Consider the following 57,671-nt stretch of genomic DNA (forward strand, 5'->3'; position numbering starts at 1 on the left):
GAACCAAGGTGCTGCGCATCGAGCTGTCACCCGAGGCGGCAGCCAATATGGTCTATGGATCGCTGGATGAGCAGATGAAGGCGCTGGCTGCGCGGATCGAACGCAAAGGGGATCCTTTGTACAGTGCAGACCCTAAGGTTCGTAAACGACTGAAGGCCGTCTGGCAGCGAGACTATAATGAAATGAAGAACATGCTCAGCAAGGCGGATGCCGTTTCGGTCTCTCATGTTACGATTAACAACAAAAAACAGCTTCCTACCAAACTGACTATGGAACGAACGTTGTTTTTTGTTGACGAGCAGGGCAGAACCCGCACGGAAACGCTGCTGTCCGATGTTACATTTACCGGTTATTGAAGGATCAGCCATGAAAATTTTTTTAACGATGAACGCTGACTTCGTGTTGGTTGCATGCTACAATAATTTATAAATTTACCGCTGTTCAATTCATATGTAGGGGAACAGTCATCATAAGGAGGATATGACATATGCGTGATCCCAGAATTCAAAAACTGGCTCAAAATCTCGTGAACTATTCGGTAGATATGCAGCCAGGCGAAAATGTGCTCATTGAAATGATCGGATCGGAGCGCGATCTGCTGAATGCCATCATTGAGGAGGTTTCGAATCAAGGCGGCCGTCCGTTCGTGCAATTGACAGATCGCACGGTTCAACGGGCCATGCTGAAGAAAGCAAACAAGGAGCAGCTTGAGCTGTGGGCTGAGCTGGATCTTGAGCGCATGAAGAAAATGGATTGTTACATCGGTATCCGCGCAGGCGAGAACGTCAACGATATGGCTGACGTGCCTGAGGAAAACATGAAGCTGTACAATGCACTTTACTCGCATCCCGTACATAGCGAAGAGCGTGTCAAGCGTACGAAATGGGTGGTTCTCCGCTATCCGAACGCCAGCATGGCGCAGCTTGCCAACACCAGCACGGAGGCGTTTGAGGATTTCTACTTCGATGTGTGCAATCTGGACTATTCCAAAATGGACCGCGCGCAGGATCCTTTGGCCGAGCTGATGAGGAATACCGACAAGGTTCGCATCGTGGGACCGGGAACGGACCTCAGCTTCTCGATCAAGAACATCGGCGCGGAGAAATGCTCCGGCCAGAAAAACATTCCGGATGGCGAGGTATACACAGCGCCTGTTCGTGATTCGGTTAACGGAACGATCGCTTACAATACACCGACTCTTTACAATGGCGTCACCTTCGAAAATATTAAATTCCGCTTTGAAAACGGAAAAATCGTCGAAGCAACAGGCAGCGACACGAAGCGGCTGAACGAGATCCTTGATGCGGACGAAGGTGCAAGATATATCGGCGAGTTTGCCATCGGCTTCAACCCGTACATTTTGACACCGATGAAAGATATTCTGTTTGACGAGAAAATCGCAGGTAGCCTGCATTTTACGCCAGGTCAAGCATATGATGTAACAGACAACGGCAATCGTTCCTCGATTCACTGGGATCTCGTGCTGATCCAGCGTCCGGAGTACGGCGGCGGGGAAATCTACTTTGATGACCGTCTCATTCGCAAGGATGGTATATTTGTTATTCCAGAACTGGCAGCGTTAAATCCGGAAAATCTTAAATAGATTGGAAAAAATGTTGCATAAGAAAACGGATTCAATGTATCATGAAGGTGCAGTGATGAGCTTTATTCAGATCCTAAAGTTACGGAGGGATTCGTATGTCCAATAACAATCAATCTATCGTAGAAATTTCGCAAACCGCCAGCCAGTTCTCATCCTCCATCGTTTTACAGGCGGAGAACAAGTACATTGATGTTAAGAGCATCTTGGGTCTGTTCACAACGCTTGTCAACAGCCAAAGCTATGAACTGCATGTACATGGACCTGATGCTGATGCAGCTAAAAAGGCAATGATCGACGTATTCACCAAGCATGGTTTGAATGTATCCGTCGTGGCTGAATAACAGTCGCCAAAAACACCCTTCCATAGAATGGAAGGGTGTTTTTTCGTAGAGAAAGGGTCTATTTTGTTCAGGTCCTTGTATTGAGAAACGATTTCGACTAATATTAAAGATAGTAACTGTGCTGTGATTTTTGACATAGGGGGGAAGATCATGACTTCATCTGATTTACAGGAACAGCTGAATCTCAAAGCGATCAGTCTTCTACATGAAGATGCAGATAAAATCCTAAAGCTTATTGAAGTACAGATGGAGAATCTGGCGACCCGTTATTGCCCTCTCTATGAGGAAGTGCTGGATACCCAAATGTACGGTTTTTCAAAAGAGGTTGATTTCGCGGTGCGGGCCGGGCTTCTTCCGGAAAGTACGGGAAAGCAGCTGATCAGCAAGCTTGAACGCAATCTGGCGGTCCTGTACGAAGCCATGAATCAATCCAAATAGCCTGTACTCGTACAGGCGCATACATAGAGAAACGCATGTCGCACTCAGGCGGCATGCGTTTTTTTCTTGTGGATAGGATGGCATCGCGCACGATGTATGCAGCTGTGCGGGCGGACCGTTTCCTACGCTTAGACGAGGAAGAACGAGACGCCCAGTATGACGTATACGGCGAGCAGCAGAAGGCCTTCATACCAGTTGGATGCACCGTCCTGCGTGATGGATCTGGCAATGAATACGGCGACGCCGATGGCGACCAGCTCCAGCGTGGTGAACACGAGATCCATCGTATCTCCGAGAAAGAAGCTGATAAACACAAGCACGGGAGCAACGAACAGGGCGATCTGCAGGCTGCTGCCAACGGCAATTTCAACGGCGGCGCCGATTTTGTTCTTCATCGCCAGCATGATAGCTGCACTATGCTCGGCGGCGTTACCGATAATCGCTACCAAGAAGGCCCCGATAAACAGCTCGCTGAGGCCATACTCGTGACTGATAGGCTCAAGGACCCCGACAAGCCATTCGCTGACAAACGCGACCATGACGGTGGCGACGACAAGATACAGAATCGAGCGTTTCTTGGACCAGGTGGGGCCGTGCTCGTGCGGCAGCGCATCCTGGTCGTGATCGTCGCTGACATCCGCCAAATAATTTTTGTGGGTAATCATTGAGAATCCAAGCCATGCGATGTAGGACACGATAAGAATTCCCGCTACAATGAGGCTGAGCGTCTTGGTTTCACTCTCCGTAATGGAGTGGGTATTCAGAAAGACTGCAGGGATGAACAGCGCGATAATGGCCAGCGTCATCAGGGATCCGTTCAGACCTGCCAGCGTCACATTGTATTTCTGGATTTTAAACTTGAGGCCCCCGGCAAACAGGCTGAGCCCGAGAACGAGCAGCAAGTTGCCGATAATGGAGCCGGTGATGCTTGCCTTCACCATATCGTACAAGCCTTCCTTGATCAGCAGGATGGCGATGATCAGCTCTGCCGCGTTACCGAAGGTGGCGTTGAGGAATCCCCCGAGTCGTTGACCCGCGTAATGCGCAACGCTTTCGGTTGCTTTGCCTAGAAAACCGGCGACAAAAATAACCGAGATCGAAGACAAAATGAATTGGAGCGTGAAGTTCCAGTTCGCAAAGTGTCCCAGCGCGCTCAGTAAAAAAGTGAAGATGAGAAGCGCGGGATTTAGCCATTTTTTCATAACCGACACCTACCTTATGGTTTATGTACTGATGAGTTCTTGCGATTGGAAACGACGATTCTCGCATCGCTTTCTACAATATACCCAAATTTTTCGAAAAATTATCCCTGTTTTCTGAAGGGAGCATTTGCTTTTTGGGTCCGTTACGATTTACAATAACGGATAATGAGGTGAAGGAGGATATGGCATGACGGAACAACTTCAACTGGATAACGGTTTGATTCGAATATCGGATGATGTCGTCTCGAAAATTGCCGGATTGGCTGCCTTGGAAACCCCAGGTATTGCAGCCATGTCCGGTGGATTGTCCGAGGGCTGGGCTAAGAGACTGAGCGGCAAAAATGTGCAAAAGGGTGTTACCGTGGAAGTAGGTCAGCTGGAAGCGGCGATCGACCTGCGGATTATCGTGCTCTATGAGACACCAATACATGAAGTGTGCCGCATGCTTCAACAGAATGTCCGCGAAGCTGTCGAGAGCATGACAGGGCTTCGAGTGGTTGAGGTCAACGTGAAGGTCGAAGGCGTAGCGTTTAAAGACGATGAAATCGACGATATTCAGCTTCGAGCCAAATAAGACGACCATAGGGGATCGTGCCCCGCTAATGATGAAAAAAATCGAAAAAAAGACTACCGGATTGCCCGGTAGTCTTTTTTAATTACGGATTTAACCTGCTCCTCTTTCATCGGACGGTTGCTGTCCCTGGATATGCTAAGCACGATTCCCATACTCAGCATCATGACCAGCAGCGAGGATCCGCCATAACTGATGAACGGGAGGGTAACGCCCGTTATCGGGATGGTATTGGTCACCCCGCCGATATTGATGAAGGCCTGAATGGCGATCAGTCCCATGATGCCGACGCCGGTCAAGGTACCGAAGGGATCCGAACAGCGTAGCGAAACAATGATCCCTCGCAGGATAAAATATAAGTAGAGCAGGAGGAATATCGCGGTTCCGATAAAACCGAATTCTTCGCCGATGACCGAAAAGATAAAGTCGTTGTAAGGATTCGGCAGATAATGCAGCTTCTGCACGCTCTCCCCGTAACCGGCTCCGGTGACACCGCCCTGGCCGATGGCGATCAGCGATTGAACCAAATTGTAGCCCGTGTCCGACTCATCGTGGAACGGGTCCATGAAAGCCTCGATCCGGCCCATCTTATAGTTCTTGGAAGCCTCTTCCTGATCTCCGCCGGAGTTAAAGAGCGATCCGACTCCCAGTGTGAGCACCAGGCCAAGCGCAACAAGCGAGATACATCCGAGGATATGCTTGAGGCTGGCGCCGCCGGCATAGATCAGCAGTCCGCTGGTAGCCACGAGGATGAAACAGGAGCCCAGGTCCGGCTGAAGCATGATCAGTCCCGCTACGATCCCTACAATAATGAGTACGGGGAAGAAACCGCCCTTCCATTGACGGATTCGTTCCCCTTTTTTGGTGATCAACGCTGCCAGATAGACAATGGTCGCTATTTTGGCCAGTTCGGTCGGCTGGATGCCGAATTTCCCCAGGTTAAACCAGCTTGTGGCTCCGTTGGTTGCGGAACCGATGATCACCACAAGAATCAGCAGCATCAAGGTTAGAAAAAACACCGGTATGAATAGCTTCTTGTACTTTTTATAGTTGATGTTCATGGCAACAAACATAACCAATGTGCCAAGGACGGCAAACGCGACTTGCCGCTTCGTAAAATGCAGCGGATCGTTATTGAATTTTTCATTGAAAACGGCCAAGCTGGAGCTGGAACTGAACACCATGATCAGTCCGAATCCCACCAACAGCAAGGTAAGGATCAGCAGTTGAAAATCCGGCGTCCCTCTCTTCGGCTGAGGTTTGGTCGTATTCATAATGTTCGACCTTACGCTTCCAGAAGAGCTTTGAGCTCTTGAAGCTTCTTGGTGGCCACATTCATAACGGGCTGTGGAGCCATGGATTCATACTCGAGTCCGTGCGGGAACGTGGCTTTACCCAGGTATACCGCTTCGATTTTGAGGATGGTATCCGGTTTTTCGAGCTTGCCTTCAACAGCGCGGGTGTTGATGCGCAGGAAGTATTCAGCCTGATTTTTTTTATCTTCGATTTTCAAGTCATATGTAGCGCGGTAATATTCCCACTGCCAACGAATGAAGCCTACTTTCTCGGCACATTCATCGAGGTAAGCTAAATCGCTGTGCAATCCGTCCAAGCCTGTATTTTCGAAAATCATGTGGTTGTAACCCCCTTAATAGTCCTTGCAAAGTTCTTTAATATGATAGTATGTTTCAGGAACTTGTGCAAGCCTGTACCGCCCGTCACGCTTCAATTGAGACCTTTTATCCAGATGAGTTTTTGATAACGACAGGCATTCTTCTTTTCTGCTAAAATAAAAGCAAGTGAAAACGCTGTGAAATGTACGCTTTCCATTCCGGTGGTTATATATTCATAGGACTTCAATTCAAGCGAAGGGTGGATATGGCCGATGAACCGCGTCGTTTACCGCACGGATTATTATGTAGTGGAAGAGAACGGGCAGAAGGAAATTGTCGTGATCGACCGGATTCCGGAATCAACAGCGGTTGTGGCCGTTTATCAAGGGTGTCTGCTCCTGGTATGCCAGCACCGGGAAGCGGTGGATGAGATCACTTGGGAGCTTCCTGGCGGAACGGTGAGACCCGGTGAGGAACGGAAGCTTGCCGTGAAGCGGGAGCTTGAGGAAGAGGCAGGTGTACTGTGCAAGGACTTGTCCTACATGGGCAGCGCTTATCCGATGGCTTCTCTAGCCAACCGGAACGTTCATTTTTATTTCACCGACGATTTGAAGGTGTCCGTTAGCCACGAGTCGAATCAAGATGAGGACGAAGATGTTAGAGCTATGTGGGTCCCGCTCAGGGATGTGTATCGCAAGATGAAGGAAAGCGGCCGAATGGATGCCATGGTTGGGCACGGGCTGCTGCTGAGCAAGCTTCACGGATTTCTTGCGATCGATTGAGCCGCATATAGCGGGGAAGGATGATGGAACTTGATGAAGGAAGCATTTTGGGAACAATGGTATCCACGGATGGTGGAATGGCGGCGTCATTTACATATGCACCCGGAACTTTCGTTCCAGGAGAAGGAAACTTCGACATTTATAGCAACCCGGCTGCAGGAGCTTGGTCTGGAGGTCAAGACAGGCGTAGGCGGTCATGGAGTGATAGGAATTCTAAGAGGAGATAAACCCGGCAATACCGTTGTGCTGCGCTCCGACATGGATGCGCTGCCGATTGAAGACGGCAAGAGCTGCGAGTACAAATCGCGGGTGCAAGGAGCGATGCATGCTTGCGGGCATGACGGGCATGCCTCCATGCTGCTGGGGGCTGCGGCTTACTACAGCACGTACCCGGAAGAAGTTCAGGGCGAGATTCGTTTCATGTTTCAACCGGCGGAGGAAGTCTGCCCCGGCGGTGCGGTAGAGATGATCAAGGATGGAGCGCTTGACGGAGCCGACGTTGTCTATGGTCTCCACTTATGGACGCCGTTTCCAGTAGGAACCGCAGCGAGCGCGCCAGGTCCGCTGATGGCTGCGGCGGATGAGTTCTTCATTGATATTACGGGGCGCGGGGGACACGGCGGTATGCCGCATGTGACAGCCGATGCCCTGGTAGCGGGAGCAGCGCTGGTCATGCAGCTTCAAACCATTGTAAGCCGCACGGTAGATCCGCTGCAGCCTGCCGTGGTTACGGTAGGAACGATGCAAGCCGGAACGGCGCAAAACGTCATTGCTTCCTCTTGCCGGATTACGGGAACGGTACGCACCTTTGACGAACCTACCCGGACGCTAATACGGGAGCGGATCGAGCATATGACCCGGACGGTTTCGGAAACCTACGGCACGAAAGCAGCGGTTCGATATCTCGTCGGTTATCCACCCTTGGTGAATGATGAGACCGAAACCGCTCGCTTCTTCCGTACGGCCCCTAAGGTATTCGAAGCGGATCAGGTCAAGGTGTCACCCAAACTGATGCCGGCAGAGGATTTTGCATACTACTTGAAGGAAATTCCGGGCTGCTTCATTTTCGTTGGAGCCGGTAACCCGGATAAGGCGGCAATCTATCCGCATCACCATCCGATGTTCGACTTTGATGAAGATGCCATGCGTTATGGGGCGAAGCTGCTGGTCGAGATGGTGTCGAGCTATCAGAACGGGGACTAGACTTTAAGAAAATCGCAATCATCGCGCATGAACGCTCGTAATTTGGAAATCCTATAGATCATAGGGGAAGTTCAGATCCATGGACATGGATGTGGGCTTCTTTTTTTTTAAGATGACCAAACGTTGCGAGGAGGGAATAGGGTGCATAACAAGCCATGCATCGTCCAGCGGGATCGGACCATATTGCTTGAAACCGCTCATGCGGATGCTGAGATCGCACGCGTACAACTGGCCCAGTATGCGGATTTGATCAAAAGTCCTTCGTCTTTTCATACATATCGCCTCACCCCGTTATCCTTATGGAACGCCGCTGCCGGGGGAATGACGGCTGAGGCAATTTGTTCGAGCCTTCGGTCGCTGTCACGATGGGATGTGCCGGCAGCTCTGCTCGAAGAGGTTTGCCAGCTCGTTGGGCGTTACGGACAGCTGTCGCTGCTCCCGCATCCCACGCTTGACCGCTCATTGCTGCTATCTAGTCATGAGGAAGACTTGATGCAGGAGCTGATATCCCATCGCTCCCTGAAGGAAATCGGCGTTCGATTGATTTCGCCGAAGGAAGCAGAAGTGCCTTCAGACCGACGTGGCCTATTGAAGCAGGAGATGACCCGGCTCGGCTATCCTGTGCTGGACCACGCGGGATATATGGACGGGCAATATCTGAACATTCTTTGGCGTGGTGAAAAATCGGACAGTGGGGGTCTTGAAGACTCCAACGGCGGATCCAACGATCAGCGCTTTCAGCTCCGCGACTATCAGCGGAAGGCTGCCGATTCCTTCAGGGATGTCGGCGGTGAAGGCGGCAACGGGGTCCTTGTCCTGCCTTGCGGTGCCGGGAAAACGGTCATTGGCATCGCTGCGATGCGCGATCTGCAGTGCGAGACTCTGATCCTCACTTCGAACACAACGTCTGTACGGCAGTGGATCGCCGAGCTGCTGCAGAAAACCTCGCTGTCCGCGGAGGAGATCGGTGAATACTCCGGTCAGCGCAAAGAGGTGAGGCCGGTAACGGTCGCCACCTATCACATCCTGACCCACCGACAAGGCAAGGGGGATGAACAGCAGCATATGAAGCTGTTTAATGAACGCCGCTGGGGCTTAATCATCTATGATGAGGTTCATCTTCTTCCGGCCCCAGTATTCCGTGCGACGGCTGATATTCAAGCGACCCGCAGGCTCGGACTGACCGCCACCCTGGTTCGAGAGGATGGAAGGGAGCATGACGTGTTCTCGCTGATCGGCCCCAAACGATATGAAATGCCGTGGAAAAGGCTGGAGGAGCAGGGCTGGATTGCTTCGGTGGACTGTACGGAGATTAAGGTGCCGCTGCCGGATGAGATCAGAGCAGCCTGCGAGACGGCGGGCAAAAGGGATCAGTATCGGCTGGCTGCCGAGAATCCGTCCAAGCTCCGCGTGATTCGGCAGCTCGTGGATTTCCACAAGGATGCACAGACGCTGATCATTGGGCAATACCTGGATCAGCTTCATGCCATTGCCGAAGAGCTGCAGGCCCCTCTCATTACGGGGCAGATGACGCAGGATCAGCGCAATGAATGGTATAAGGCTTTCCGTGAAGGAACCGTCCGTGTACTTGTCGTTTCGAAAGTGGCTAACTTCGCCGTTGACCTGCCTGATGCCTCCGTGGCGATCGAGGTATCGGGAAGTTACGGCTCTAGGCAGGAGGAGGCGCAGCGTCTCGGACGCTTGCTGCGGCCGAAGCAGGGGGAGAACCGGGCTTATTTTTATGCATTGGTAACGGAGGAGAGCCGGGAGGAGATGTTTGCGATCCGGCGTCAGCTGTTCCTGATTGAGCAGGGGTATGAATATCACGCGATTCAAGCGAACCCCCCGGCCATCCTTGACCTGGCATCGATGCGGCATACGCATCGACTGCAGATTCCTGACGGGAAGGAGGCCTCGTGGAGATGATGGAACAGCAGGACGTGGCGGATGCCATAAGCTTAGATCGGCTTCTTCCGAAGGAGCGTTCGGTCCTTCATCATATCTGGAGCCGTTTTGCCGGGCAGCGATTTGATGACGACAAACTTCGCTCGCTGCGCGTTCGGCGCTTGAGCGGCGTGGAAGTCCAGCTCGCCTTCTTATCCTTGAGGCAGCAGCGATGGGTTCAAGCGGTAAAGCAGGGCTGGGGCGAGAGGCTGTACTTCATCCCTTTTGATAAGCTTCAGATTCTCCAGGAGGCCTTTGGCGATCTCAAGGTGGGTTCCGTTCCCGCAGCTGCCGTGAAGCTCCAGCAGGAGGGAAGAAGCGGGATAGCAGTCGATATGTTCAATGTTCTCGTATATGTCGCTAAGAACCGAGTGGCTGTGACTGCTAAAGGGGTTCTGCATAAAAAATTTATTCAGAAGCTGGGGAGCGTGGTGGAATTATCGCCATCCGATGTTGAGGGGCTTGCACTTCAATATGATCACGCTGATGTTTACCCACCACATATTGCGGTTGTATTGGATTTGCTGTTTTCGTTTGATCTGGTCGCCCTAGAGCAAGGGGAGCTTAGACTGAACATGACCGCATTGCGCCATTGGCTTGCACTCACGCGCGAAGCGATGGACCGATTGGTTCTGTTGCGCATGATGGAACGCTATGTTCCGAGTTTGGCCGAGTATCAGCATTTCACATGGCGGATTTGTCACTCATCACGGATCGGTGGGATGTGGTACTATGCTCAGCACACATTGGCATATGGCGAGGAGCCCCAGAACTTGGAGCCAAGTAGCGGAAAGGAATTGTCCGCGGAGGACGCAGCTTCATGGCTCCGTTTATTAACCGGCTGCGGTTACACCGATCTTGGCATGGATCACGATGGCCAATTCCTGTTCCGGTGGCGTATGGATCCCTGCTCCTTGCTGAGTGGAAGCAGCCAGGATAACACCGGATCTTCGGGGCTGTTTATCCAGCCGGATTTTGACATATTGATTCCGCCTGACGCGTCTTACACGGTCAAGTTTACGGCTGCCCTGTGCACGGAGCGCATCTCGGATGACGTAATGACGGTCTATCGTCTGACCAGGGATTCGGTGGCTCAGGCGGCGATGGCAGGAATGGGGCTGGAAGCGATCACGGCATTTTTTACGGAGTATGCTGCGGCGGGAATTCCGGAGAACGTGCATGCTGCCTTATGTCAGTGGGGCAAAGAGCTTGAAAGAACGGGTAAGGATGAGCTTTCACGATTTATCGGCGCAGCTCCGAAAGATAAAGCGGTACCCGGGGCCTGTGATGAAGAAGATAACCGTTACGTCATGCCGGGTTATTCTGGCAGCCCATCCAGCAGTTTGATTCGCCCTGCGCGCAGCGAGCTTGCTCTTGAATTGGACCACAGCCTTCCGGATATAACGTCAATCGTTCCGGATTTGAACCGGATTCCCATCATGTGGACACGGGATTGGCGTTCTTATCACGGTTCGACGGCCAAGCAAATGATGGAGCAGGCGCTTGAATTGTCAGCTAAATTAGAGATTGCGGTCGATGGCAGCCGGATGGAGTTTATTCCATTTCAGCTCGAGCGGCAGCCATGGAAAATTTCGGGAGCGTTATACGATCCGGACTCCGAATCTGATTCCGAAATGACGGAAACCGTGGTGCAGTTAGGCGAAGGGGAATGGAAGGAAATGCGGCTTGTGATTCCGTAAAAGCGTATGAATTCCCCCTTCTTAAGATACGAGCGTTATGCTATGATGAAAGAGTCCACAAACAAAGCGTGGGCCAAACTAATAGAAAAGCGGGATGAGTTCATGAGCGTATCGGAAATAAATACGGTCGATATGGCCGAGGTGCTCACCTATGCCTATGAAATAGGCGACATGATTAATGCTTCCGTCGAAGTGGCGGATTATCTATATTGGAAGCAGGCAGTTGAGGGTGATCCTATGATTCAGGCTTTAATCAAAAAGCTTGAGTCCAAGAAAGAGCTGTTTGAAGAGACCCAGCGGTTCGGTCACTTTCACCCGAATTACCATTCGGCCAAGGATGAAGTAGCCGCGGTGGAAGCGGAGCTTGAGGCTTTCGAGCCTGTAGCCCGGTTCAAGCAGGCGGAGAAGAATCTGGACGATCTGCTGCATTCGATGTCGGAGAAGATTGCTTTTTCGGTTTCGGAGAGCATCAAGGTTCCGGGCAACGATCCTCTTTCCAAGAAGGGTTGCGGCAGCGGCGGAGCTTGTTCGTGCGGATAATAGGCAAAGACTAGAGATAGAGACGAAAGCGAGGCGAGGAGCTTAGGATGTTGGCTGAACGGACCGGTTTTATTATATGGGTCAGCGATGTGAAGGCAGCAAGGAATTTGGAGAAATACGGCAGTGTGCACTATATATCACGCCGCATGCATTATGTTGTCATGTACGTCAATGCTGACCGCGCCGAGGAAACAATGAAGAACATCCGGAGATTGTCCTACGTTCGTAAGATCGAGCGCTCCTACCGGAATGAGATTAAGACGGAGTACAGCAGCAAAGGACCGGATAAAGCGAAGTTTTACGGACCTTAGCATGATGTGCCTGATCGTGAATCTAACGCAAATCGCATAAGTTAGCGAGAAGAGCGTAAAGCGGCCCCCGTAGGGCCGCTTTTTTTAAACTATCGGTAAGTATAAAGTTGGAGCGTGGGCATGGCTTTATAAAGTTTATTATGGATTGATGACGATAGATTGGCATAATTCGGAATCTTGTTTGATAAAATAGTATAAGTAAGGTACAATTTACATTTTAATCAAACCCATCATTCCATTCGGGCGTCAGCGCCCCAACGCACAGGATACAACTAGAGATATTTCTAAATTTTCGGTGATTGTTCACAAGAAGCGAGGTTTCAATCTTGTGAATGCCAGTGGAATGATGTAATATGTTGGGTATATATACATAGATACAAAGACCCATTTGGTGGAGAGTGATATTCCATGCGCGACAAAGGGACTGAGCGGTGGAGCACCTATGAGCCGTTTTATATTACGTTAAATGATAAAAAGGTCGCCGACATCGTCATTACCAATCATGCCAAGAGCCGTTATACGGACCGGGTTCAAGGTAACGACACGTCCCATGAGGAAATCGGGACATGGATGTGGGAGTGCCTGAAGCAGGACCGGATCGTGCCGTATTACCGCAACGAGCAGGATGTCTATCTGATTGACGACGACCTCGTTGTTGTGGCGGAGTTCTCGGAGCTGGAGCATGAACGTGATCTGATTGGCAACCCGCTGCATCGGATGATTATTGTAACTTTTTTGGGACGTATGTCAGAAACCATTGAGCTTCGAGACCTGAAGTCTTATTACTCATGGCTTCGCCATTCACGTCGCATGACACTGATTAAGAACAGCCGTAAACGTAAATAAAGAAATAGAGTTTTCATATGGCATGCGAGCGTAAGCGCGGATGTCTTTTTTGTATGCTCCGCCGCGATCCGTTACAATGATAAATACAAAAGCGGCAGCGAGAGGGGAACCGATGTTATGAACTTTCATCAGCTACATATTTTTTACACGGTAGCAGAGCGCGGGAGTTTTTCCGCTGCTGCCCAGGCGCTTCATATGAGCCAGCCTGCTGTGACGATGCAGGTACAATCGCTCGAGGAGTATTTTGGAACAAAGCTCCTCATTCGTTCCACCAAGCGCATGGAATTGTCCGAAGCCGGGAGGACGCTGCTTCCTTTTGCCCGCAAGAGCCTGGAGCTGTCGCAGGAAACGGACGCGGCGATGGCGGCTTTCTCTAATAAGCTTCAGGGAAGGCTGCAGCTGGGGGCAAGCCTGACCATCGGGGAATACGTGCTGCCCCGATTGCTGGGGCCCTTCGGCCGGGAGTATCCGGATATATCCATTATGCTGAAAGTGATGAACACCACGCAGATCCTCGAGGAAATCGCCGGCCATCAACTGAATTTCGGGCTGATTGAGGCACCTGTGGAGCATCCGGATATGGTTCTCGATTCGGTCATGGAGGATGAGTTGAAACTGATCGTTCCTTCCGGCCATCCTTTAGCAATAAGGAAAGCTGCGATATATTTGGAGGATGTGCTGAAGTATCCGTTTGTGCTTCGCGAGAAGGGGTCTGGCACACGGAAGGTGATGGAGGATGTGCTGCTTATGCGGGGGTATGATCCCGAAAGCATCCAAACGGTCATGGAGCTTGGGAGTACGGGAGCGGTGAAATCGGCGGTAGAGGAAGGGCTCGGCATTACGATGCTGTCGACCTCAACGGTCAAGCATGAAACCGCGCTCGGTTTAGTCAAAATGATTGATATTGCGGATGCTTCGTTTAAACGGAATTTTTATTCCATTCAGTTGCGGTCCGCGCTGCTGCCGATGTCGGCGATGACGTTTTTGGCCTATTTAAAGGAACGTCAGCAAAACCAGCGATAAAGCACACCCGAACTTACAACGAAAGGGGATTGATTGACATAGATAAATCGATGAATCGGACAGGCTGCGACCTTCATTCCCACACCCAGGCTTCGGACGGGATGAACACACCTTCGGAGAACGTGCAGCTTGCTTTCGAGCGGGGACTTGGGGCTCTAGCTATAACGGACCATGACACGGTGGCCGGTGTCGAGGAGGCGCTGCAAGCCGGAGAACGCCTCAACATGATCGTGGTCCCTGGCGTAGAAATCAGCACCATGGCAGGCGGGACGGATATTCACGTCCTGGGCTATTACATAGATTACCAGGACCCCGTGTTTCTGAAGCGGCTGGCAGAGCTCCGTCGTACAAGAGGGGAGCGCAATGAGAAGATCATGGCGAAGCTGAGAGGGCTAGGCATCGAGCTGACGATGGAGGAAGTGATCGGAGGCTTGGGGCGGCCGCTCGAACCCGATGAGAGCATCGGCCGCCCGCATATTGCGGATGCCTTGGTTCTTAAGGGTCATGCCCTCGATCTAAGGGATGCCTTTGACCGGTATCTCGCACAGGGCGCAGCTGCATATGTGCCGCAGCCGCGGATTCATCCCAAAGAAGCCTGCGAATGGATACGCGAAGCCGGGGGCGTGCCGGTGCTTGCGCACCCTGGACTCTACGGCGATGATGCATTGGTGAGAGCGGTCATTGAAGAGGCTGCTTTCAAGGGGATTGAAGTCTATCATTCGGACCATGGGGCAGCAGAGGAGAAACGGTATTTGGCGATGGCTGAGGCATACGGTTTGATTGTGACCGCCGGATCCGATTACCATGGCGAGAGGCAGGGCCGAGTGTTCCATGGGGATATCGGCAGCCGTCAGGTATCCATCCAGGTGTTGGATGAGCTTCAACAGGCGCGGGCAAGGAGCTAAAATCAACAACACGGCGCGGGTTTCGAGCGGAATACGTTTGTGCGCTCCGGCGGATTCGTATAGGAAATCGCGGCATGACAGTAAGAAAAAAAGGGTACTCCGGCTGGTCCTACGACCTTTCGGATACCCGTTTTGTGGTTAAACGAACGATATATCGAGTTCGTTGCTCATCTTAATTGCGATTGTTTTTTACCGAACTGGGCATCGCCTTGATCCGCTGCTCGTCCGGCGTGACGAACAGCGTTTTTTGATTGTCATAAATGACAAACCCGGGTTTGGCTCCATTCGGCTTGCGTACATGGCGAATGAGCGTGTAGTCGACAGGCACGCTGCTGGATTCTTTGGCCTGACTGTAATAAGCCGCCAGCTGTGCCGCTTCCTGCAGCGTTGCATCCCCGTACTCGCTGCTTCGGATGACCACGTGAGAGCCCGGGATATCCTTGGTATGCAGCCATGTATCATTTGAGGAAGCGAGGCGGTTGGTTACGTATTCGTTTTGAAGGTTGTTTTTTCCAACATAAAGCTCGATGCCTTCGGATGAAGTATAGACATGCAGCGTCGGCTTGTCGTTTTTCTTCTTTTTCTTCGCTTTACGATTGCGGTCTCTCAAATACCCCTGCTGGATCAGCTCGTCCCGGATTTCATCGATGTCGCTCAAGGAAGCATGCGACAGCTGCTGCAGAAGATTCTCGATATAGTTGATCTCTTCGCGGGTTTTGATTAACTGTTCGTCGATGACCGCAAGGCTGTTCTTGTATTTGTTATATTTTTTGAAATAGCGCTGCGCATTGTCCGACGGAGTCAGGAGCGGATCCAGCGGAATGGTGACGGTCGCCTGCTCTTCATCATAGAAGTTGACCAGTTGGACCTCACGGTCGCCCTTCTGAATCTGGTGGAGCGAGGCGAAGAGCAGCTCGCCAAAGATACGATACCGGTCGGCATCCCCGGCTTCTTCCAAGTCCTTGTTCAGATTATCCAGCTTCTTGATGTTCTTCGTCCGTTCATTCTGCAGGAATCGGAGGAGGTCGCTTACCTTCTGTTTTACCGTATCCCGCTGCGCCTTATCCCCGTAATAATCCTCCATGCATCGACTGACCGACTCGTAGGTTGTAGTCTCGTCCACCAGCAAGGTCAGCGGAATGACGGAGAACACCGACTTTCCTTTGGCATTGACGCCTGTAACCGGCGTATATTGATGGTTTCGTACTTGTTCCATGACCTCATCAAATGCGCTCCACAGACTTCCGCAATCTTTTTCCCCTTCAAGCCCGTCTGGACTCCCTTCCCCTGCGCGGTTGGCAATTTCCTGGGCCGCGAGCGGACTGAGGCCGCTGAACGCGCCGACCAGCCATGGAACGGTCTGCTCCTCGTTCATCAGACAGGATTCCCGGAAGGCTTCCTGCAAGGTTTCGAGCGGATTCAGCTTGTGCTGCTCCGGCGGATTCGTATAGGAGAATCCCGGCATAACCACGCGGTAGCTGCTGATGGCTGGCGTCACATGGTTGATGCCGTCCAGAATGGTGCCGCTTGCGGGATCGAGCAGAATGATGTTGCTGTGTCTGCCCATGAGCTCGACGATGATTTTCTTGGAGGAAATATCCCCGAGTTCGTCACGCTGCCGGATCGTAATATGGATAATTCGTTCCATCCCCACCTGCTGGATGTCCTCGATGATGCCGCTCTCGCAATGCTTGCGCAGAATCATGCAAAACATAGGGGCTTCGGCCGGATTCAGAAAGGTCTCCTGCGTCAGATGCACCCTGGGATACGTGGGGTTTGCGGATAGCAGCAGCTTGGCGTTTCCTTGCTGGGTGCGTATATGAAACACGATGTCCCGATCGTTCGGTTGATATATTTTATTGATCCGTGCGCCCCGGCATGATTGAAGCTCATGCACGATCGCACGTGTGACAATGCCGTCTAATGCCATCCTTCATTCTCCTATCTGTCTGTTACCCTTCCTATCGTACTTCTCTATGATGCCATATTTCCCTCAAAAACTTAAGGCCCCTTCTGTGATAATTCAGGACCTGTCCGAATACATTTACGTAGAAAGGGTGGAAAAGCTGTCATCCGCCGGAGCAAAACAACCGGGAGGGAAAGGAAGCATGGAACAAAAGCAATGGCATCAGATGGATACGGATGAGTTGCAGCAAGTGCTGCAAATGCATCCGGAGCAGGGCCTCACGGAAGAGGAAGCCGGGGAGAGACGAAAAAAAAGCGGCTATAATGAGCTCTCCGAGGGCGTTAAAATTTCTCCATTTGTTCTGTTCTTGAATCAATTTAAGGATTTCATGGTGCTGGTCCTCCTTGGAGCCACCCTGGTATCCGGTCTGCTGGGCGAGTATCTGGATGCCGTAACGATTGTGGCCATCATCCTGATCAACGGGATCCTCGGTTTCGTCCAGGAATTCAGGGCAGAACGGTCGCTTCGGGCTTTGAAGCAGCTTTCCGCGCCGACGTCCAGGGTCATCCGGGACGGCAAAGTGGTACAAGTTGCTGCTAGAGAACTCGTACCTGGCGATGTCGTGCTCGTGGAGAGCGGAGACCGCATTCCGGCCGATGTTCGCTGGCTGGAGATCAACAGCTGCAGCGTCGAGGAGTCGGCCTTGACCGGCGAGTCCCTGCCGGTGAACAAACATGCCGAGCCGATTCGCGATGCGGATGTTCCGCTGGGCGACCGCAAGAACATCGGCTTTATGGGCACGATGGTGGCCCGCGGTACGGGCAAAGGCGTTGTCATCCGAACCGGCATGGATACGGAGATGGGCAAGATCGCCGATTTGATCCAGAATACGGAGTCACAGGAGACGCCGCTGCAGCATCGCCTGGAACAGCTGGGTAAAATCCTGATCGCCGTTTCACTGGGGCTTACGATTCTGGTTGTCGTAGCAGGCATTCTGCATGGACAGCCTGCCGCAGGTATGTTCCTCGCTGGAGTCAGCCTTGCGGTTGCGGCCATTCCTGAAGGGCTTCCGGCCATCGTTACGATTGCACTCGCCCTCGGCGTGCAGCGCATGATTAAGCGCAAAGCGATCGTACGCAAGCTGCCTTCCGTGGAGACGCTGGGCTGTGCATCCGTAATCTGTTCGGACAAAACCGGGACGCTCACGCAGAATAAAATGACCGTAACCCAAGTTTGGCTGGGAGGGCGCTCATTGGAAGTGACCGGTCAGGGCTATGACCCGACGGGTCAGATCCTCCATAGGGGCAAACCCGTGGAGCTTCGGTCCGACCAGGGACTGCGCAGATTACTGCAAATCAGCGGGCTGTGCAACAATGCCGAAATTTATGAGAACGTGCAGGAAGAATCGCGCAGCAAGCGCAAGAGCAAGGAAGAACCGGCAGCCGCTGCCTGGGAATTAAAAGGGGACCCGACGGAAGGAGCGCTGCTGACGCTATCGTCCAAGATGGGATTGACAAAGGGAAGCCTGAACTCCATCTATCAGAGAGACAAGGAGTTTCCGTTTGATTCGGAGCGAAAGCTGATGTCCGTCATCGTCAGCCATCAGGGCGGGCGCTTGCTCTGCACGAAAGGCGCGCCGGATGTCCTGCTGGATGCATGCACTTATATCATGTGGGACGGAAACGTTGTGCCGCTTACCGCTACGCTCCGTCAAAAGGTGCTTGCGGCCAATGAAGGCATGGCTTCTGACGCGCTGCGCGTGCTTGGTTTGGCTTATCGGGATTTGCGTTCCTATGACAAGCCGGAAACGGAGAAAGAGGCCGAGAGCCAGCTTATCTTTGTCGGGCTGGCGGGGATGATCGATCCGCCGCGCCGTGAAGTGCGCGAAGCGATTGCAACATGCCGCCGCGCGGGCATCAAGACCGTCATGATCACGGGCGACCACCGGACGACGGCGGAAGCGATCGCCGCCCAGCTGGGCATCCTGCCAAGGAACGGCCTGTCGTTATCAGGCCAGGAGTTATCCCGGATGGATGACAAGGAGCTGGATGCGAGAGTGGATCAGACCTTTGTTTATGCCCGCGTATCCCCTGAGCATAAGCTCCGCATCGTGAAGTCGCTTCAGCGTAAGGGGCATGTGGTTGCCATGACGGGGGATGGCGTGAACGACGCCCCAGCCATTAAAGCGGCGGATATCGGAATAGCCATGGGGATTACCGGTACAGACGTAACGAAGGAAGCGTCGTCGCTGGTGCTCAGTGACGATAACTTCTCCACGATTGTTTCGGCGATTGAGGAGGGGCGCAGCATCTATGAAAATATTCGCAAGTTTATCCGCTATTTGCTGGCTTCCAATGTCGGCGAAATTCTGACGATGTTTTTTGCGATGATGATGGGTCTGCCGCTTCCGCTCGTTCCGATCCAGATTCTGTGGGTGAACCTTGTTACGGATGGGCTCCCGGCTATGGCGCTCGGGGTGGATCAGCCGGAGAAGGATCTGATGGAGCACAAGCCGCGCGGAGCCAAGGAAAATATTTTTGCCAGACGGCTTGGTTGGAAAATCATCAGCCGCGGCATATTGATCGGCCTGTGTACACTTGGCGCATTTTGGATTACGCTTCGCATCGCGCCGAATGATCCGGACCAGTTGGCCAAAGCACAGTCCGTTGCCTTTGCCACACTCGTCATGGCGCAGCTGATCCATGTGTTTGACTGCCGCAGCTCGCGTTCGATTTTCCACCGCAATCCGCTTCAGAACAAAGCGTTGGTGCTTGCTGTGCTGTCCTCGGTATTGCAGATGCTCGGCGTCATGTACATCGAGGCGTTTCAGCCGATCTTTAAGACCGTTCCATTGGATTTGAAAGAATGGGCACTGACACTCGTGGCCGCCGGCATTCCTACCTTCCTGATGGGAGCGGGAAGCGTGTGGGGAGGCAGACGGAACCGCAACCGGAACCGCCGCAACATGATGACGAAGAGTGCAAATATTTCGGCATAAATTGAATGGATAGCCCATCACCTCTGCGATATGCTAAGCACGAGCATAGCAATTGCAGAGGAGATGGGTTTTATGATGGAATTTACGAAAATGCATGGACTTGGCAACGACTTCGTTGTCGTATACGGCGAACAAGAACTTCCATCCAATGCATCCGAACGGGCCGTGAAGCTGTGCAATCGCTTTTTCGGCATCGGTGCAGACGGACTTGTATATATTTTGCCTTCCGCGAAGGCTGATTTTATGATGCGCATCATGAACTCAGATGGTTCCGAAGCCGAACAATGCGGCAACGCCATTCGTTGTGTCGCGAAGTATGTGTATGATCACGGTTATATTGACCGAGAGGAGATTACCATTGAAACCATCGGCGCCGGAGTACAACAAGTGCGCCTTACGGTTCAGGACGGTCAAGTAAGCAGCGTGCGGGTCGATATGGGTGAACCGGTCCTGGATGGACTGAGCGTGCCTACATTGATCGATCTCCATCGGGTGGTGAATCATCCCATTGAAGTGGACGGCCGGGAATTCCGCTTCACCGCGGTATCCATGGGGAATCCGCACTGCGTCATTTATGTGGACGATGCCATTAACTTCGATATCGGCGTATGGGGGCCCAAACTTGAGGTTCATCCGCTCTTCCCGAGAAAGATTAACGTGGAGTTTGCGACGGTGAACTCACGGGGGCAAGTAGATATGCGGGTATGGGAGCGCGGTGCAGGGCCGACCTTGGCCTGCGGCACCGGCGCCTGCGCAACATTGGTGTCCTCGGTGCTGAACGGATTGACAGATCGCAGCGCAACAATCTCTCTTAAAGGCGGGGACTTGTTCATCGAGTGGGAGGAGTCCGACAATCATGTGTACATGACAGGGCCGGCCGAGGTCGTGTACGCAGGAACGCTCGCCTGTTAGAGGATCCGGCAGCCATAACAATCCCCACCCGCAAAAGCAAAAAAACGGTATGTTCTAAAGTTTGTCCTGTAGGGGTGGACACGGTAGGGAGGCCTTCTGAAGGCCTCCCTTTTGTCTCTTTATCTTTAGAGAGGTTTTATGATACATTAGTTGAAAATAAACGTCGGGTGGAGGAGAAACGCGATGAAACCGAATCTTCGGCAGGCATGGGAGAATCAGGTACTGGTCGGTGACGGCGCGATGGGTACTTATTTATATCAAAAAGGATTTCCTGTGGGCATATCATATGAAGAACTGAATTTAACCTCCCCGGAGGTCATCGGGAACGTTCATCGCCAGTATGTTGAGGCTGGTGCGCAGGTCATTGAGACGAACACGTTCTCTGCCAATTATGACAAGCTGTCCAAATACGGCTTGGAGGCGAAGGTAGGAGAGATCAACCGCGCAGGCGTAAGAATTGCGCGTGAAGCCGCTGGCGATAACGGATATGTAGTGGGTGCGGTAGGCTCCATTCGCGCGGGCAAAAGAAGCAACATTTCCACGAGCGAGCTCAAGCGTTACTTCGAAGAGCAGCTGACGGTTCTCATATCGGAAGGCGTTGACGGCATTCTGCTCGAAACGTTCTATGACGTGGATGAAATTCAATTGGCTTTGGCGCAGGCTCGAATGCTAAGCGACTTGCCGGTGATCTGCCAGTTTGCGGTGGAGGATATTGCCCGCACGCTGGACGGCTTCACGATGCCGGATGCTTACCGCATCCTGAGCCAAGAAGGCGCGGACGTAATCGGCTTTAACTGCCGGACAGGTCCAAACGGCATCATGCGCGCGCTGGAAACCTTGAACGGTATTATGAATCTTCCGGCTTCGGTCTATCCGAATGCAGGGATCGCCGACTATGTGGACGGGGAATACCGGTATGGTGCGAGTCCCGAGTATTTCGGAAAGACGGCACTGGAGTTTGCGGATCGTGGCGCCCGGATTGTTGGCGGGTGCTGTGGAACGACGCCGGAGCATATTGCTGAAATTTCATCGGCGTTGTCCGGTTACGTGCCTGCGCCGCTTCCGATCGTCGAGGAGGCTGAAGTCAACCGGATCGTGATTCACGAGACGGCCCAGGAGCAATTTTATGAACGCAGCGGGGAGCCGACGATTGTCGATATCGTGAAGGAGCGACATACCGTTATCGTGGAGCTGGACCCTCCAAGGGATTTGGATATCACCAAGTTCATGAAAGGTGCGGAAGCTTTGAAAAAAGCGGGAGCCGATGCGCTGACCCTTGCGGATAACTCGCTGGCCGTAACTCGCATGAGCAACATGGCGCTCGGCCATCTTGTACAAGCACGGACAGGATTGCGGCCGCTGATCCACATCGCTTGCCGTGACCGAAACCTGATCGGCACGCAGTCGCACATGATGGGCTTTGATGCGCTCGGCATCGACCATGTGCTTGCGGTGACCGGGGATCCGGCACGCTTCGGGGATTTGCCGGATTCCAGCTCGGTTTACGACATGACCTCATTTGAAATCATCCGCATGATCAAACAGCTGAACGAAGGTATTGCTTTTTCCGGAAAGCCGCTGAAGCAGAAGGCCAAATTCGTTGTCGGCGCAGCGTTCAATCCCAATGTAAGGCATCTTGACAAGGCGGTTGCTCGCTTGGAGAAGAAGATTGCCTCCGGTGCGGATTATGTGATGACGCAGCCCGTGTACGATCCCGAGTTAATGGTTAGGCTGAGAGAAGCGACGGCACATCTGGATATCCCGATCTTTATCGGCATCATGCCGCTGGCAAGCGGACGGAACGCGGAGTATCTGCATAACGAGGTGCCGGGCATTCAGCTCTCGGATGAAGTCCGCAGCCGCATGGCCGGGCTTGAAGGCGAAGCGGGCCGGGCAATGGGTGTCAAGATCGGCAAGGAGCTGTTGGATGTTGCAACAGAGCATTTTAACGGCATATATTTGATGACGCCGTTTATGTTCTATGAAATGAGCGTACAATTAATGGAGTATGTCTGGGAGAAATCGGGCCGCCGATTGACCCCCTTGTTTCATTAATAATTATCAATTACAATAGTGTAATGGATGTGATTCCGATGTCATTGAGCATGACCGGATATGGGCAATCCGTTGTCGATTTTCAAGGTTACAGTATCTCTTTCGAAGTGAAGTCGGTCAATCATCGGTATTGTGAAATCGTCTTTCGTATGCCCCGTGAATGGGCCTGCTTCGAGGATTCACTTCGACGGACCGTACAGAGCCGAATCGGACGCGGACGGATTGATGTTTATATTAACAAGGAAAACAACGGCGAGTCCCAGGGTGCCGTGCTGAACCACACCATGGTTCAGGCGTATTTACAGGCAGCCGAGGATTTGAAGTCATATGGAATCAAGGGAGATCTGGCGGTGCGGGATATTTTGTCGCTGCCAGATGTTCTTGTTAGTCCGAGCGGACTTCCCATGGATGAAGCGCAGCAGAAGTTATGGAATGATGCGCTTCTTCAAGGTCTTGAACAAGCGCTGGAGGGTCTGATCCAGATGCGCAGCAGGGAAGGTTCTTTTCTCGTGAAGGATATCGAGCAGAGGCTTGACCGATTACAGCTGCTTCACCGAGAAATGACCGAACTTGCTCCTGAAGTTCCGGAAGAGTACCGGAAGCGTCTGAGGCAGCGCATTGAATCTCTTGATGACGGGTCGCTTGCTGTTGATGAACATATATTCGGAATGGAAGTTGCTCTGTTTGCTGAACGTTCCAATGTGGACGAGGAGTTGATTCGCCTTCACAGCCATTTGGAACAATGCAGAGAGCTGCTTCATCAGAAAAGCCCTGTAGGCCGTAAACTGGATTTTCTGATTCAGGAAATGAACAGAGAAGTCAATACGATTGGATCGAAAGCCAATCATCTGACTCTGGTAAACCGTGTTGTCGAAATGAAAGCGGAACTGGAGAAGATTCGTGAACAAGCCGCTAATGTGGAATGACCGCAGCTTCATCGGCATGTAAGAGTCAAATGTATAGGGGGAGCAACCGCACTATGGCAATCAAACTTATTAATATTGGCTTCGGAAACATCGTATCGGCCAATCGGATCATCTCAATCGTGAGTCCTGAGTCGGCTCCGATCAAGAGGATCATTCAAGAAGCACGGGACCGTCATATGCTGATTGATGCTACATATGGCCGAAGGACACGGGCTGTTATCATTACGGATAGCGATCACGTGATTTTATCGGCTGTGCAGCCAGAAACGGTGGCTCACCGTCTGTCCAGCAAAGATGACGACAACGACGAATAAGATGAGGAGTACTATGTCTAGAGGATTATTGATTGTATTGTCCGGTCCTTCCGGGGTGGGTAAGGGAACCGTCTGTACGGCACTTCGCAGCCGGGTTCCGGAGCTGGTGTATTCGGTGTCGGCAACGACGCGTTCGCCACGGCTCGGTGAGGTACATGGTGTGAACTATTTTTTCAAAAGTCGGGAACAATTCATGGATATGATTGAGAACGACCAGCTTCTCGAATATGCGGAATACGTCGGGAACTATTATGGAACCCCGCGTGATTTTGTGGAAGAAACTTTAGCCTCCGGTAAGGATATTATACTGGAGATCGAAGTGCAGGGCGCACTGAAGGTCAAGGAGAAGTTTCCCGAGGGTATCTTTGTGTTTCTGATGCCGCCGTCGCTGGATGAACTGAAGGATCGGATCCAGGGCCGGGGAACAGAGAGCCAAGCGACCATCGACCACCGCATGTCCGTAGCGGTTGACGAAATCAATTTACTGCAGCATTATGATTATGCGGTAGTGAACGATGAAATCAATCTCGCTTGTGAGAGAATACAATCTATCATTATTGCCGAACATTGTAAGGTGAGAAAGTAAGCTGTCTTTTCATAGACGGTGCTAACTTTCAAGTAAAAGAAGAAGAGGTGCTTCGACCATGTTATATCCATCCATTGATGAAATGATGAATAAAGTAGACAGTAAATATTCTCTTGTGGTTGCAGCTTCCCGCCGCGCACGCCAATTGCGTGAAGGCGGAGTCAGCGAGTTGAAACATCCTAAATCCCATAAGTTTGTCGGTGTCGCTCTGGAAGAAATCTATGGCGATTACGTGAAAATCGAGCGGGGACAGGACTAAGGCTTTTTTTCAATATTTGAATAACATGCGTTAGCGCGCGAAAATGTGACAACCGAAAGGTTGTTATTTTTTTGAGAAGATATGAGAATGTAGCCTTTATACAATGGAAAGCGGGGGATTGTCATGTTGAACGGAAAAGTCATTGTGCTTGGCGTTACGGGTGGCATTGCCGCGTATAAAGCAGCGACTTTATGCAGCAGGCTTGTCCAGAGGGGAGCGGATGTGCATGTCATTATGACGGAATCCGCGAAGCAGTTCATTCCGGAATTAACGCTTCAAACGCTGACCAAAAACCCGGTTTATAGCGATACCTTTGATGAACGGGACCCCTCGGTCGTCTCGCATATTCACTTGGCCGATCTGGCCGATTTGGTATTGATCGCTCCGGCCACAGCCAATGTTATCGGCAAGATGGCACATGGCCTGGCGGATGACATGCTGACCACGACGCTGCTCGCGACGACGGCTCCCGTCATGATCTCGCCGGCAATGAACGTGCATATGTACACGCACCCGGCCGTCATGGCCAATATGGAGACGCTGGTCTCCCGCGGGGTGTCCATGATTGAACCCGGAGAGGGGCTTCTGGCTTGCGGATATGTCGGAAAGGGACGGATGGAAGAACCTGATACGATTGTTGACGTGGTTGAACGTTTTTTCCGAGATCGCGGGGCACGACCTGTGGCGTTGAATGAGGATAAAGCGAGCAGCTCCACTGGCATATTGCACGGCAAAAAGGTGGTTGTCACAGCCGGCGGTACCATTGAGCGCATTGATCCGGTCCGGTATATAACGAATGATTCTTCCGGGAAAATGGGATTTGCGATCGCAAAAGCGGCCAAGCAGCTGGGAGCGGATGTTCACCTCATTGCCGCTCATACCGATGAAGCTCCACCAGAGGGAATCAAGGTGGAAAGAGTGGAATCGGCCCAGGATATGTACGATGCGGTGCAACGCGTATTCGAGCATAGTGATATCGTGGTCAAGGCGGCCGCTGTTGCCGATTATCGCCCAGCTGAGGTAGCGACATCTAAGATCAAAAAGCGCGGGGAGACCATGACGCTGGATCTTGTCAAAACAACCGACATTCTGGAGAGCCTGGGACGCCAAAAAACCTCCCAGTTCTTAATCGGATTTGCAGCTGAGACCGATACAGTGGAGCAGTTCGCCAGAGAAAAGCTGAAACGCAAAAATTGCGATCTGATCGTTGCGAACGATGTTACACAGGCAGGAGCGGGCTTTGGCACGGATACGAACAGCGTTCATATCTTTGATGCAGAAGGGCTGGTCCTGCAGCTTCCAGTGATGTCCAAGGAGGAAGTGGCCCAGAGGTTGTTAACGCTGGCGGCTGATCGGTTAACCGGGAGGTCATCCTGATGGAAATGGCACGAGTGATTGTGGACGTGCCGTCCAAGGATACGGACCGGCCTTTTGATTATTTGATTCCTGAGGAACTTCGGCCCTGGGTCGAGGTAGGCAGCCGGGTCGGCGTGCCGTTCGGGCACCGTACGCTCCAGGGATTCGTGGTCTCTCTGCATCCCCGGCCCGAGATGGATTCGGCCAAAATGAAGCCGATTCAGGAAGTCCTCGATGTGATGCCGCCGCTTTCGCCTGAGCTGATTGAGCTTGGCGAATGGATGAAGGAGCGTTACGCATGCCGATATATATCGGTTCTGCAGTCGATGCTGCCTACGGCGCTGAAAGGGAAGGCGGAGCGGTATATTTCCATTGGCGATTCAGACACGTTGCAGACGGATCAAACCGACGGATTATTTGCGCTCCTGCCCGAAAGTGAGTCGGAGCAGGAGATCATCCGCTTTGTCAGTCAGAAAGGCGAGGTTTCGCTCCAGCAGTTAACGCGGGCATTTCCGGATGGCGCTGCGACCATTAAAGCGCTGATCGGCCGAGGACGGCTTAGCGAATTCCAGCAAATCAAGGATAAGCTGCAGAAAAAAACGATAAAAGCGGTAGAGCTTGCCGTATCAAGCGAGGAAGCTCATCAGGCACTGGCTTCATTCCCGGCCAAGGCTCAGCGTCAGAAGGAAGTGCTCCAATATATTTTGGAGATGGAAGCATTTCTGCCGATATCGCAGAAGGATCTGCTCCAGACGCTGGGTGTCACCGCAGGCACCGTGAAGGGACTGGCTGACAAAGGGCTGATTACCCTCGAGGATATCGAAGTGTTCCGCGATCCGTATCGAGGGCGGCATTTCACGCCTAGCACCCCATTGGCGCTCACACCGGAGCAGCAAGCGGTGTATCGCAGCATCGTGCACAAGCTGGATGAACGCAAGCATGGCGTGTTTCTCCTGCACGGGGTGACGGGCAGCGGTAAGACCGAGATTTACCTGCAGACGATTCAGCGATGCCTCGAACAGGAACGTCAGGCGATTGTGCTGGTGCCCGAAATATCGCTGACGCCGCAAATGGTGGAACGGTTCAAAGCTCGTTTTGGCGATCGTGTGGCTGTTATGCACAGCCGGCTTTCAGATGGAGAGCGTTACGATGAATGGCGGAAAATAAGAGAAGGCCGGGCGTCCGTTGTCGTGGGCGCTCGATCGGCGGTATTCGCGCCGTTTAACCGTCTGGGATTGATCATTATGGATGAAGAGCATGAAGGCTCTTATAAGCAGGAAGAGACACCGAAGTACCATGCCCGGGATGTTGCGATTCACCGCGCCCAGTTGACCGGCGCAGCCGTCATTCTGGGTTCGGCAACGCCTTCGCTGGAGAGTTACCATGCGGCGAGATCGCAAGCTCAGGATGATTTTGCGCCTCATCTGCTGGAGATGCCGAGCCGTGCACTGGGCAACAAGCTGCCCGAGGTCCAGGTCGTGGACATGCGGGAGGAGCTTCGTGAAGGAAATCGCTCCATGTTCAGCCGCTCTCTGCATGCCGCGATTTCGGCAAGGCTGGAACGCGGGGAACAGACGGTGCTGCTGCTGAATCGGCGGGGCTACTCCACGTTTGTCATGTGCCGGAGCTGCGGATATGTGGCAGGCTGTCCGGAATGCGACATTTCGCTGACCTACCATCAGAAATCGAATAATTTGCGCTGCCACTATTGCGGTTATGCCGCCCAAGCGCCGGAGGTTTGCCCGGATTGCGGAAGCGAGCATATACGTTATTTCGGGACTGGCACACAGCGTGTCGAGGAAGAATTGGCCAAGCTGTTTCCCGGCATTCGCGTCATTCGGATGGACGTGGATACCACGACCGAGAAGGGCTCACATGAGAAGCTGCTGAAGCAGTTTCGGGATAAAAAAGGGGACGTGCTGCTAGGCACCCAGATGGTCGCCAAGGGCCTGGATTTCCCTGATGTCACCTTGGTCGGCGTCATTACGGCCGATTCGGCGTTGAATCTGCCCGATTTCCGGGCGGCCGAGAAGACGTTTCAGCTGCTCACTCAGGTTGCCGGAAGAGCAGGCCGCCATCAGCTGCCGGGTGAAGTGGTTATCCAATCCTATACGCCGGAGCACTATTCGATTATCCATGCAAGCAGCCATGATTATTTATCCTTCGTCAAGGACGAGCTGAAGCACCGCAAAGCGCTCCATTATCCGCCGTATTGCAGGCTGATCCTGGTGACGCTGTCGCATGAGCAGCTGCCGCTGCTGGTAAGAATGGCGGAAAATTTTGCTGCGACCATCAAAAGCGAATCCGACCGCCGGGGATGGTTTGGGAGCCTGGACCGATTCGACGCAAGCGCGCTCGATATATTGGGTCCGGTAGCTTCTCCCATTCCGCGGCTAAAAAATAGATACAGATTTCAATGTATGATAAAATGGCGGGGAACGATGGATGCTGTCTCGCTGGTGCGCTCGGTTGCCGAGAAGCTGCAGGATTCGGCGCGGGACAGCAAGCTCCAGATCAGTATTGACGTAGATCCGCAAATGTTAATGTAATACAGCATATAATGATGAAAAGCACAAGGATGGTGTCATAGACATGGCGATTCGTATTATCGTTAAAGAACCGGATGAGGTTCTTCATAAAAAGGCAAAGGAAGTTACCAAAATTACGCCGAACGTACAAAAGCTCCTGGACGATATGGCGGATACCATGTACGATGCGGAAGGCGTCGGACTGGCTGCGCCGCAGGTCGGCATTCTGAAGCGTTTGATCGTGATCGACGCCGGTGACGAGCATGGATTGATCAAAATGATCAATCCGGAGATCGTGGAGAGCGAAGGCGAGCAATTCGGGCCGGAAGGCTGCCTGAGCATTCCAGGATGGAACGGAGATGTGCGCCGTGCGGAGAAAGTGACCGTTAAGGGGCTTGACCGCGAAGGCAATGAGGTTGTCATTACAGGTACCGGGCTGCTTGCGCGAGCGTTTCAGCATGAAATCGATCATCTGAACGGGGTGCTGTTTACGGAAATCGCTGACCGGGTGTATGAGTATGTTCCGGAACAGCCGAGAAAAGAGCTGGAGAACCGATGAATATCGTATTTATGGGCACCCCGGCCTTTGCAGTACCCAGTCTTGAAATGTTGATTAGCGAAGGTTATTCCATTGTCGCCGTCGTTACACAGCCTGACCGCCCGCAAGGGCGTAAAAAGGTGCTGACCCCAACGCCGGTTAAGGAAGCCGCTCTTCGTCACGGCATTCCTGTTCTGCAGCCTCAGCGCCTGCGGAATCCGGAAGCTGTGGCCGAGCTGGCCGAGTATAAGCCTGATATGATTGTCACCGCCGCCTATGGTCAAATCCTGCCGAAATCGGTGCTGGATATGCCGTCACTGGGCTGTCTCAATGTCCACGGCTCGCTGCTCCCCGCTTACCGGGGAGGAGCTCCGATTCAGCGCAGTATCATCAACGGAGAATCCGTAACAGGCATCACGCTGATGTATATGGCGGAGGGGCTCGACACGGGCGACATGATCGCCCGCACCGAGGTTCCCATTGAGGATGACGATACGGCCGGAACCATGTTTGAGAAGCTGAGCCAAGCCGGCGCGGAGCTGCTGCGATCGGAGCTGCCGCGGCTTGTGAAGGGCAAGGTGGATGCCGAGCCCCAGGATGAGACGCAGGCAACGTATGCACCGAACCTGACCCGGGATGACGAAAGAATCGACTGGACTCGCACTTCCCGCGAAATTTACAATCAAATTCGCGGTCTGGTTCCTTACTCCGGCGGATTTACGCTGTGGAACGGGGATGTGTTCAAAGTATGGGCAGCGGCTAAGCCGGACAGTGCACAGACCCCATCTAACGATGCACAGCCAGGAAGCGTGCTAGAGCTTCATGAGAAGGGGATTGTTGTCAAAACAGGCGATGGCACGCTAACGCTGTTAACCGTCCAGCCCAGCGGCAAAAAGGCAATGGATGCGGCGCAATTCGTGCGCGGGACGAGCCTGACGGTCGGGACGGTGTTGTCGTGAGCGGGAACCGCAGGCCGAAGGGACGCCTGGACTCTCCTCGGGAGCTGGCGATGGACGTATTGACTCAGGTTGAGCAGGAGGGGGCGTACAGCAATCTCCTGCTCAACTCCGCTCTGCAGAGGTCCTCGCTTGCAAAGAGCGACGCGGGACTTGCCACAGAGCTGATCTATGGCACGATCTCAAGGCTCAACACGCTCGATTATTTTTTGGACAAGTTTGTCAACAAAGGGGTACAGAAGCTTCAGCCGTGGGTAAGAGCACTGCTTCGCATCAGTCTGTATCAGGTCATATATCTGGATCGGATTCCGGATCACGCGGTTGTCAGCGAGGCCGTTAATCTGGCGAAGCGCCGTGGGCATCAAGGGATCTCCGGCATGGTGAACGGGGTGCTTCGGAATATTCTGCGCCAGAAGGAAAGCTTGGCGATCCCTGAGAATATGCCGCCGGCCCAGCGCATTTCCTTGCAGCATTCCCATCCGTTGTGGCTGGTGGAGCGCTGGATATCGCAGTACGGGATCGAGACGGCAGAGGCAATCTGTGCCGCAAACAACGAACCGCCGGCTGTCAGCGTGAGAGTGAACACCACGATGATCTGCCGTGACGACATGCTGAAATTAATGTGCAGCCAGAACTATGAAGCTGCCCCATCGCCGCTTAGTCCCTACGGGATTGTTGTAAGGGGAGCGGGCAATATGGCCTTGACGGATTGGTACCGGGATGGAATGATCTCGATCCAGGATGAAAGCTCCATGCTGGTCGCTGAAGCTGTTAAGCCTGAGCCGGGAATGCGGGTGCTGGATTGCTGCGCAGCCCCGGGCGGGAAGAGTGCCCACATGGGCGAGCTTATGAAGGATGAGGGCAGCATTGTTGCCAACGACATTCATGCTCATAAAGGCAAGCTGATATCGGATCAGGCTGGTCGTCTGGGACTGGACAGCATTTCGATCGTGACCGGGGACGCGCTGGATTTGGTTGACCGCTTCGAGCCTGCGTCTTTTGACCGAATTTTGCTGGATGCTCCGTGCTCGGGCCTTGGCGTCATTCGCCGCAAGCCCGATCTGAAGTGGGGCAAGTCACAGGAGGACATCCATGAAATAGCGGCGCTGCAGCTCAGGCTGCTGGAGTCGGTCTCCACGTTGCTTCGTCCCGGAGGGCTTTTGGTGTACAGCACGTGCACGATTGAGCCGCTGGAGAATGAAGGGGTTGTATCTGCTTTTCTGGATAGCCATTCCGGGTTTGGAATCGCGGAAGATGGTCTTGGAGACTTAAGCCGGCTGGAAGGGAAATCGCTTCAGCGGGGAGGCGGGATTCAAATTCTGCCCCAGCATTACCATAGTGACGGCTTTTACATTGCAAGACTCGGCAGACGTCCCTCTTAAGGGCTCCGCTGACATGACTATAGTCGTATCCCGCCAATGCCGGCGGGTTTTCCTCTTTTACCGTCTCTTTTATTTATGTTAGAATAGGAAGAATGAAAAAAGAGATGAATATGAATGTAATAGGGAGCGTTCGGAAGAATACGGGCTGGACATCCTCTAAATTAGACAGGTGTGGTGAGAATGAAACCTTTTATATATGATTATTCACTGGAAGAGCTTCAAGCATGGGCTCAAGAGAACGGGGAGCCCGCGTTTCGGGGAACCCAGATTTATGACTGGCTGTACGTGAAGCGGGTGAACGACTTCGCGGAAATGACGAATCTGTCCAAGGAGCTTCGGACCAAGCTGGAGGATGAATTCAGTTTCGTTACCTTGACGGAAATCACCAAGCTGGAGTCAAAGGACGGAACGGTCAAGTTTCTGTTCGGCCTGCATGATGACCATGCGATCGAGACCGTCATCATGAGGCACAATTACGGCAACAGCATCTGCGTTACAACGCAGGTTGGCTGCCGTATCGGATGTACGTTTTGCGCATCCACACTGGGTGGCCTGAAGCGAAATCTGACCTCCGGCGAGATTGTTGCTCAAGTGGTCCAGGCGCAGAAGATTCTCGATAAGACGGGAGAACGTGTTAGCAGCATCGTGATCATGGGCTCGGGCGAACCGTTTGAGAATTATGAAGCGACCATGAAGTTCCTGCGCACGATGATCCATGAAAAAGGATTGAATATCGGCCAGCGCCACATTACCGTTTCGACGAGTGGCATTGTGCCTAACATCTATAAATTCACGGAAGAGGATACCCAGATTAATCTGGCCATCTCCATTCATGCACCGAACGATAAGCTGCGCTCCAAGCTAATGCCTGTTAACCGTCGGTTCCCGTTTGACGACGTGATTGAGTCGCTTCGTTATTATCAAGCAAAAACTGGACGCCGCATTACGTTTGAATACGCCTTGATCGGCGGCGTAAATGATCAGGTTGAGCATGCCGAAGAGCTTGCGGACGTCATTAAGGATATGAACTGCTTCGTCAATCTGATTCCGGTTAACCATGTGCCGGAACGGAAATATGTTCGCACATCGCGTAACGATATTTTCAAATTTCAACGTGCGTTAGCAGACAAGGGGGTCAATGTGACCATCCGTCGTGAACAAGGCCATGATATCGCTGCCGCTTGCGGTCAGCTCCGGGCCAAGCATATGGAGTTGAGGTGAGAAGATTTGATCAAGACGGTTCATGTAAGCCATGTGGGACGCGTTCGTCCTGTTAATGAAGATTCGGTATTTGTTAGCACACTGGAGCATGGCTATACCTTGGGTGTGGTTGCTGACGGTATGGGAGGTCACCTTGCGGGTGACACCGCCAGCAGGCTTGCGGTAGATACCGTGGCCGAGGATTTGTCCTCTTTGGAGGAGGACATGTCCATGGAAAGTATTCGGGCTGCGCTTGGTGATGCCATATTGCATGCCAATGCAGTTATCTATCGGGAAGCCTCGGCTGATGAGCGGCTTCACAATATGGGCACGACGATTGTAGCGGTGCTGCTGCGAGGTTCCGAAGGCTATATCGGACATATCGGGGACAGCAGGGCTTACAAAGTCGTTCCCGGACAAGTGATTCGACTCACAGATGATCACACATTGGTTAATGAGCTTTTTAAGAGTGGTCAGATTACGGAAGATCAACTGGAAACCCATCCCCGGAAAAACGTATTAAGCCGGGCACTTGGAACGGATGTGGATGTGACGGTTGAGCTTACACCGGTTACGATCGGAGAAGGCGAAGTGCTGCTGCTCTGCAGTGACGGGCTCAGCAACCGGGTCAGCCGCGAGCTGATCGGACAGATTTCCGGTTCACTTGACCTTCCTCTGGAAGAAAGAGCGGATCGCCTGCTTCAACTGGCACTTCTTGCTGGCGGTGAGGACAACATCACGGTCGCAATGTTTGAACATCAAGAAGAAGTTGTCGGGCAACGTATAAAGGGGTGGGATTCATGATCGGACATGAATTGGCTGGTCGTTATAAAATTATAGAACGCATCGGTGGCGGTGGCATGGCGCTGGTCTACAAGGCTCAGGATATTTTGCTGAACCGGAATGTAGCGATCAAAGTGCTGCGCCAGCAGTTTGTGCACGACGAGGAATTTATCCGCCGTTTCCGGCGTGAGGCACAATCAGCGGCTTCGTTGTCGCATTCCAACGTGGTCAGCATCTATGATGTGGGCCAAGAGGAAGATGTGCATTACATCGTCATGGAATATATCGAAGGTCAGAACTTGAATGAAATCATAAAAGAACGGGCACCGCTGCAGGTGGAAGAAGCTGTGCGGATTGCTACCCAGATTTGCGATGCGCTGGGACACGCTCATCATAACCAGATCATTCACCGGGATATTAAACCGCATAATATTCTGATTGGCCGTAATGGGAGGGTCAAAGTAACGGACTTTGGCATTGCCAGGGCGGTCACGTCGACAACCATTACGCAGACAGGCTCCGTTGTGGGCTCTGTGCATTATTTCTCGCCGGAGCACGCCAAGGGCGTTGTTACGGGCGAGAAATCGGATTTATACTCCCTTGGTATTGTGTTATATCAAATGCTCACGGCCCGTCTTCCTTTTCTGGGCGAGAGCCCGATTAGTGTTGCTCTGAAGCATCTCCAGGAGGAATTTGATGAGCCTAGAGAAGTAAACCCGCTCATTCCTCAAAGCGTGGAGAACATCATCCTGAAGTCCATGCGCAAAAACCCGGAGGAGCGTTATCAGTCCGCGGAAGAGATGATGGACGATCTTGAGACGTGCTTGATGCCGATGCGACTGAACGAACCGAAGATGGAGTTTGAGGACGATGCCGATTCTACACTGGTCATGCCAGCGCTCAAAACGATGCAGCGCAGCAGTCAGCATCATCATGACGATGACGACGACTCGGATGACGAGGAGTTTGAGGCAAAGTCGACCGGCAAACCGAAGAAAAAATGGGTCAAGCCGACCATCATCATCGGTTCGGTGCTCCTGTTCCTCGGCCTTATGTTTGGTGTTGTCATGTATGTGAACAACATGTTGGAGGTACCCGAGGTTAAGGTGCCCCAAGTTGTAGGTATGACGGAAGAGGAAGCGATCCGCGAGCTTGAGGCCAAAGGCTTGACGGTGAATGAGGAAGTCATTCGTGAATATAAACCAAATGTCGATGAAGGCATTGTGTTTGCCCAGGACAAGGAACCAGAGAGCATGCTGAGGGAGGGGGCTCCGGTTCAATTGTCGGTTGGGGATGCGAAGCCGCTTGAAAAAATGCCGGACCTCTCGGGTAAGACGTTTGATCAGGCTGTTGCTGCGTTAGAAAAGATCGGAGTTAATAAAACCTCCATTAAGCAAACTCCGGAGAAAAATGATGAAGTGCCGCAAGGCAAGATCTTTAAACAAAGCCCAGAAGCCAATTCACCTATCGATCCCGAGAAGGATGAAATTAACGTAACGGTAAGCGAGGGCAAGAGATCGGTCCCAATGCCAGGCGTCGTTGGCTTAGAGCAGGAGAATGCTGTCAATATTTTAGAGTCCAATGGCTTTAAGGTTGAGGCAATCAAAGAGAGATCCAGTTATGAAGTGAAGAAGGGCATCGTAGTAGAGCAGTGGCCGCATGAGGCCAATGAACAGGTTCCTCCAGGCTCAAATATCACGCTCTTCGTAAGCTCAGGCTATCCTTCGGATGCGCTTGAGTATAATTACAGCGTACCTGTCTCACCAAGCGTAGAAGGCCAAGAAAGCAAAATACGGGTCGTTTTCACCGATGCGCTGGGAGAAAACCAGGAAGCCGTGAACAAGACCATAACGACCTCGGAAATGGTGCCTGTTAAGCTGCTGCTGGCTCCCGACAAGCATGCAACGGTCATGATTTTCCGTGACGGTCGCCAGGTGGATACGTACAGCGTAAGTTACAGCGATGTCAAGAACGGTACCGTGCCGCAGCCGACCTTTGAACAACCGCCTGTTGAACCTGATGTGCCGGTGGACACTAACCCGGATGAAGGAAATGGCGAGGAAGGTTCGAATGAGGAAGATGATGCTGCTTACCATTGGGACAATGGCAACAATGGCAACAATGGAAACGGCAAGGGGAATGGCAAAGGTAATGATAACGATTAGAAACAAGTCTTGAGAATACTAAATTTCAACAAGAAAGGTGAGGCCTATTATATGCTAGAGGGACTGATCGTGAAGGCACTAAGCGGATATTATTATGTCAAACCCATGCAGGATGGCAACATTATATCCGGGGAGGACCCAGCGGTTCAATGCAGAGCCCGCGGCATTTTCAAAAAGAAAGGCATCTCTCCGCTCGTTGGAGATCACGTTATGTACTCATTGACTGAAAATGGGGAAGGGACCGTGGACGAAATTCTTCCACGGTCTTCCCAATTAATTCGCCCGCCTGTCGCGAACGTCGACTTGGCGGTGCTGTTGTTTTCGGTCAAAGAACCGGATCTGAGCCTGCATCTGCTGGATAAGTTTCTGGTACATATAGAGCATGAGGGCCTTGAGGCATTGATCTGTCTGACAAAGCAGGATCTTGTGGACGCCTCCGACGATGTGCTGGAGCAGGTGAAGCGCCAGTATGAAGAGATTGGTTACGAAGTGCTGATTACCAGCTCTCTGCAAGGGGTCGGGACCGAAGAGGTGAAGAAACGGCTGGCCGGCCGAATCAGTGTCTTCTCCGGTCAATCCGGTGTCGGAAAATCGTCCCTGCTGAATGCGTTAATGCCGGGCCTCTCGCTGGAGACGAGTGAAATCAGCCTGCGTCTTGGCCGCGGTCGGCATACGACACGCCATGTAGAGCTGATTGAGCTTGATAACGGGGGGTATGTCGCCGATACCCCCGGTTTTAGCCAGCTGGATTTTCTGGAGCTGGGTGTCGAGGAGTTATCGACCTGTTTCAGAGAATTTGCTCCTTATGCTGCCGAATGCAAATTCAGAGGCTGCAGTCATCTGCATGAGCCGGGCTGCCGGGTGCTCCAAGCCAAAGAGGATGGAATCATCCTGGCTAGCCGTTATGAGCATTATGTGGAGTTTTATACGGAGATGAGAGAGAAGAAACGGAGGTACTGAATGATGATAAAAATTGCCCCATCCATATTGTCAGCGGATTTTGCGAAGCTGGGACAAGAAATTAAGGAAGCCGAGGCCGGCGGAGCCGATTGGATTCATGTGGACGTCATGGACGGACACTTTGTACCTAATATTACGCTGGGCCCGCCGATCGTCCAAGCCATCCGGCCCCATACGAGCCTGACGCTTGACGTGCATCTGATGATTGAACAGCCGGAGCTGTATATTGCGGATTTCGCCAAGGCAGGAGCCGACCTGATCACCGTTCATGCCGAAACCTGCCCGCATCTTCATCGGGTCATCCATCTGATCAAAGAGTTTGGCGTGAAGGCCGGCGTCGCGATCAATCCGGCTACGCCGGCCCATGTCCTTCAGGAAGTGCTCCCCGACTTGGACTTGGTGCTGGTAATGACCGTGAACCCGGGGTTTGGCGGACAGGCTTTCATCGAGCGGACCATAAACAAGATCTCGCAGCTGCGTGAATGGATTTCAAACTCCGACAACCCGAACATCCATATTGAAGTGGATGGCGGCATTACAGCGGAGACAGCGCCGCTTGTGGTGGAAGCGGGAGCGGATGTCCTGGTTGCGGGCAGCGCCGTATTCGGCAAGCCGGATCGCGCGGCAGCCATTGCAATAATCCGCGACAGCGTAACATCTTGACCAGAACGTGAACAACGGCATGCATAGGGCGCGGGTTTCCCGCATAAATATGGTTACATGAGCTGGGTTCTCATGTAGCCTTTTTTGTCTGTGTTCACATCTATGGGCTTGGTGCATAACATATTCTAGGAAGGCATGAGAATGATGGGGAGGGTGAGACATGAAATTCTATACGTTCAAGCTGCCGAAGTTTTTGGGAGGTTTTGTGAAGGCCATCTTAAATACGTTTCACAAGAGCTGACAGCTTGTCCCGGCGTAACAAAACCTCCGCCTGGGACTGACGCCGCCTAGCCGGTTCTGGGGAAAGAGGCAAGAACACTCCGATAGAGCGCATGGAGGACATACCGCAGCTGCATGCGGAGGTTTTTCTTGCGGTATAAGAAAGCCAAAATGCGCGGTAGTTCTCCTTCGCTTTCTTATATCAAAAGAAGAGTGTCTAGCGACGTACTTATCGAGGACAGACCGCGTTCGACCGGAAGTTTTTCTTGCGATATAAGAAAGTGGGAGTCGTGCTCTTTCATCTTTCTTATATCTAAATAAAAAAAGCACCTGCTAACTGCTCAGGGTGCTTTTTGTTTAGAAGGAGAATATGTATCTAAACGCAAGAAAAACTTCCTTGTCCCGGATCGCCCACAAATGGTGCCTGGAGATTAAGAAGTTTTTCTTCATATAACACAAGATGATTATACGCGAGTCACTTTACCGGATTTCAAAGCGCGAGTGCTGACGTATACACGTTTTGGCTTGCCATCCACCAAAATGCGAACCTTTTGAACGTTGACACCCCAAGAACGCTTGTTGTGATTGTTAGCGTGAGAAACGTGGTTACCACTGCTTGGTTTCTTGCCAGTTACATAACATTTGCGAGCCATTCATTACACCTCCTTGTTCCTAACCCTGCATGAAACAATACTTAAATATAATATCACAGTAAAAATTGCTCCGTCAACTGTCCTAAAAACATTTATTTCTCTTTGCCATTATAGTACAATGTTGATTAGTCCATAATATTTCCGAAGAAATAGTTCGTGGGCTGGTCGGCATGGCTCTCAAGAAGCTTGGGAACCGCCGCAAAGCGTAGAGGACGAGAGGATAGCCCATCATAGATTTATGATCCATTTATCATGATAAGTCTTTTATTTACTGCTTGGGCATTTCGTCAGCTATAAGCTATGAAATAGATATGAAATTTACGACAAGAAGTGTTATGGGTATCAAGCCAGGAAGGGGAATTCTCATTGAGTAAGCGTTCTTTGAATGGAACAGAATTTACCGCGATGGTCCTAGCCGGAGCGGAGCAGCTGCAGCAGCATGCAGAACACGTCAATTCCCTGAATGTGTTCCCGGTGCCGGACGGCGATACGGGGACCAACATGAATTTGACGATGACTGCAGGTGTGGCAGAACTGAAGAGTAAGTACTCGGAGTCCGTCGGGCATAGTGCCGGTGTGCTATCCAAGGGGCTTCTGATGGGAGCCAGAGGGAACTCGGGGGTTATTCTGTCCCAGCTGTTCCGCGGTTTCAGCCGATATGCGGCACCTTATACAGAACTAAATTCTCATCAATTCGCCGCAGCACTGCAGACAGGCGTAGAAGCTGCGTATAAAGCTGTCGTGAAGCCTGTTGAAGGCACCATCCTTACCGTAGCTAAAGAAGCGGCCAAGCATGCGGTCTATTTCTCCCGCCGCAACAACGATATCGTGGAATTGATGGAGCAGGTGTTGGCCAAAGCCAAAGAAACACTGTCCCAGACGCCTGATATGCTCCCTGTTCTGAAGCAGGTTGGCGTTGTGGATTCGGGTGGCCAGGGCCTGGTTTACATTTATGAAGGTTTCTTGCAGGTGCTGAGAAAAGACGCTCCGTCCGGATCGTTTGCTGTTGCGGAAGGACAAGCTGAACAGAGCAGCAAGGCACCGGCCTTCCAAGCGGTTCCTGACTTCTCGGCGGTTCAAGCTCCGGCCTCAGCCCAGTCCAGACTGTCCACAGAGGACATTGAATTTTTATACGACATGGAATTCTTTATTAATAGGCAGCTCGGGGAAGGAACGGGTGCAGACTTTGATGAAGATAAGTTCCGGAAAGCGCTTGCAGTGAATGGTGATTCCATCATTGTTATCGCCGATGACGAGACCATCAAAGTTCATGTGCATTCCAAGGCTCCGGGCGAAGTGTTGAACCTGGCACTACTGTATGGAGAAATTACCCAGATTCATATATTGAATATGCGCGAGCAGCACCGTGATTTGCTGACAACGGGAATGGACATCGCACCGATGCCCGAGTTGTTTGCGGATATTCCGGCAGAGACCGTAACACCGGAAGCTCCGGCTGTTCCTCCGGCAGACGAGATCGCACCATACGGTTTCATTGCGGTATCGTCAGGGGAAGGCATCTCTGACATATTCAAAAGTCTGGGCGTTGACGTCGTTCTCTCCGGAGGACAGACGATGAACCCGAGCACCGAGGATTTTGTCAATGCGATTTCTTCGATCTCGGCTCAGCAGATTTACATTCTGCCGAACAACTCCAACATCGTGCTGGCTGCCCAGCAGGCGAGAGAGCTTCTCGAAGGCGAGCGCAGCGTAACGGTCATTCCGAGCAAGACGATTCCGCAGGGGATCGCGGCTGCATTTGCTTTCCAGGAAGATGAGAATGCGGATATGAATACCGACAACATGCTGGATGCGATCACTCGTGTGCAATCAGGTCAGGTAACCTATGCTGTTCGGGACACAACGATTGATGATCTGGAGATCAAGGCCGGTCAATTCATCGGCATTCGCAATTCCAATATCGTTGCAGCGAATGAGGATTTGATTACGACCTCCCAGGATTTGCTGGGTAAAATGCTGGAGTCCGGCGATGAAATCGTGACTCTGCTTACCGGGGCGGACGCAAGCGAAGAATCGACCAACGCACTCACGGAGTGGCTCGGCGAGCAGTATCCTAACGCAGAGGTTGAGGTACACTACGGCGGACAGCCGATCTATTCCTATCTGTTCTCCGTTGAGTCTTGATAAACAACGCTTTGACATTATGCAAGGTACATTTTAGGAGGGGTTCCGGTGAATAAGACCGTTATTGTGACAGACAGCACAGCGGATATTCCGGCAGACCTGGCGAAGCAACACAACATTCATATTGTGCCGCTGAGACTTATGTTCGGGGAAGATACGTATTTGGACGGAGTCGAAATTACGCCGGGAGAGTTCTACAAAAAGCTGGTGCAGTCGCCCCAGCTTCCAACGACCTCCCAGCCTTCACCCGCAGATTTTGTAGCTGTGTATGAGTCCATTCTGGAACAGCACCCAGGCTGCTCCATTGTGTCCATTCACATCTCATCCGGCTTGAGCGGAACGTATCAGTCCGCATTGCTTGCAACCTCTCTAATCGAAGGAGAAGCGGATATCACCGTATGGGATTCCAAATCGGCGTCCTACGGTTTCGGACTATTCGTGGTTCATGCAGCGAAGCTCGCACAAGAAGCTGCGGCTGTTCCAGATATTATTTCGTCGCTTGAGGATCTTCGCTCCAAGCGCCGTCTCTACTTCCTGGTAGACACGCTGGAGTATTTGCAGAAGGGTGGGCGAATTGGCAAGGCTTCGGCCGTGCTTGGCACCCTGCTTAACATTAAGCCGATCCTGTCCATTGACGGCGAAGGGATTATCTTTCCGGTAGACAAGGTCCGCGGTCGAAAGAAAGCGACGGCCAAAATCATTGAGCTGTTTCAACAGGATCTATCCGGTGTGAAAAATATTAAAGTGGCTGTGGGTCATACAGCTGACCCTGCTCAGGTTGAGGATTTTCTGCAGCAGCTGTCCGCTGTGTTTACGATCGAGGAAACGGTGTATTCCGAGATTGGTCCGGTTATCGGCACGCACGTTGGACCGGGAACCATTGCAGCATATATATGGCCTGCTTAAGTGAGGTAGATGATATGAGTCTCAAACTCGATCAAATATCCGTCAGACAGATCAACGGCGTGAGCGCCCTGAAAGAGGGGGAGCTTCACGCCTTTGGCGTCTCTACGGTCAAGGATCTTTTGGAGTATTACCCCTTCCGGTATGAGGATTACCGGCTCCGTTCCCTGAGTGAAGTCAAGGACGGGGACAAAATTACCATTCAAGCCAAGATCGCGAGCGTGCCGGTACTGCAGCGCTACGGGCGTAAATCCCGTCTCACCTGCAAAATGCTCGCTGAAAACTGGATGTTCACCGCAACCTGGTTTAACCGGCATTTTCTGAAAGACCAGCTTACGGCCGGCCGGGAGATCGTGCTGACGGGCAAGTGGGATCAGCGCAGAATGCAGCTTACGGTGTCCGAATCCGAGTTCCCGGATAAGGGAGCCTTTCGCAGCGGAACGCTGCAGCCGGTGTATTCCATCGGCGGGAAGATCACGCAATCCTGGATCCGAAAAACGATGGGACAGGCATTGGAGCAATACGGGGAGATGATTCCCGAGATTTTGCCGCAATCCTTGCTCAGGAAATATGATCTGATGCCGCGTAAAGCGGCGATCATGACGATCCATCAGCCCGTTGACTCCCGGGAAGGTCAGGAAGGGCGGCGCCGGATGGTGTACGAGGAGCTCTTCTTGTTCCAATTGAAAATGCAGGCGTTCCGCGCGCTAAATCGGAGTCGGATGGACGGTGTTGTACATACGGCTGACAATGCAACGATCCGCGAGTTCGTGCGCAGCTTCCCGTTTGAGCTTACCGATGCGCAGAAGAAGGTGGAGCTGGAGATTTTGCATGATATGCGTTCCCCTTACTGCATGAACCGCTTGCTTCAAGGGGATGTCGGTTCGGGAAAAACGATTGTTGCCGCCATCGCTCTGTTCACAACGGTGCGCTCGGGCTTTCAAGGAGCCTTGATGGTGCCGACGGAGATTCTTGCCGAACAGCATATGCGTTCCCTGCAGAAGCTGTTTGAGCCCTTTGGCATTACCGTCGGCCTGCTGACGGGCAGCGTAACGGGGAAGAAGCGTAAAGACCTGTTGGCTTCCTTACAGATGGGGTTGACGGACGTTGTCGTGGGTACCCATGCGCTCATCCAGGATGATGTGTACTTCCGGGAGCTGGGACTCGTCGTAACGGACGAGCAGCATCGTTTTGGCGTGAATCAGCGAAGCGTACTTCGCCGTAAAGGCTATAACCCGGATGTGCTCACGATGACGGCGACGCCGATTCCACGGACGCTGGCAATTACCGCCTTTGGCGATATGGATGTATCCACGCTGTCAGAGCGTCCGAAAGGTCGTATTCCCATTACGACCTATTGGGTCAAACATGAACTCATGGACCGTGTGCTCGGATTTATTTCCCGGGAAGTAAATCAAGGACGTCAGGCATATCTGATTGCTCCTTTGATTGAAGAATCGGACAAGCTGGACGTTCAGAATGCGATCGATTTGCATGTCCAGATGCAGCAGGCCTTTCCTGCATATGCTGTGGGCTTGCTGCACGGCCGTATGACGCCTGCCGAGAAGGATGAGGTCATGCGCCAATTCTACAGCAATGAGGTCCAGCTGTTGATTTCCACGACGGTCGTTGAGGTTGGCGTCGATGTGCCGAACGCAACCCTGATGATCATTATGGATGCCGATCGCTTCGGTCTGTCCCAGCTGCACCAGCTTCGGGGCCGCGTTGGCCGTGGGCAGCATGCATCGTATTGCGTACTTGTGGCCGATCCGAAATCGGAAGTGGGTCAGGAGCGGATGCAGGTTATGACCGAAACCGAGGACGGCTTCGAGGTATCCCGGAGGGATTTGGAGCTACGGGGCCCTGGCGACTTTTTCGGTACGAAGCAGAGCGGACTGCCGGAGTTCCGGCTGGCCGACATGGTCGCCGACTTCAAAGTAGTGGAGGAGGCCAGGGGCGATGCAGCGGCTCTGGTCAGCGACAGTTCCTTCTGGACGTCTCCTGAATATGAACCATTGCGCGACTTTTTGCAGCAGGAGAAGATCTTTCAGGGCGATATCATGGATTAATAACATGAATCTGTTGGCACAATGGACAGACCTTCGTCATATACTCAAAAAAGGTAGCAGCATTTATGACTGGAGGTGCTTCAACATTGAGTTATCAGCAGTACGGGATTAGTCCGCAGCTGGTTGAACGAATCAAGCTAAAAATGAAAAACCCGGCGGTCAAGGAAAGAATTAAAGGGCTGACTCAGGGGTTGACCAAGGCAGATCTTCAAAATAGCGCAAAAGTCCATCAATTGATCCGGACTGCCAGCGGCATCTTGAATGAAAAGCTGAGCTCCACGCAGGAGCAGCAAATGGTTCAATTCGTGCTTGCACAGCGCATCGATCCGAACAACACCTTCCATTTGATCAAGCTGTGGGGTATGTTTCGATAACAATTGGATGACATCATGGATTGACTTTGCATAGAAGAAGCCCCTCTCGGGAGTGTTTTCTCCTTATGAGCAGGGGCTTTTGATTTGGGATATGCAGGGATAAAACGTTCCTGACGTTCTTCCGCAAATGGAGTTTTTGATTTATGTTCCAATCGATAGCAGAAAAAGCGGAAATTGAAGAGGAATCCCGAACCTTTCTGAAAGATTTAGCTGCCTGTAATGGAGCGGATGCAATCCTCCGAGTCATTTTTAACGGAGTTCACGGTGGTGCTGACCGGTACGGCCTGCATTTCCTCCGCGGGGTAAGGTCTCAGAAGCTCTTTGAGGGATTGCAGGAAGGAAGGGCTGCTATCATTGGAATGAGAAGACGTCTGTCGTTCAAGCCATAGTGCTTCGTCTGCGGGTCTCAGAATGACAGGCATCCGGTTATGGATCGGCTCCATGAGTTGATTGGGTGCGGTGGTGATGACGGTGCAGGTGCTGAGCTTATCTCCGCCCGGGGTGATCCAGGTATCATACAGACCGGCCATGCTGAATATTTCACCGTTCCTCAAGCCGATGCGAAAGGGCTGCTTGCCATTGTCGTTTTTTTGCCATTCGTAAAAGCCGTCTGCAGGAATCAGGCATCTTTTCCGATAAAAGGGCATCCTAAAGGCAGGCTTGTCTTCCAGCGTTTCACTGCGCGCGTTGATCATTTTGGCTCCGGCCGAGGAATCCTTGGCCCAGGATGGGACAAGCCCCCACTGCAGCTGACCGATTCGGTTGGTGCTGCCGTCGTTAATAATCGCCGTGACCATCTGCGTTGGAGCGATGTTGTACCGGGGAATGTGAAAGGGAGATACCGATTCGGGATCGATGAGATATCTGGTCATCAGTTCTTCCCAAGTGACCGTGAGTGTAAAGCGTCCGCACATCGTTTCAAGCCTCCTGTTATTTGCTGTCGCTTAAGATTTGAATAGATTGTCTAATTAAGATTTTTAATGAGTTCAGAACGAATTTGCTACGTAGAGATTTTCAGTGCATTTGTGTTTGAGTATATCAAATATTGCCTAACTTACCAAAAGGGTCTGGCTCATTGCCAGACTGAGCATCATGAATGGAGGATTTTTCGTGTTTGATTTAAAAGCTAACGGTACCTCGGTTAAGACAGAAGTTGTTGCCGGGGCCACGACGTTTTTCACGATGGCGTATGTGACCGTTGTGAATCCGCTGATACTATCGCAAGCAGGTGTGCCCTTTGAGCAGAGCTTCACGGCTACGATTATTGCCGCTGTGATTGGTACACTGCTGATGGGGCTTGTAGCCCGCTACCCGATCGCTGTGGCGCCGGGGATGGGCTTGAATGCCTACTTCACCTATTCCGTTGTTCAGGGACACGCCGGACTTGGGTATATTGAAGCTTTCTCGGCGGTATTTATAGCCGGTATTCTGTTTTTGGTGTTATCGATGACTTCCCTGCGGCGCAGGCTGATTGAGATGATCCCGTCGAATCTGAAGCATGCGATCACGGTCGGTATCGGCCTGTTTATTGCTTTTATCGGTTTGCGGATGAGCGGCATCATTACAGCGCATCCGGACAATCTGGTAGCGCTCGGCGATCTGCACCAGCCATCGGTTGTACTGGCCTTGGTAGGACTTGCGGTTACGCTTGTGCTGCTGGCCCGCGATGTGAAAGGTGCCTTGTTTATCGGTATGATTATCACCGGGATTATTGCTTATTTTGCCGATATGCTGTCCTTTACGAGCGGGATTATGTCGGTACCTGCGCTGCCGGAAGGTATCTTGGTATGGAACCCGATTACCGCTGCCTCGGATGTGATCAGGCATGGGCTCTATGCCGTTGTGTTCTCGTTCCTCCTGGTGACGCTGTTCGATACCACAGGTACGGTAGTTGGTGTGGCGGAGCAGGCGGGGCTGATGAAGGATAACAAGCTGCCTCGTGCAGAACGTGCCATGTTCTCCGATTCGGTGGCAACCGTGGCCGGATCCATGGTCGGTACAAGCCCGACCACCGCTTATGTTGAATCGGCAGCCGGCGTTGGCGCAGGCGGTCGGACTGGATTGACGGCGGTCGTCGTGGCCGCATTATTCGTGGTTGCCGCCTTTTTCAGTCCGCTGATCGGCGCGGTTGCCGGTTTATCCGCCATTACGGCACCTTCGCTCATCGTAGTGGGCTGCCTGATGCTGAGCAGCGTTCAGCACATTCGGTGGAATGATTTTGATGAAGCGTTCCCCGCGTTTCTTGTCATCCTGACCATGCCGCTTACGTCCAGCATCGCGACCGGGATCGCGCTCGGTTTTATTTCATACCCGCTGATGAAAATCGTGAAGGGCAAGTGGAAGGCGGTTCACCCGTTGATGTATATTTTTGCCGTGCTGTTCGTACTGCAGCTAGTCTTTGTCCCGCATTGATTTATACACGTGAAAATCCCCTGCCAGGCCTAAGCAGACCTGGCAGGGGATTTTGGTGTATGCCGATAAAGTATTGCAGCCGAACACCGAATTCTCGCCGATGGATATTTTCTCCGAAAATGAGCGTGAGGCTTGCTTGTAACGGGTCGTGATGATGCTGCAACGGTTCCGGGTTGTTGTTTTCGTCCGGATACAGGGATGCTGCTCCTGGTGGCCATGGACGCATCGGGCTCAGCGAGCTCGGCTCCATACGTCCGCGTACTTCGTGACGAGGCCGTGCTCGTCAACCTCCAAATCCGCTTGATAGGCTCCATCGTTACTCTCATAACGATAGGTATACTCGCCCGTACGCGTATATTGCTGGGGAAGGGGGGCAATGGTTAGACTCGGGAACTGAATCCAAACAGCCGTCATGGACGCGCTCTCTCCAGGCCTCAGCTTCAAGCGTCGGATCGGCAAGGAATTGGTGGAGGGGGTAATTCCGAGGTCAATGTCGGTCACGCCGGCAAATGCGGTGAGCTCGGTATCGCCGTCCCACCAGCGGCCGTCATCATCCCGCTCCAGGTGAAGGCACTGAACTTCCGTGCCGATTGAGAGCTTAATCTTTACCTTCCGGGTCTGCCAACTGCGGGTGGTTTCAACCTCATAGGAGCAGTGAAGCGGCCGACCTTCCAGGCTGGCTACGACCATTCCGGTGAGCGTAAATCCGTGATGATGTCGATAGAGCCGACCATGCTCCAGAGAGGGGAGATCGTGTCTGTTCCAGAGCAGCGACTGCAGGAGCTGATCCGAGTTTGTGTTCAATAGTCCGTTTGGTTTCATTTCTTCTTCAACGTGCATATTGTCGTTCATGTGAGATCCCGTCCTTTATCAAAAGAGTATGAATGCGCATACATTCCCTTAACTTCGTTTACCTCGTAATTTGCTTAGTCCCCGTATACTTGCAGTTGTACCTTTTCCTTGTTCCGAGCCGTGCTCTGATCCTCTCTTAAATCCATTGCGGGGGTGACCGCTTGTGCTTCTCGCCCTGCTTCTCCAACTGCGGATATCCCGTTCCCGCGCATCAAGCAAAAGCGGTAGAATGACGCAGTCCTTGCAGACAGCAGCTCTTCCTAGGTTTGCAGTGGAGACGTTCATCTTCACCATCATATACAAACATATGTTTGTTATGCAACTGATAAATACAGAGTATGACAAAATACGAATTCAGACAAAGGAACTTTAGGTAGTTTCACCAGATATGCTGTAAGCTTTTTTTTCTTCTTGATAGTTTTCTGATAATTACCGCTTATAGTCAAACGTAGCCACAAATGAGATGGATTTACGAAAGGAGTTTGATTTATGGGGAAGTCTTTCAAGCGTTGGCTCGTCTTGACGTTCAGCATATTTATTCTATTAACAGGATGCGGGAGCCTGAAAGATTTCACACAAAAGGTGATAGATGAAACAGAAAAAACCGCCCATTTTACATTGGATCTCGAGGAGGATACTTCATATACCATTGAGCAGCTCATCGATGATGGCCAGTTGGACAGAGTTGTTTTTGGCGGAAGACTGTATGAACTAAAGGATGAAGTCAATCCGAAGTCCAAGGGAGAGTATCTAGGGTTCATTGGGCAGACGCATTATGTGGATCAAGAGGGGAAGAGGTGGACAGAAGAGGAGCTAAAGAAGCCATATGTTTACTACAATCCGAAAGACATTCGAGAGAAACAGCCTTTGACCTACGGTTCCGCCTATCGATACAAACGGCAGCCTGAAGGCAGTTTCGACCTGATTATCATTGAGCTCAACAAAAAGCTTTTTCAAGCCAAGATGGTGCAGGGGGATTAGGGATTATCGCATCTTTGAAACATTTATTATGAAAGGATGAATGATTGTTGAAGGGTCAATTGTTAGAAATGAAGAAGGTCTCAAAAAGCTTTGGTAAGGAAAAAGTCGTAAAAGAGCTGTCGTTGCAGGTGCCTGAAAATTCCATATATGGATTGCTCGGCCCTAATGGAGCCGGAAAGTCCACCACACTTAAGATGCTGACCGGCATCATTACACCGACATCCGGCAGCATTTGGTTTGATGGTCATATCTGGAGTCGGCGGGACCTTGGCCAAATCGGAGCGCTGATCGAATCCCCACCCATTTATGAAAATTTAACAGCTTTCGAAAATTTGAAGGTTCGGAGTCTGCTGCTCGGACTGCCGGACTCTCGGATCAAGGAAGTTTTAAATATTGTAGATCTTCAGTATACAGGCAAAAAAACGGCAAGCCAATTTTCTATGGGGATGAAACAGCGGCTAGGTATAGCGATTGCCCTTCTGAATCGTCCCCGGTTGCTTATCCTGGATGAGCCTACCAACGGCTTGGACCCGGTTGGAATTCATGAACTTAGGGAGCTTATTCGTACCTTCCCCCGTCTAGGTATGACCGTGATTCTCTCAAGCCATATACTGTCCGAGGTTGAACAAATCGCCGATCGTATCGGTATCATCAGCCAAGGCGTTTTGGGATATCAGGGAGAGATCCAATCAGGACAAAATTTGGAGCAGTTATTTATGGACGTGGTTGCTGCCCATAGGATCAGAGGTGGGGTAGTACAATGATGGATTTCCTTCGGTCAGAGCATCTGAAACTGAAACGCACATTCTCATTGAAGCTGCTTATCCTAGTCCCTTTCGCAAATGTGGCATTTTCTTTCATCATGAATCCCATGTATTTTGTATCCAATACGATCAATTGGTGGTCCATTCTGTTCCTGCCGCTCACGATTGCGCTATGGTGCTGCCTGACACATCAAAAGGAACAGCGAGCTTCGAGTTATTCCGGCGTCTATCTGCTACCGGTTTCTGTGAAAAAAATATGGTTTGCGAAGCAGTTAGTAATTTCTATCTATTCCCTTGCTGCGATGATGGTTTATCTTGTTGTAATGGGCATTGCCGGCATGCTGTTATCCGGAGAGCTTATCGTTAATGTTAGGACTCTTGTGGCTGTTTTGGTACTCTGGATCACAACGCTTTGGGAAATTCCTTTGTGTTTATGGCTGGCTCGGAAATGGGGAGCGGCCTTGGCCATGGGATTCAACATTGTGTGTGCATTGGGGTTTGGAATTCTGCTCTCTGCTCGGACGTTATGGTGGGCATGTCCATGGAGTTGGTCCATTCGGCTGATGTCTCCGGTTGTCAAGGTACATCCCAATGGAACCTTGCTTGAACAAGGACATCCCCTTCTTGAGTTGCAGGTTCTTCCGATTGGAATCGGTTTGTCGATATTGCTGACCCTACTCCTATGTTTATGGACGATGCAGCGATTTGAGCCACAAAAAAGCGCATAAACAATAGGGAGGGTAAAGTAGGAGTATGAGTTTGTGGAGATGTTTAAGAGCGGATTTGTTAAAGCTTCGAAGAACCAAGATTTTATGGATTCATGTTGCGATTCCAGTCGTATGTGCAGTGCTTTTTCTGGGTTACTTCCATGGTAGAAAGACGGATTCTTTTCAGATGTATTCCTTTTACATGGAGAGCATCGGCGTTGCACTGCCCTTGCTTCTTGGGATGATCACCGGCTTGATGGTTTACCAAGAAAGACGTGCAGGGCACTTTCAAGTACTTCTTAGCGGTTCCGCATCCCGCTTATCAGGATATACGAGCAAGCTGCTGCTCTTGATTTTATTCGAGGCTTTTTCGATTCTTTTGGCTGTAGTACTATGGGTAGCAGGGATGAAGTGGGTATTGCACTTGACCGATATTCCTTTGTGGAGTTACTTTTACGGATGGCTTTGGCTTACAGGTTCCAGTCTATTGATATGGATCGTACAACTTTTTTCAGCCTTTATGTTTGGAATGGGTGCTTCGATTCTATTGGGAGGCGCAGGGCTTCTGTTATCGGCACTTATGGCGACAGGGTTGGGAGAAGGGATATGGATGTATGTCCCTTGGGCCTGGGGAGTTCGTTTCAGTGGGTTAACCGGCCTATTGCAAGAAGGAACCTTGCCGATGGAATTGGTGGACTATGTTCAAGATGAGTTAAAGCAGGGGCTTGTGTTTGCGACTTTGCTAACTTTAGCCGGTCTGGTTTTAAGTATGATCTGGTTTCGCCGATGGGAAGGCAAGCAAGCGCATGAATAGGCTGTTATTATAGGGAAAGACGTGATAGAAATGGCCAAAATCTTGGCGATTGACGACGACTCTGACATTTTAGCATTAATATCCAATATTTTGCATCGCGACCAACATGTCGTGATAACCCTTCAGGAAGTTACAGACATTAATCCAGAATTTTTTCAAGAATACGATCTGATCCTTTTGGACGTCATGATGCCTTATGTGGATGGCTTTGAGCTATGCAGGAGGATTCGGGGGTTTGTCAGCTTCCCCATTCTCTTTCTTACAGCCAAATCCCAAGAGGAGGATGTGGTTAACGGCTTGATGACGGGAGGGGATGATTATATTGCAAAACCGTTTGGCGTAAAAGAGCTGCGTGCGCGGGTAAATGCCCATTTGCGGAGGGAATCCCGGGAAAAGAACGTATCGAGGATGACCGTCGCGGGGGTTACTTTTGATTATGACGCCAAAGAAGTGTGGGTGGGGGAGCAACAGGTTCGGTTAACCCCCAATGAGTATAAGATATGCGAAATGCTTGCCAGACGAAAGGAGCGGGTATTCAGCCGGGAAGAAATCCATCAAGAGATATATGGAATCGATGGGGATGCCCTGTTTACTACGATTACGGAGTTTATACGGTCAATCCGCAGTAAATTTAATGCGTGTGGAGTGTCTCCGATCTCGACGGTCTGGGGAGTGGGCTACCGATGGCAAAAAGAATGAAACAGACAACTCTACGTGTAGAGCTGCTCAAATACGTCATTTCATTAACCGTGTGTCTCGTTTCAATCGTACTTATAGGCGTATTCCTAAACCAGCTCGCCATTAATTCAGGGCTTGTGGTAAACGCTAATTATGATGAACGACGCGTGCTTGAAGCTGAGTCGATGATACAGGAAACTCCCCAATTCAAGAGGGAGCTGGTTCCCGATGAGATCCCGTTCGTTGTGCTGAAAAAGCCTGCGCTTGAAGTGGTAGATGGATCACTGGATGCTGCGGGAATGTCCTCGGCCATTCGGGCGATCCAGAACAGGACGGCTTACCAGGGACAATCGGTATACCGGGTCGTTGAGAGAGAGGATGCATACGTTGTTTTACATTATAAGGTTCGTACGCGCTTTACCTCACCGTTTTTAAGGGAGCATTTTCCGGATTATGAAGTGACAACCATCGCGCTGGGCATTGTATTGATCATAGGTGTGGTGTTGGCTGTCACTTCGGTGTTCGCGAGGAGACTTCAACGCCAATTCGACCGTATACAGGAGCTGACCCGAAGCATTCAAAACCAGGATCTGAGTCTGGAAGCGCAGGGGTCCCCGATTAAAGAATTCGATGATGTCATGACCTCCCTTCAGGAGATGGCAAAGGCGTTAGAGGCCTCACTGAAAGCGCAGTGGAAAACAGAAACTCGAAAGCGGGAACAAATCGCTGCCTTGGCCCATGATATCAAGATTCCGGTAACGATTATTAAAGGAAATGCCGAACTGTTAAATCTTGATGAACAGAGCGAGGAGCATGCGGGATATACCGAATATATCTTGAATGCGAGCAATAGGATCGAACATTATGTTAACATGCTTATTCAACTGTCCAAGGCCGAGCAGGACATGGCGATCATTAAGAAACCGACCTGTCTTAAGGATTTTATAGATGAACTCGTTCAGGACTTTACGGGTTATATCGGACATCGGAGGATTGAGCTTGAATTCGATGTTATGGAAGGATTGAAGATTGAACAGTCGACGATCTACATAGACAAAGCGCTGCTTCATCGAGCATTGATGAATATCTTGACAAATGCCGTGGATTATTCGCCTAATGGAGGGAAGATAGGACTCACGTTAATCAAGCGAGACCAACTCCTGTCATTTCGTGTGACTGACAGCGGACCGGGCTTTACCCTTGAGGACCTCGAGCAGGCTACCCAGTTGTTTTACATGGGAGACAAGAGCCGCACAGCTACAGGACACTACGGAATCGGATTGACCTTTGCCAGCAATGTTGCAAAGCTCCATCATGAAACTTTAACGCTTCGCAATCTTCAATGGCAGGGTGGAGCTGAGGTTACATTTCGAATTCCCATCGATCGAAGTCACTGACTCCGTGGCTTCGGTCTATTTGATTTGCCATGATTTGGAGGGGCTGTACCGAATTAATTTCCGGAGCAGTCCCTTCATCGTGTGACTTTCCGATATGCCGAAGAAATATTATGTTATTTGGAGTGACATCGAAGCCAGAGCAAGCAGGGCAAACTCTTTCCCCGGGTGAGCTGATGGATACCTACCCTCGGTTCTTAACCAGCACTCCACAGAAACAAGATCGGTTGAAAATGCCGCATTGCACCAGAACCCCACCCATAAAACGCTTATTCCGTATATGGACTTGAAAACGTATGTGAAGTAATATGAAAAGATCGTATATCTCATACGGCATCATTTCATCAAGAGTAGGGGTACAGCTTCCATGAACATACCTAAACAACGCATCAAAATCAGTCTAGCCATGGTTATGCCTGCGCTGGTTTCATTATCCATTCTCATGACGATGTCGATTATGTTCTATATCCAGTATAAAAACGAGAAACGATCCTTATACAACAACACCATGTCGCTTAATTTATCCTCCGCACAAAAAATGGCGGTTACCCTTGAAGCGATTTTCTCAGGGATGCGCCAAAGTCTTCGCGCCTCTGCCAACAATCCGGCTATTGAGGCCAGCGCGGCATCCGATCAAAAGGAGCTGCAGGTCATTTTTGATCTGATGCTGCAGAGCAGCCCTTATTTCAACTCCGTATTTTGGGCCGATCAAGCGGGTACCATTCGCGTGGTTTCTCCTGTGGGGAATAATTTGAATCAGGCCCGATTAAAAACGGAGGGGACTACGGAGGCGCTACAGGAGAGAAAGTCCTATATATCTGCACCGTATAGAACGCCTGCCGGACGCTGGATTGTTCTTGCGAGCGAGCCGATTTTTGACAGCTCCGGCGAGTATCACGGTATGATTGCCGGCACAATCTACTTGGAAGAGAACAATATATTGCATCGGATCTTCGGTTCCGGTGCGGGGAATGAGGAAGAATCCTACTCCTATATCGTGGATGCCCGCGGGAGGCTGCTCTATCATCTGGATAAAAGCCGGGTAGGGGAGGACGTAAGCTCTAACGGCGTGGTAAAGCGGCTCATGAGCGGCGAGAGCGGCATGCAGCGTGTCATGAATACGGATGGTGACGATTATTTGGCCGGTTATGCCAGCGTTGCAATGAATGGCTGGGGGATTGTCATGCAGACGTCGGTAAGTTCCATTCTGGCCGATGTCGACCGCAACTTGGAAGACCAACTGAGAAGCATGCTTTTTCCGATCGTGCTTATGTTGGTCATAGCCGCCTATACGGCTGCAAGAATTGCCGCTCCGTTTACCCGGCTGTATAAATTAACGAAAATGGTAGCAGCGGGACAAACGGTGTCTTCTCAGGAATTCCGGCCGCATTGGAATCGGGAAGCCGATCAATTGAACCGGATCATGGGGGTGGCTGCCGAATCGCTGGCCAAGCAGACCCTTTCGTTACAGCAGGAAGCCATCACGGATCCATTGACGGGGCTGTCCAATCGCCGAGAGCTGGAACGCTGCCTTGATTCATGGGAAGCGCTTAGGGATCCATATGCTGTTTTAATGCTGGACATTGACCATTTTAAAAGCGTAAACGATACATATGGCCATCAAACCGGCGATCAGGTCCTGAAGCTGGTGGCGGCGGTCATGAACGATTGCGTTCCAGAGGGTGCGGTCTGCTCTCGTTTCGGCGGGGAGGAGTTTGTCATTCTTCTTCGGAAGCATAGTATGGATGAAGCCTATCGTTTGGCTGAGCGAATTCGCAATGCGATTCAGAATTCCAAAACGCCTTATTCGCTAACACTTACCGTATCGATCGGCGTCTCCTTGTATCCCGAACATGGCAACCGAGAGGATGTATTCCAGGCAGCGGATATGGCGTTATACCGGGCGAAGGACGAAGGACGTAACCGGACGGTCTCGGCAGGATAATCGGTGTAAAAACAACTTATGCGTTGTATTCAGCAAGGAGACTGTCTCAATGAGACAGTCTCCTTTTATAAATTCAATAACTTCTCCATAATCTTGACGTCCACGAACTTGCCATCCAAGATGCCTTGGTTTTCAAGAACACCGACGTCGCGGTATCCCAGTTTATGATATAGGCCTTGACCGTTTTGATTAAATGGAAAGGTGAACAACACGATTTTATAAAACCTTTGTTCCTTTGCAATTACCTCAAGACGCTGAAGCAGCAAACTTCCGATTCCTTGGCCTCTGAATGCCCGATCGATGTATATGGATAGGTCGGCAACACCGTCATAAGCACATCGCTGCGAGTAAGGGTTGAGGGAAGCCCAGCCGATCACCTCGCCAGCGAACTCGGCTACAATGACAGCGTAACGATCTTGGTGTTGTTGGAACCAGTTATTCATATATGCAATATCCTTTACATCCATTTCAAGGGTTGCAATCCGATCCTCGATTCCTTGATTATAAATGTTCAAGATTCGTTCCATATCGTCATTGACTGCTGCTCTAATCGAAGCGGTGTTCACTGTTGGTTCCCCCTATAAATCATAATTATTTATTCAGATATTGGGCCGCAGCATTTACTGGATTTGGCCATTGCATCGTTGAAAATCTTAACGGAGTGAAGCACGGTTTCTTTTTCGAACTCGGTCATATACGAAAATACTTCGTTCAGGTAGTCATTCATTTGTTGATCAATGGTAGCCGCTATAAACTTTCCCTCCATCGTAAGAGCCAGCGTATAAACTCTTCGGTCCTGTGGATCCTGAGTTTTTTTCACTAAATTCATTTTGATTAGGGATTGTACCTGTCTGCTAAACGTCGTAATGTCGGTTCCAAGCGTATCTGCAATCTGTTGCATGGAAGGGTTGTGCTGCCGATCCACTTCGTATAGGATGTGGCTTTGTACTAATGTGACATCGTTTCCTCCAACACTGCAGCAGTTTTTATTAAGTAGTCCAAACCTTCGGGTCATGATCTGAAACAGCTCGCGAGCATTTTCCATTGTTGAATCACCTCTTGTATTAGTTATACAACACATATTTGCAATATGCAAATATGTGTTGGAATCCATATAAAATAATGATTTGCAGTTCAATAAGCTGGGTGAATGATTATTAAATCAAAATATTTTGATTTAGCCCTTGAATATGAAATTACATCATGATATGCTTCATTCATCAAAATTAATTGATGGATGGTGGAAAATCCATGATGAATTACTATATCATGGAAAGATTGATTGAGTTTCAACAAAAAGAAATAGAGCAGAAAGCACGACATGTCTGGAAGCGGTTGGAATCAGATTATCCGAGACAGTCGACGATGAACTCTTCGGCCCATGTCACTTTACAACCAGCCGCTGTTTGTTGCTGCTGCTAAATGGAGGTTACGGATATGATCAAAGAACTGAATGTTATCCAGGGATCCAGCGAGACTGTTGATTTTACCCAATACGAGGCTAAGTTCAAAGCATTGGCGGATCAGAAAAGACTGAAAATCATGCATGAACTCAGCCAAAAAGGAAGCGTCTGCGTCTGTGACCTGATGGAAATTATGGAAATGCCTCAGTCTAAGCTATCCTATCACCTCAGAGTCCTACTCGATGCCCAATTGGTCACTCTCGAGACCAGAGGAACCTGGAGCTATTATGAATTAAATCATGCTGTAGTCAACCGGTTGCTTTCACCGGATTTGTGCTGCATTTTCCGTACAATGGATGCCAAGCAGAGTGGATGCTGCTCATAAGATCCGCAAGAACTGTTGGTTTTCTATTGTACTCCTAATTTAACTTATAGTTGCAAAATACAAGTTATTAAGTTTGTTTATAGATTAAAACAGATTTCTTCTTTATTTAGTTAATAAATCAAAAAAATTGATAAATAGAAATGTAGGAGGATTTATGGATGAAAAACATTGAATTTAAGGTAGCTCCAACATCTTGCTGTACACCCCTGGTATCAAATAAAACTAAAGAAACGGTCAAGGAGGAGCATGCGTCCTACAACAATAATCTGCCGATCGCGATTATCGGTGCCGGACCGATTGGCTTGGCAGCCGCAGCGCACTTGGCGGAGAGAGGACAAAAATTCATCCTTTTTGAAGCAGGGCCCAGCATTGGTCAAAACATCCTGCAATGGGGACATGTACGTCTTTTTTCACCATGGCAGTATAACATCGATAAAGCCGCTGAGCGTCTTTTACGCAATCAAGGGTGGCAGCCTCCCGTTCTAACGGATTTGCCTTTTGGTCAAGAGTTGGTTCATCAGTATTTGGAGCCTGTGGCGAAATTGCCTGAACTGGAGCCTTACATTAGGTTGAATTCCAAAGTCATCTCCATAACGAAGAAGAACACAGATAAAATGAAATCCGCAAATCGTGAAGCTGCGCCGTTTGTACTATATGTTGAAACAAGCGTCTCCACCGAGCGGTTTGAAGCACGGGCGGTGATCGATGCCTCCGGGACTTGGGGTCATTCGAATCCGCTGCATGCAGACGGGATATGGACACGTGAAGAGCGTGATCTGAAAGATCGCATTTATTATGGAATTCCGGATCTATCAGGAGAACAAAGGCAGAAGTATACAGGGAAACGTGTAGCAGTTGTAGGAGGCGGGCATTCGGCGATCAACACATTACTGGATCTAGCCAAGCTTAAAGAGACGGATTCGGATACGGAAATCATTTGGGTGATGAGAAAGAAATCGGTGGAAGAAGCTTACGGTGGGGAAGAGAATGACCAATTAGAGGCACGAGGAACACTTGGAAGTCACATTCACCAGCTGATTGATGCCGGCGAAATCCAAGTGGTTACTCCATTCATGATCGAAGGGCTTTCCAAAAACGATGGAAGAATGACAATCATTGGGAATGTAAACAGCGAATCCAAGGAAATCCAAGAAATCGACGAAATGATCGTAAATACGGGAAGCCGACCGGATTTCTCATTCTTGAGTGAGATTAGACTTAGCATTGATCCTGCTACGGAGAGTGTTGAAGCGCTTGCGCCCCTAATCGATCCCAACGTGCACAGCTGCGGAACCGTAAGACCCCATGGCGAAAAAGAGCTGCGTCATGTAGACAAGAACTTTTATCTCGTTGGAATGAAAAGTTATGGCCGGGCACCAACCTTCCTTATGGCAACAGGCTACGAACAGGTTAGATCCATTGCGGCATATCTCGATGGAGATATGGAATCAGCATTAAAAGTTG

55 protein-coding genes (2 of these 55 cut by a window edge) are annotated in these 57,671 nt (G+C 51.1%); 46 read left to right on the plus strand and 9 right to left on the minus strand.

What is annotated here, in order from left to right; genetic code table 11:
• The 4 genes from MKY82_RS10280 to MKY82_RS10295 form a co-directional block, all read left to right on the plus strand.
• On the plus strand, positions 1 to 356 hold the 3' end of the coding sequence (locus tag MKY82_RS10280) for a hypothetical protein (RefSeq protein ID WP_194541736.1). The gene continues 472 nt to the left of window position 1, outside the view; the window shows 356 of its 828 coding nt (coding positions 473–828); its start codon lies off the left edge, out of view; its stop codon occupies positions 354 to 356.
• A gap of 131 nt (positions 357 to 487) precedes the next feature.
• Positions 488 to 1,603, plus strand: a complete 1,116-nt coding sequence (locus MKY82_RS10285; RefSeq protein ID WP_339222884.1) for an aminopeptidase — start codon at positions 488 to 490, stop codon at positions 1,601 to 1,603.
• Between the two features lie 95 nt (positions 1,604 to 1,698).
• Complete coding sequence (locus tag MKY82_RS10290; protein WP_071223684.1) at positions 1,699 to 1,944, plus strand: HPr family phosphocarrier protein; 246 nt, start codon at positions 1,699 to 1,701, stop codon at positions 1,942 to 1,944.
• Between the two features lie 150 nt (positions 1,945 to 2,094).
• Complete coding sequence (locus MKY82_RS10295) at positions 2,095 to 2,382, plus strand: YlaN family protein (protein WP_009589686.1); 288 nt, start codon at positions 2,095 to 2,097, stop codon at positions 2,380 to 2,382.
• A 128-nt stretch (positions 2,383 to 2,510) separates the two neighbouring features.
• Here MKY82_RS10295 and cax read toward each other — a convergent pair whose 3' ends face one another.
• Entirely contained in the window at positions 2,511 to 3,584 is a 1,074-nt protein-coding gene (cax, locus tag MKY82_RS10300) for a calcium/proton exchanger (protein WP_194541737.1), read from the minus strand.
• A 187-nt stretch (positions 3,585 to 3,771) separates the two neighbouring features.
• Between cax and MKY82_RS10305 the strand changes: the two genes are divergently transcribed.
• Complete coding sequence (locus MKY82_RS10305) at positions 3,772 to 4,158, plus strand: Asp23/Gls24 family envelope stress response protein (RefSeq protein ID WP_009589611.1); 387 nt, start codon at positions 3,772 to 3,774, stop codon at positions 4,156 to 4,158.
• Between the two features lie 53 nt (positions 4,159 to 4,211).
• Here the strand turns inward: MKY82_RS10305 and ftsW are convergent, their stop codons facing one another.
• Both ftsW and MKY82_RS10315 read right to left on the minus strand, forming a co-directional pair.
• A complete protein-coding gene (ftsW, locus tag MKY82_RS10310) occupies positions 4,212 to 5,429 on the minus strand; it encodes a putative lipid II flippase FtsW (RefSeq protein WP_194541738.1) in 1,218 nt (405 codons plus the stop codon).
• A gap of 11 nt (positions 5,430 to 5,440) precedes the next feature.
• Positions 5,441 to 5,788: a YugN family protein gene (locus MKY82_RS10315; RefSeq protein WP_009589628.1), complete on the minus strand. Its 348-nt coding sequence runs from the start codon at positions 5,786 to 5,788 to the stop codon at positions 5,441 to 5,443.
• 252 nt (positions 5,789 to 6,040) lie between these two features.
• On the opposite strand from MKY82_RS10315, the gene MKY82_RS10320 reads away from it, so the two are divergent.
• The 9 genes from MKY82_RS10320 (at position 6,041) to MKY82_RS10360 (ending at position 15,022) form a co-directional block, all read left to right on the plus strand.
• Positions 6,041 to 6,550: an NUDIX hydrolase gene (locus MKY82_RS10320; RefSeq protein ID WP_194541739.1), complete on the plus strand. Its 510-nt coding sequence runs from the start codon at positions 6,041 to 6,043 to the stop codon at positions 6,548 to 6,550.
• A 33-nt stretch (positions 6,551 to 6,583) separates the two neighbouring features.
• A complete protein-coding gene (locus MKY82_RS10325; RefSeq protein WP_339296050.1) occupies positions 6,584 to 7,753 on the plus strand; it encodes a M20 family metallopeptidase in 1,170 nt (389 codons plus the stop codon).
• Positions 7,754 to 7,894: 141 nt separating this feature from the next.
• Positions 7,895 to 9,679, plus strand: coding sequence for a DNA repair helicase XPB (locus MKY82_RS10330; RefSeq protein WP_339296051.1), 1,785 nt, complete (start codon positions 7,895 to 7,897; stop codon positions 9,677 to 9,679).
• Positions 9,676 to 11,397: a helicase-associated domain-containing protein gene (locus MKY82_RS10335; protein ID WP_339296052.1), complete on the plus strand. Its 1,722-nt coding sequence runs from the start codon at positions 9,676 to 9,678 to the stop codon at positions 11,395 to 11,397. The genes MKY82_RS10330 and MKY82_RS10335 overlap by 4 nt, the downstream gene beginning before the upstream one ends.
• Before the next feature lie 102 nt (positions 11,398 to 11,499).
• Entirely contained in the window at positions 11,500 to 11,937 is a 438-nt protein-coding gene (locus MKY82_RS10340; RefSeq protein WP_339296053.1) for a YlbF family regulator, read from the plus strand.
• 47 nt (positions 11,938 to 11,984) lie between these two features.
• Positions 11,985 to 12,248, plus strand: a complete 264-nt coding sequence (locus tag MKY82_RS10345; RefSeq protein WP_006209210.1) for a YlbG family protein — start codon at positions 11,985 to 11,987, stop codon at positions 12,246 to 12,248.
• A gap of 408 nt (positions 12,249 to 12,656) precedes the next feature.
• Complete coding sequence (locus tag MKY82_RS10350; protein ID WP_071223691.1) at positions 12,657 to 13,094, plus strand: hypothetical protein; 438 nt, start codon at positions 12,657 to 12,659, stop codon at positions 13,092 to 13,094.
• 117 nt (positions 13,095 to 13,211) lie between these two features.
• Positions 13,212 to 14,117 (plus strand): selenium metabolism-associated LysR family transcriptional regulator, encoded by a 906-nt coding sequence (locus tag MKY82_RS10355; protein WP_339296054.1) that lies wholly within the window; start codon positions 13,212 to 13,214, stop codon positions 14,115 to 14,117.
• Positions 14,118 to 14,167: 50 nt separating this feature from the next.
• Complete coding sequence (locus tag MKY82_RS10360) at positions 14,168 to 15,022, plus strand: PHP domain-containing protein (RefSeq protein WP_339296658.1); 855 nt, start codon at positions 14,168 to 14,170, stop codon at positions 15,020 to 15,022.
• Between the two features lie 172 nt (positions 15,023 to 15,194).
• Here the strand turns inward: MKY82_RS10360 and MKY82_RS10365 are convergent, their stop codons facing one another.
• Positions 15,195 to 16,952, minus strand: a complete 1,758-nt coding sequence (locus MKY82_RS10365) for an NFACT RNA binding domain-containing protein (protein ID WP_220685991.1) — start codon at positions 16,950 to 16,952, stop codon at positions 15,195 to 15,197.
• 178 nt (positions 16,953 to 17,130) lie between these two features.
• On the opposite strand from MKY82_RS10365, the gene MKY82_RS10370 reads away from it, so the two are divergent.
• From MKY82_RS10370 to spoVM, 18 genes are all read left to right on the plus strand, one after another.
• On the plus strand, positions 17,131 to 19,926 hold the full coding sequence (locus MKY82_RS10370; RefSeq protein ID WP_339296055.1) for a calcium-translocating P-type ATPase, SERCA-type: 2,796 nt from the start codon (positions 17,131 to 17,133) through the stop codon (positions 19,924 to 19,926).
• A gap of 75 nt (positions 19,927 to 20,001) precedes the next feature.
• On the plus strand, positions 20,002 to 20,838 hold the full coding sequence (gene dapF / locus MKY82_RS10375) for a diaminopimelate epimerase (protein WP_339296659.1): 837 nt from the start codon (positions 20,002 to 20,004) through the stop codon (positions 20,836 to 20,838).
• Positions 20,839 to 21,021: 183 nt separating this feature from the next.
• A complete protein-coding gene (locus MKY82_RS10380; protein ID WP_220685989.1) occupies positions 21,022 to 22,893 on the plus strand; it encodes a bifunctional homocysteine S-methyltransferase/methylenetetrahydrofolate reductase in 1,872 nt (623 codons plus the stop codon).
• 38 nt (positions 22,894 to 22,931) lie between these two features.
• Positions 22,932 to 23,819 (plus strand): YicC/YloC family endoribonuclease, encoded by an 888-nt coding sequence (locus MKY82_RS10385; RefSeq protein ID WP_194541748.1) that lies wholly within the window; start codon positions 22,932 to 22,934, stop codon positions 23,817 to 23,819.
• A 53-nt stretch (positions 23,820 to 23,872) separates the two neighbouring features.
• On the plus strand, positions 23,873 to 24,133 hold the full coding sequence (locus MKY82_RS10390; RefSeq protein ID WP_006209218.1) for a DUF370 domain-containing protein: 261 nt from the start codon (positions 23,873 to 23,875) through the stop codon (positions 24,131 to 24,133).
• Positions 24,134 to 24,146: 13 nt separating this feature from the next.
• Positions 24,147 to 24,719 carry a guanylate kinase gene (gmk, locus tag MKY82_RS10395; RefSeq protein ID WP_071223696.1) on the plus strand — a complete coding sequence of 191 codons (573 nt, stop codon included), beginning with the start codon at positions 24,147 to 24,149 and terminating at the stop codon, positions 24,717 to 24,719.
• A 58-nt stretch (positions 24,720 to 24,777) separates the two neighbouring features.
• Positions 24,778 to 24,978, plus strand: coding sequence for a DNA-directed RNA polymerase subunit omega (rpoZ, locus tag MKY82_RS10400; protein WP_113057127.1), 201 nt, complete (start codon positions 24,778 to 24,780; stop codon positions 24,976 to 24,978).
• 123 nt (positions 24,979 to 25,101) lie between these two features.
• Complete coding sequence (gene coaBC / locus MKY82_RS10405; protein ID WP_194541749.1) at positions 25,102 to 26,355, plus strand: bifunctional phosphopantothenoylcysteine decarboxylase/phosphopantothenate--cysteine ligase CoaBC; 1,254 nt, start codon at positions 25,102 to 25,104, stop codon at positions 26,353 to 26,355.
• Positions 26,355 to 28,883: a primosomal protein N' gene (gene priA, locus MKY82_RS10410; protein ID WP_339296056.1), complete on the plus strand. Its 2,529-nt coding sequence runs from the start codon at positions 26,355 to 26,357 to the stop codon at positions 28,881 to 28,883. The genes coaBC and priA overlap by 1 nt, the downstream gene beginning before the upstream one ends.
• A gap of 43 nt (positions 28,884 to 28,926) precedes the next feature.
• Entirely contained in the window at positions 28,927 to 29,421 is a 495-nt protein-coding gene (gene def / locus MKY82_RS10415) for a peptide deformylase (protein ID WP_194541751.1), read from the plus strand.
• Positions 29,418 to 30,359 carry a methionyl-tRNA formyltransferase gene (gene fmt / locus MKY82_RS10420; protein WP_339296057.1) on the plus strand — a complete coding sequence of 314 codons (942 nt, stop codon included), beginning with the start codon at positions 29,418 to 29,420 and terminating at the stop codon, positions 30,357 to 30,359. Before def ends, fmt begins: the two co-directional genes overlap by 4 nt.
• Before the next feature lie 50 nt (positions 30,360 to 30,409).
• Positions 30,410 to 31,738 carry a 16S rRNA (cytosine(967)-C(5))-methyltransferase RsmB gene (gene rsmB, locus MKY82_RS10425; RefSeq protein WP_339296660.1) on the plus strand — a complete coding sequence of 443 codons (1,329 nt, stop codon included), beginning with the start codon at positions 30,410 to 30,412 and terminating at the stop codon, positions 31,736 to 31,738.
• A 180-nt stretch (positions 31,739 to 31,918) separates the two neighbouring features.
• Entirely contained in the window at positions 31,919 to 32,959 is a 1,041-nt protein-coding gene (gene rlmN / locus MKY82_RS10430) for a 23S rRNA (adenine(2503)-C(2))-methyltransferase RlmN (protein ID WP_220685985.1), read from the plus strand.
• Between the two features lie 6 nt (positions 32,960 to 32,965).
• A complete protein-coding gene (locus MKY82_RS10435; RefSeq protein ID WP_071223703.1) occupies positions 32,966 to 33,742 on the plus strand; it encodes a Stp1/IreP family PP2C-type Ser/Thr phosphatase in 777 nt (258 codons plus the stop codon).
• Positions 33,739 to 35,886: a Stk1 family PASTA domain-containing Ser/Thr kinase gene (gene pknB / locus MKY82_RS10440; RefSeq protein ID WP_339296058.1), complete on the plus strand. Its 2,148-nt coding sequence runs from the start codon at positions 33,739 to 33,741 to the stop codon at positions 35,884 to 35,886. Before MKY82_RS10435 ends, pknB begins: the two co-directional genes overlap by 4 nt.
• A 51-nt stretch (positions 35,887 to 35,937) precedes the next feature.
• Entirely contained in the window at positions 35,938 to 36,846 is a 909-nt protein-coding gene (gene rsgA, locus MKY82_RS10445; RefSeq protein ID WP_339224396.1) for a ribosome small subunit-dependent GTPase A, read from the plus strand.
• A gap of 3 nt (positions 36,847 to 36,849) precedes the next feature.
• Positions 36,850 to 37,509, plus strand: coding sequence for a ribulose-phosphate 3-epimerase (rpe, locus tag MKY82_RS10450; protein ID WP_220685983.1), 660 nt, complete (start codon positions 36,850 to 36,852; stop codon positions 37,507 to 37,509).
• 160 nt (positions 37,510 to 37,669) lie between these two features.
• Positions 37,670 to 37,750, plus strand: coding sequence for a stage V sporulation protein SpoVM (spoVM, locus tag MKY82_RS10455; protein WP_034273235.1), 81 nt, complete (start codon positions 37,670 to 37,672; stop codon positions 37,748 to 37,750).
• Positions 37,751 to 38,192: 442 nt separating this feature from the next.
• Here the strand turns inward: spoVM and rpmB are convergent, their stop codons facing one another.
• The gene (gene rpmB, locus MKY82_RS10460) at positions 38,193 to 38,381 is read right to left on the minus strand and encodes a 50S ribosomal protein L28 (RefSeq protein ID WP_006209230.1); all 189 of its coding nucleotides are present in this window, start codon (positions 38,379 to 38,381) and stop codon (positions 38,193 to 38,195) included.
• 366 nt (positions 38,382 to 38,747) lie between these two features.
• On the opposite strand from rpmB, the gene MKY82_RS10465 reads away from it, so the two are divergent.
• The 4 genes from MKY82_RS10465 (at position 38,748) to MKY82_RS10480 (ending at position 43,872) form a co-directional block, all read left to right on the plus strand.
• Positions 38,748 to 40,526: a DAK2 domain-containing protein gene (locus MKY82_RS10465; RefSeq protein WP_071223706.1), complete on the plus strand. Its 1,779-nt coding sequence runs from the start codon at positions 38,748 to 38,750 to the stop codon at positions 40,524 to 40,526.
• 48 nt (positions 40,527 to 40,574) lie between these two features.
• Entirely contained in the window at positions 40,575 to 41,432 is an 858-nt protein-coding gene (locus tag MKY82_RS10470; RefSeq protein ID WP_194541757.1) for a DegV family protein, read from the plus strand.
• Positions 41,433 to 41,446: 14 nt separating this feature from the next.
• Positions 41,447 to 43,498: an ATP-dependent DNA helicase RecG gene (gene recG / locus MKY82_RS10475; RefSeq protein WP_071223708.1), complete on the plus strand. Its 2,052-nt coding sequence runs from the start codon at positions 41,447 to 41,449 to the stop codon at positions 43,496 to 43,498.
• An 86-nt stretch (positions 43,499 to 43,584) separates the two neighbouring features.
• Complete coding sequence (locus MKY82_RS10480) at positions 43,585 to 43,872, plus strand: stage VI sporulation protein F (protein WP_113057116.1); 288 nt, start codon at positions 43,585 to 43,587, stop codon at positions 43,870 to 43,872.
• A gap of 206 nt (positions 43,873 to 44,078) precedes the next feature.
• Here MKY82_RS10480 and MKY82_RS10485 read toward each other — a convergent pair whose 3' ends face one another.
• Positions 44,079 to 44,786 (minus strand): SOS response-associated peptidase, encoded by a 708-nt coding sequence (locus MKY82_RS10485; protein ID WP_220685980.1) that lies wholly within the window; start codon positions 44,784 to 44,786, stop codon positions 44,079 to 44,081.
• 196 nt (positions 44,787 to 44,982) lie between these two features.
• Here MKY82_RS10485 and MKY82_RS10490 point away from each other — a divergent pair, with 196 nt between their 5' ends.
• Positions 44,983 to 46,284 (plus strand): NCS2 family permease, encoded by a 1,302-nt coding sequence (locus MKY82_RS10490; RefSeq protein WP_194541759.1) that lies wholly within the window; start codon positions 44,983 to 44,985, stop codon positions 46,282 to 46,284.
• A gap of 231 nt (positions 46,285 to 46,515) precedes the next feature.
• Here the strand turns inward: MKY82_RS10490 and MKY82_RS10495 are convergent, their stop codons facing one another.
• On the minus strand, positions 46,516 to 47,136 hold the full coding sequence (locus MKY82_RS10495; RefSeq protein ID WP_339296059.1) for a putative glycolipid-binding domain-containing protein: 621 nt from the start codon (positions 47,134 to 47,136) through the stop codon (positions 46,516 to 46,518).
• 489 nt (positions 47,137 to 47,625) lie between these two features.
• Here MKY82_RS10495 and MKY82_RS10500 point away from each other — a divergent pair, with 489 nt between their 5' ends.
• The 7 genes from MKY82_RS10500 to MKY82_RS10530 all read left to right on the plus strand — a co-directional run bounded on the left by MKY82_RS10500 (position 47,626) and on the right by MKY82_RS10530 (position 54,419).
• Positions 47,626 to 48,117, plus strand: coding sequence for a NisI/SpaI family lantibiotic immunity lipoprotein (locus tag MKY82_RS10500; RefSeq protein WP_220685976.1), 492 nt, complete (start codon positions 47,626 to 47,628; stop codon positions 48,115 to 48,117).
• A 47-nt stretch (positions 48,118 to 48,164) separates the two neighbouring features.
• The gene (locus MKY82_RS10505; RefSeq protein WP_194541762.1) at positions 48,165 to 48,881 is read left to right on the plus strand and encodes a lantibiotic protection ABC transporter ATP-binding protein; all 717 of its coding nucleotides are present in this window, start codon (positions 48,165 to 48,167) and stop codon (positions 48,879 to 48,881) included.
• Entirely contained in the window at positions 48,878 to 49,609 is a 732-nt protein-coding gene (locus tag MKY82_RS10510; RefSeq protein WP_194541763.1) for a lantibiotic immunity ABC transporter MutE/EpiE family permease subunit, read from the plus strand. Before MKY82_RS10505 ends, MKY82_RS10510 begins: the two co-directional genes overlap by 4 nt.
• Before the next feature lie 25 nt (positions 49,610 to 49,634).
• A complete protein-coding gene (locus MKY82_RS10515; RefSeq protein WP_339296060.1) occupies positions 49,635 to 50,402 on the plus strand; it encodes a lantibiotic immunity ABC transporter MutG family permease subunit in 768 nt (255 codons plus the stop codon).
• 30 nt (positions 50,403 to 50,432) lie between these two features.
• Complete coding sequence (locus MKY82_RS10520; RefSeq protein WP_339296061.1) at positions 50,433 to 51,101, plus strand: response regulator transcription factor; 669 nt, start codon at positions 50,433 to 50,435, stop codon at positions 51,099 to 51,101.
• Positions 51,086 to 52,477, plus strand: coding sequence for a HAMP domain-containing sensor histidine kinase (locus MKY82_RS10525; protein WP_339296062.1), 1,392 nt, complete (start codon positions 51,086 to 51,088; stop codon positions 52,475 to 52,477). Before MKY82_RS10520 ends, MKY82_RS10525 begins: the two co-directional genes overlap by 16 nt.
• A 364-nt stretch (positions 52,478 to 52,841) precedes the next feature.
• A complete protein-coding gene (locus MKY82_RS10530; RefSeq protein WP_339296063.1) occupies positions 52,842 to 54,419 on the plus strand; it encodes a sensor domain-containing diguanylate cyclase in 1,578 nt (525 codons plus the stop codon).
• A 65-nt stretch (positions 54,420 to 54,484) separates the two neighbouring features.
• On the opposite strand, the gene MKY82_RS10535 is transcribed toward MKY82_RS10530, so the two are convergent.
• Both MKY82_RS10535 and MKY82_RS10540 read right to left on the minus strand, forming a co-directional pair.
• A complete protein-coding gene (locus MKY82_RS10535) occupies positions 54,485 to 54,985 on the minus strand; it encodes an arsinothricin resistance N-acetyltransferase ArsN1 family A (RefSeq protein WP_220685973.1) in 501 nt (166 codons plus the stop codon).
• A 29-nt stretch (positions 54,986 to 55,014) separates the two neighbouring features.
• Positions 55,015 to 55,464 (minus strand): MarR family winged helix-turn-helix transcriptional regulator, encoded by a 450-nt coding sequence (locus MKY82_RS10540; protein WP_220685972.1) that lies wholly within the window; start codon positions 55,462 to 55,464, stop codon positions 55,015 to 55,017.
• 392 nt (positions 55,465 to 55,856) lie between these two features.
• Here MKY82_RS10540 and MKY82_RS10545 point away from each other — a divergent pair, with 392 nt between their 5' ends.
• Positions 55,857 to 56,207 carry a metalloregulator ArsR/SmtB family transcription factor gene (locus MKY82_RS10545; protein ID WP_220685971.1) on the plus strand — a complete coding sequence of 117 codons (351 nt, stop codon included), beginning with the start codon at positions 55,857 to 55,859 and terminating at the stop codon, positions 56,205 to 56,207.
• Positions 56,208 to 56,365: 158 nt separating this feature from the next.
• Positions 56,366 to 57,671, plus strand: the 5' portion of a protein-coding gene (locus MKY82_RS10550; protein WP_339296064.1) for an FAD-dependent oxidoreductase. Its footprint extends 101 nt past the window's final position; the window shows 1,306 of its 1,407 coding nt (coding positions 1–1,306); the start codon lies at positions 56,366 to 56,368; its stop codon lies off the right edge, out of view.

Source organism: Paenibacillus sp. FSL W7-1279, from assembly GCF_037969845.1.
Classification (GTDB): domain Bacteria; phylum Bacillota; class Bacilli; order Paenibacillales; family Paenibacillaceae; genus Paenibacillus_AQ.

Excerpts from the sequence above, each read along its gene's own strand:
- MKY82_RS10285 (WP_339222884.1), top strand. The coding sequence starts at position 488 with ATGCGTGATCCCAGAATTCAAAAACTGGCTCAAAATCTCGTGAACTAT.
- MKY82_RS10290 (WP_071223684.1), top strand. The coding sequence starts at position 1,699 with ATGTCCAATAACAATCAATCTATCGTAGAAATTTCGCAAACCGCCAGC.
- MKY82_RS10295 (WP_009589686.1), top strand. The coding sequence starts at position 2,095 with ATGACTTCATCTGATTTACAGGAACAGCTGAATCTCAAAGCGATCAGT.
- cax (WP_194541737.1), bottom strand. The coding sequence starts at position 3,584 with ATGAAAAAATGGCTAAATCCCGCGCTTCTCATCTTCACTTTTTTACTG.
- MKY82_RS10305 (WP_009589611.1), top strand. The coding sequence starts at position 3,772 with ATGACGGAACAACTTCAACTGGATAACGGTTTGATTCGAATATCGGAT.
- ftsW (WP_194541738.1), bottom strand. The coding sequence starts at position 5,429 with ATGAATACGACCAAACCTCAGCCGAAGAGAGGGACGCCGGATTTTCAA.
- MKY82_RS10315 (WP_009589628.1), bottom strand. The coding sequence starts at position 5,788 with ATGATTTTCGAAAATACAGGCTTGGACGGATTGCACAGCGATTTAGCT.
- MKY82_RS10320 (WP_194541739.1), top strand. The coding sequence starts at position 6,041 with ATGAACCGCGTCGTTTACCGCACGGATTATTATGTAGTGGAAGAGAAC.
- MKY82_RS10325 (WP_339296050.1), top strand. The coding sequence starts at position 6,584 with ATGAAGGAAGCATTTTGGGAACAATGGTATCCACGGATGGTGGAATGG.
- MKY82_RS10335 (WP_339296052.1), top strand. The coding sequence starts at position 9,676 with ATGATGGAACAGCAGGACGTGGCGGATGCCATAAGCTTAGATCGGCTT.
- MKY82_RS10340 (WP_339296053.1), top strand. The coding sequence starts at position 11,500 with ATGAGCGTATCGGAAATAAATACGGTCGATATGGCCGAGGTGCTCACC.
- MKY82_RS10345 (WP_006209210.1), top strand. The coding sequence starts at position 11,985 with ATGTTGGCTGAACGGACCGGTTTTATTATATGGGTCAGCGATGTGAAG.
- MKY82_RS10350 (WP_071223691.1), top strand. The coding sequence starts at position 12,657 with ATGCGCGACAAAGGGACTGAGCGGTGGAGCACCTATGAGCCGTTTTAT.
- MKY82_RS10355 (WP_339296054.1), top strand. The coding sequence starts at position 13,212 with ATGAACTTTCATCAGCTACATATTTTTTACACGGTAGCAGAGCGCGGG.
- MKY82_RS10360 (WP_339296658.1), top strand. The coding sequence starts at position 14,168 with ATGAATCGGACAGGCTGCGACCTTCATTCCCACACCCAGGCTTCGGAC.
- MKY82_RS10365 (WP_220685991.1), bottom strand. The coding sequence starts at position 16,952 with ATGGCATTAGACGGCATTGTCACACGTGCGATCGTGCATGAGCTTCAA.
- MKY82_RS10370 (WP_339296055.1), top strand. The coding sequence starts at position 17,131 with ATGGAACAAAAGCAATGGCATCAGATGGATACGGATGAGTTGCAGCAA.
- dapF (WP_339296659.1), top strand. The coding sequence starts at position 20,002 with ATGGAATTTACGAAAATGCATGGACTTGGCAACGACTTCGTTGTCGTA.
- MKY82_RS10380 (WP_220685989.1), top strand. The coding sequence starts at position 21,022 with ATGAAACCGAATCTTCGGCAGGCATGGGAGAATCAGGTACTGGTCGGT.
- MKY82_RS10385 (WP_194541748.1), top strand. The coding sequence starts at position 22,932 with ATGTCATTGAGCATGACCGGATATGGGCAATCCGTTGTCGATTTTCAA.
- MKY82_RS10390 (WP_006209218.1), top strand. The coding sequence starts at position 23,873 with ATGGCAATCAAACTTATTAATATTGGCTTCGGAAACATCGTATCGGCC.
- gmk (WP_071223696.1), top strand. The coding sequence starts at position 24,147 with ATGTCTAGAGGATTATTGATTGTATTGTCCGGTCCTTCCGGGGTGGGT.
- rpoZ (WP_113057127.1), top strand. The coding sequence starts at position 24,778 with ATGTTATATCCATCCATTGATGAAATGATGAATAAAGTAGACAGTAAA.
- coaBC (WP_194541749.1), top strand. The coding sequence starts at position 25,102 with ATGTTGAACGGAAAAGTCATTGTGCTTGGCGTTACGGGTGGCATTGCC.
- priA (WP_339296056.1), top strand. The coding sequence starts at position 26,355 with ATGGAAATGGCACGAGTGATTGTGGACGTGCCGTCCAAGGATACGGAC.
- def (WP_194541751.1), top strand. The coding sequence starts at position 28,927 with ATGGCGATTCGTATTATCGTTAAAGAACCGGATGAGGTTCTTCATAAA.
- fmt (WP_339296057.1), top strand. The coding sequence starts at position 29,418 with ATGAATATCGTATTTATGGGCACCCCGGCCTTTGCAGTACCCAGTCTT.
- rsmB (WP_339296660.1), top strand. The coding sequence starts at position 30,410 with ATGGACGTATTGACTCAGGTTGAGCAGGAGGGGGCGTACAGCAATCTC.
- rlmN (WP_220685985.1), top strand. The coding sequence starts at position 31,919 with ATGAAACCTTTTATATATGATTATTCACTGGAAGAGCTTCAAGCATGG.
- pknB (WP_339296058.1), top strand. The coding sequence starts at position 33,739 with ATGATCGGACATGAATTGGCTGGTCGTTATAAAATTATAGAACGCATC.
- rsgA (WP_339224396.1), top strand. The coding sequence starts at position 35,938 with ATGCTAGAGGGACTGATCGTGAAGGCACTAAGCGGATATTATTATGTC.
- rpe (WP_220685983.1), top strand. The coding sequence starts at position 36,850 with ATGATAAAAATTGCCCCATCCATATTGTCAGCGGATTTTGCGAAGCTG.
- spoVM (WP_034273235.1), top strand. The coding sequence starts at position 37,670 with ATGAAATTCTATACGTTCAAGCTGCCGAAGTTTTTGGGAGGTTTTGTG.
- rpmB (WP_006209230.1), bottom strand. The coding sequence starts at position 38,381 with ATGGCTCGCAAATGTTATGTAACTGGCAAGAAACCAAGCAGTGGTAAC.
- recG (WP_071223708.1), top strand. The coding sequence starts at position 41,447 with ATGAGTCTCAAACTCGATCAAATATCCGTCAGACAGATCAACGGCGTG.
- MKY82_RS10485 (WP_220685980.1), bottom strand. The coding sequence starts at position 44,786 with ATGTGCGGACGCTTTACACTCACGGTCACTTGGGAAGAACTGATGACC.
- MKY82_RS10495 (WP_339296059.1), bottom strand. The coding sequence starts at position 47,136 with ATGAACGACAATATGCACGTTGAAGAAGAAATGAAACCAAACGGACTA.
- MKY82_RS10500 (WP_220685976.1), top strand. The coding sequence starts at position 47,626 with ATGGGGAAGTCTTTCAAGCGTTGGCTCGTCTTGACGTTCAGCATATTT.
- MKY82_RS10510 (WP_194541763.1), top strand. The coding sequence starts at position 48,878 with ATGATGGATTTCCTTCGGTCAGAGCATCTGAAACTGAAACGCACATTC.
- MKY82_RS10515 (WP_339296060.1), top strand. The coding sequence starts at position 49,635 with ATGAGTTTGTGGAGATGTTTAAGAGCGGATTTGTTAAAGCTTCGAAGA.
- MKY82_RS10520 (WP_339296061.1), top strand. The coding sequence starts at position 50,433 with ATGGCCAAAATCTTGGCGATTGACGACGACTCTGACATTTTAGCATTA.
- MKY82_RS10525 (WP_339296062.1), top strand. The coding sequence starts at position 51,086 with ATGGCAAAAAGAATGAAACAGACAACTCTACGTGTAGAGCTGCTCAAA.
- MKY82_RS10530 (WP_339296063.1), top strand. The coding sequence starts at position 52,842 with ATGAACATACCTAAACAACGCATCAAAATCAGTCTAGCCATGGTTATG.
- MKY82_RS10540 (WP_220685972.1), bottom strand. The coding sequence starts at position 55,464 with ATGGAAAATGCTCGCGAGCTGTTTCAGATCATGACCCGAAGGTTTGGA.
- MKY82_RS10545 (WP_220685971.1), top strand. The coding sequence starts at position 55,857 with ATGATCAAAGAACTGAATGTTATCCAGGGATCCAGCGAGACTGTTGAT.